This window comes from Kitasatospora sp. NPDC086009 (assembly GCF_044540385.1).
Classification (GTDB): Bacteria; Actinomycetota; Actinomycetes; order Streptomycetales; family Streptomycetaceae; genus Kitasatospora.
Genome location: NZ_JBITSA010000003.1, coordinates 282,011 through 337,147, shown reverse-complemented (window position 1 = coordinate 337,147; position 55,137 = coordinate 282,011). Strand labels below are relative to the sequence as shown.

The window sequence follows — 55,137 nt, the reverse complement described above, 5'->3', positions numbered from 1 at the left end:
CCGGATGCCCAGGATCCTCGCGCCGCTGCTGAGCGCCGCCACCTACGCGCGGTGGCTCCATCTGCTGATCGGTCTGATCTTCGCCGGCGTCGTCCTGCTGGTCTTCCCGGGGACGGAGGGGCGCAGCCTCGGCGGGCTGCTCGCGCTGGCCGTCCCGCTGGATGTCGCGCTGCTCGTGGCGGCCGCCCTGGTACCCGCGATGCGCCGGGCGGAGGGTGTCCAGGCCCGGTTGCTGCTGATGCCCGCGCGAGAGCAGGACATCGCGGCCGAGCCGGCCCGCGGCTTCGCCGACCGGCGCCGTACGGCGGCCTGGCTGATCGGGCGGGTGGCCCTCGGGACGGCCGTCGGCTTCCCGTCCGTCCTGGTGCCGGCCGCCGCCGTCGGGCTGCTCGTCCGGCCGGAGCCGGACCTCTTCGGCCTCCGGCTCCCGGCGCGCGAGGGGTTCACCTGGTACCCGCTGCTGGCACCGGTGCTGATGTTCGCCCTCGGCTGGCTGGTGGTCTGGGCGGGCCGTCTCCAACTCCTTATGGCGGTGCGGTTGCTGGGGCCGTCCCCGGCCGAGCGGCTGGCCGCCGCCGAGCTGCGGGCCGAACGCCTGCTGGAGCGCAACCGGCTGGCCCGGGAGCTGCACGACTCCATCGGCCACGCGCTGACGGTGACGGTCATCCAGGCGGGCGCGGCGCGGGAGGTGGGCGACCCGGCGTTCGTCGCCAAGGCGCTCGAAGTCATCGAGGAGACCGGCCGGCAGGCGATGGAGGACCTGGAACGCACGCTCGTCCTGCTCCGCGAGACCCGCGACACCGCCGGTACGGGCGGGGCCTTCGAGGGCGCGGACGGCGCCGACGGCCCGGCCACCGAGCGGCCCGGCATCGGGCAGCTGCCCGCCCTCTTCGACACCGCGCGTGCGGCCGGCAGCCCGGTCGAGGCGTGGATCGGCGTACCGGCGGCGAAACTGCCCGGGGTGCTCTCCCGGGAGGGTTACCGGATCGTCCAGGAGGGTGTCACCAACGCCCTCAAGTACGCGCCGGGTGAGCCGATCACCGTCCGGATCACGTTGCGGGAGGGGCAGTTGGAGCTGCGCTGCACCAACGCGCTGGCGTCGTCCGCCGTCCGCGCGACACCACACCGGGGCGGCAAGGGACTTCGCGGCATCCGCGAACGGGCCACCCTGCTCGGCGGCGAGGCCGCGGCGGGGCCGGAGGCCGGGCAGTGGGTGCTGGCCGTGCGGATGCCCCTACGCTTGGGCGCGTGATGATCGACATTCTGCTGGCCGACGACGAGGAGCTGGTCCGGGCCGGGCTGCGGGCCGTCCTGGAGGCGCAGGGCGACCTGCGGGTGGTCGGCGAGGCCGCCGACGGCGCCGAGGCGGTCGCGATGGCGCGCGAACTGCGCCCGCACGTGGTGCTGATGGACGTCCGGATGCCCCGGCTGGACGGTCTCGCGGCGACCCGCGCGCTCGTCGGGGCCGTGCCGCCCGGCGGGCCGGACGGCTCCGGCGGGCAGCCGCCGAAGATCCTGGTCGTCACCACCTTCGAGAACGACGACTACGTCTACCAGGCCCTGCGCGCCGGGGCCGACGGCTTCCTGCTGAAGCGCTCCCGCCCGGCGGAGATCGCCCACGCTGTCCGGCTGGTCGCGGCGGGTGAGTCGCTGCTCTTCCCGACCGCGATCCGCCGTCTGGCCGCCGGCCAGGGCAACCGGGCGGCCCGGGACACGATGGCCCGCGCCGCGCTGACCGAGCGCGAGGCCGAGGTGCTGCGCCTGGTGGCCCGGGGGCTGACCAACGGTGAGATCGCCGAGCAGCTCTTCCTCGGCGTGCAGACGGTGAAGACGCACGTCAGCAGCGTGCTGGCGAAGCTCGGGGCACGGGACCGCACCCAGGCGGTGATCGCCGCGTACGAGTCCGGGTTCGTGGAGCCCTCGGAGTAGCCGGGCTCCGGCCGGCGGCTCCGGGCGGCGGCCCGCTCAGGCCGGGTAGGCGTGGGTCTGGACGGCCTTGACCGAGGCCCAGACGGACGTGCCGGTCGCCAGGTCGAGTTCGGCCGCGGCGGCGGGGGTGAGGTCGGCCGCCATCGGGAGGGCGCCGGCCAGGTCGGCGCGGACCTGGTCGCCGTGCAGGTCCAGCCCCGCGATCTCCAGCTTCCAGACGTTGCGTGCACTGCCGTGCGGCCGCTCCCGGTGCAGCGTCACGGCGGCCGGCGGGAAGGCCACGAAGGCCGGGCCGGTCAGCTCCTCGGAGGTGGCCAGCTCGGTGCCGTCGGCCAGCGTGACCCGGCGGCCGTCCGCGAGGCCCTGGTACAGGTTGAGACCGACCAGGCGGGCGATGTAGTCGGTGCGCGGCCGCCGGGCGATCTCGGCGGGGCTCCCGGACTGCACCTCGCGGCCGTCCTCGATCACCACCAGCCGGTCGGCCAGCACCATGGCGTCCAGCGGATCGTGCGTCACCAGCACCGCCACCGCCTCGAACTCGGCCAGGTGGCGCCGAAGTTGTGAGCGGACGTCGAGCCGGGTGCGGGCGTCCAGGGCGGCCAGTGGCTCGTCGAGCAACAGCAGCCGGGGCCGGACGGCCAGCGCCCGGGCGAGCGCGACCCGCTGGGCCTGGCCGCCGGAGAGCCGGCCGGGGCGGGTGCCCGCGTGCTCGGCCAGGCCCAGCCGCTCCAGCCAGCCGACCGCCTCGGCCCGGGCCGCGCGCTTGGGCCGGCCCTGGCAGCGCGGGCCGAACGCCACGTTGTCGAGTGCGCTGAGGTGCGGGAAGAGCAGGTAGTCCTGGAACACCACGCCGACCGGCCGTTCCTCGGCGGGGGTGTGCAGCCGCTCGGCCGGGTCCTCCAGCACCCGGCCGTCCAGCCGCAGATGGCCCGCGGTGAGCGGGAGCAGCCCGGCGAGGGCCCGCAGTGCGGTGGACTTGCCGGCGCCGTTCGGCCCGAGCAGGGCGACCACCTCGCCGGGGGCGGCGGTGAGCGCGAGGTCGAGGCTGAAGGCGGCGCGGTCCACCCGCAGCCGGGCGTCGAGGGCGTGCTTCGCGGCGGTCATCGTGGCAGTGTCCCGGGGGAGGTGCGGGGCGGCGGGGCGCCCACGGTGGCGGGCAGGGCGCGGGTGGGCAGGGAGTGGGCGGAGGGCTCGGCGCGGCCGCCGGCCGGGGTGCCGGTCACGGGGTGGACAGCCAGCGGTCGCGCAGGCCCGCCAGGACGGCGATGGAGACCACCAGCAGGACGAGCGAGAGCGCGATCGCCGCCTCCGGATCCGACTCCATGGCCAGGTAGACGGCGAGCGGCATGGTCTGCGTCCGGCCCGGGAAGTTGCCGGCGAAGGTGATCGTCGCGCCGAACTCGCCGAGCGCCCGGGCCCAGGCCAGCACCGCGCCGGCCCCGATGCCGGGGGCGATCAGTGGCAGGGTGACCCGGCGGAAGGCGGTCAGCCGGGAGGCACCCAGGGTGGCGGCCGCCTCCTCGTAGCGCGGGTCGGCGGCCCGCAGCGCGCCCTCGACGCTGATCACCAGGAAGGGCATCGCGACGAACGCCTCGGCGATCACCACACCGGTGGTGGTGAACGGCAGGGTGATCCCGAAGGCGGAGTCCAGCCAGGAGCCGACGATGCCGCGCCGCCCGAGCACCAGCAGCAGCGCCACCCCGCCGACCACCGGCGGCAGCACCAGCGGCAGCGTGACCAGCGCCCGGACCAGCCGGCGGGCGGGCAGTTCGGTCCGCGCCAGCACCCAGGCCAGTGGCACCCCGAGGACCAGCGACACCCCGGTGGCCGCCGTCGCGCAGAACAGCGAGAGCCGCAGCGCGTCCCACACCTCGGTACTGGTGAGCTGTTCCGGCAGCGTGCTCCAGGGGGCCCGGACCAGCAGGCCGACCAGCGGCAGGGTCAGGAACGCCAGCCCGAGCAGGGCCGGGAGCAGCAGCGCGACCGGGACGCGCCGCCCGCGCCGCCGCCGGTGCGCCGTGCCCGCTCGCGGGGGCTCGGCGCCGGAGGCGGCGCGGACGCCGGAGCCGGCGGTGGTGCGGCGGCTCATGGTGCCTGGAAGCCCGCCGCGGTGAGCACCTGCTGGGCCTCGGGCGACTGGATGTAGGCGACGAAGGCGGCGGCGCCGTCCTTGTTCGGCGCCTTGGCGAGGGCGGCGATCGGGTAGTCGTTCACGGCCCTGGCGGCCTCGGGGAAGTCCACGCCGTCGATCTTCGCAGCATCGGCCTTCACATCGGTCCGGTAGACCAGCGAGGCGTCGACCTCGCCCAGCTCGACCTTGGTGAGCGCGCCCTTGACGTCCTGCTCCAGGGTGACCGGGGTCAGGTTGACGTCGGCGGCCTTGAGCGCGGTCAGGGCGGCGGCGCCGCAGGGCACCTCCTTCGCGCAGAGGGCGACCTTGACCCCGGGGGCGGTGAGGTCGTTCAACCCGGCGACGTGCTTGGGGTTGCCCTTCGGCACGGCGATGGTGAGCGTGTTCCTGACGAAGGTCTTCGGCTCACCGGTGGCGCCGCCCGCGTCGGTGACCGTCTTCATGGTCGCAGGGCTGGCGGCGGCGAACACGTCCGCCGGGGCACCGGAGTTGATGCTGGTGGCGAGGCTGGAGCTGCCGCCGAAGTTGAAGGTGACCTTGGCGCCCGGGTTGGCCGCCTCGAACGTCTTGCCGAGGTCGGTGAAGGTCTCCTTCAGCGAGGCGGCGGCGAAGACGGTGATCGGGCCGGACACCCTGGCGGCGCCGGTCGACGCCGGGGTGTCCGCCCCGGCGGTCGGGGCCGCGGTGGACGAGCCGCCGGAGGCCTTGTCGCCGCCGTCGCTGCCGCAGGCGGTGACCCCGAGGCTGAGGGCGAGGGCCGCTGCGGCGGCGACGGCGAGTCTGCGGGAGTGCACGGCACGGATGCTCATCGGTATTCCCCTCCTGGGCGCGCCGGAAGGGGCGCGGGGACGCTGCCGCAGGTGCGGCCACTACGCCGATCATAGTGCCGCAAATGCGAGCGGAAAGTGCCTGTCTCATTGCACAGGCAGGTGCCGCCGGGATTCGTGCCCCGGCTGTGGGAAGGCTCAAACCGGGCGGTCGGCCGGCCCCTCGGCGAGGGGGCCGACGCCGCTGCGCGCCCCTGCCGAGCCCGCGGCACCTCCGCGGCGGGCGGGCGTCGAGCGGGGGATCCCCGCGCCGGCCGGGAAAACCCGTCGCGCGCGAGCAGGGCGAGGGGCGAGAGTGCTCACCGGGCGTGAGCGCGCCCGGTCAACCCGGCCGGGCAGCGGCCCGCCCGTGCGCACCCGCGCCCGTACGCACCCGCGCCCGTACGCACCGCCGGCCGACCGGCCGGGCCAAGGGGAGGAGCCCACCCGTGTCCACACTGCGTGTCACCGCCGAACGGCTGACCGTCCTGGCGCACCCGAACGCCGACGCCCTGGAGCTGGCACAGGTCGGGCTCTACCGGGCGGTGGTGGCCAAGGGCGCGTACCGGACCGGCGACTACGCCGTCTACATCCCCGAGCAGGCCGTGCTGCCCGCGCCGCTGATCGAGGAGCTGGGCCTGACCGGGCGGCTGGCCGGGAGCGGCGCCGACCGGGTGAAGGCCGTCCGGCTGCGCGGCGAACTGTCGCAGGGCATCGTCTGCCGGCCCGGCGCGCTGGCCGGCACCGATCTGGCGGCCGCCGCCGAGCGCGGCGAGGACTTCGCCGAACGGCTGGGCGTGGTGAAGTGGCGGCCGCCGATCCCCACGGCGATGAACGGCGAGGTGGTCCGCGCGCCGGACCTGCTGCCGTGGGTGGACATCGAGAACCTCAAGCGCTTCCCCGGGATCTTCGAGCCCGGCGAGCCGGTCGTACTGACCGAGAAGCTGCACGGCAGTTGCTGCCTCGTCACCTACCACGCCGCCGGGGGAGAGGTGCAGGTGGCCTCGAAGGGCATCGGCGCCCAGGGGCTGGCGCTGGCCGAGGACGGGCGGAACCTCTACTGGCGGGCCGTCCGGGCGCACGGCATACCGGCGGTGGCCGCCCGGCTGGCGGAGCGGCTCGGCGCCGAGCGGGTGGGCATCTTCGGCGAGGTGTTCGGCGCCGGTGTGCAGGACCTCACGTACGGCGAGTCCGGCCGCACCGAGCTGCCCGGCTACGCGGCGTTCGACGTCTCGGCGGTGGTGGACGGGCAGCTGCGCTGGCTGTCGGCGGCCGAACTGCTCGGCGGTGAGCTGCCGGTGGTGCCCGAGCTGTGGCGCGGCCCGTTCGACCCGGACACCGTGCTGGCGCTGGCCCAGGGGCGCGAGACGGTCTCCGGGCGCGAACTGCACGTGCGCGAGGGCGTGGTGGTCCGTCCGGTGGCCGAGCGGTACAGCCCGGTGGTGGGCGGCCGGGCGATCGCCAAGGTGGTCGGCGACGCCTATCTGACCCGCAAGGGCGGCACCGAGTACGAGTAGGAGGGCTCGCCGGCCGACCGCCGGGCGGGGCGGCGCAGGACCGGTTCATTCGAGCACAGCCTCCCCAGGGTGCGGGCAGCTTTCCGTATCTTCGGGTGACTTCTTTCGGGGTCTCGATAGCGTCCCACGCACCCCGGACCGGAAGCGCACGTGTGGACGGCATATGACGGGTGATCGGCCCCTCCGGACCGGTCACCCGCCCGCCGGCCGTGCGGAGTCCGCCCGGTCCAGGGAGCCCGGGGCGCGGCGGGGACCGCCCCGGGCCCCGACCGCTCGACCGGAGGTCCCATGGGCACGACGAGCCACCTCGGCTCCGGCTGGGTGACGCCCGCGCTGTCGTGCGTGGTGGCCTGCGCCGTCGCGGCGCTCGGCCTGCGCCGCACCCTGCGCGGTCTCGCGGCGACCGGCGCCGCCCGGCGGAACCGGCTGCTCACCGCGGCGGCGGCGATCGGCTCCGGCATCTGGACGATGGACGTCGTGGCGATGTCCGGCTTCACCCCCGACGGCGCCGAAGCGTGCCACGGCGTTCCGGCGGCGGTGCTCGGCCTGCCGGTGGCCGTCCTGGTCACCGGTCCGGGGGTGTGCGCCGTCCGGTACGGGCGCCGCCGCGGCCCCGCGCTCCTGGCCGGCGGCGTGATCACCGGCCTCGGGATCGCCGTGGTGCACTACCTCGACCTGGCGGCCCTGCGGACCCGCGGCGGCCTGCGCTTCGACCCGGGCACGGTGGCGCTCTCGGTGCTGGTCGCGGTCGGGGCGGCCACCGGCTCGCTCTGGGCCGTCGTCACCCTCCGCAGCGCGGCGGCCGAGACGGCCGCCTCCCTGGTGATGGGGCTCGCCGTCAGCTGTCTGCACTGCGCACGGACGGCCGCCGTGCCCGCCCGGGCCGGGCTCGACGGGACCGGCCCGATGGAGTTCGTCCTTCCGCTCGCCGTCGGGACCGGGTCCGTCCTCTTCCTCGCCGCCGCCTTCGCCGCGCTCTCGCCGCCGGCCCCGGACCGCGCCGCCCACCGGGAGGCGGGCGAGCTGACCATCGAGGAGTTCCCGGCGGCGCCCGCGCGCCCCGGGCCGGGCCGGCACGACCGCGCGGCCTGACGCCGTCCCGGCCGCCGGCCCGCCGGGCGCGACGGGCCGTCCGGAACGGTTCGGGGGCGCCACCCGCGGACGGGTGGCGCCCCCGCGCCGGTGCGCGGAACGGGTCAGCCGCGGGTCTGGAACGCGATCCTGGTCCAGCTGGAGCCCGGGCAGTTGCCCCAGACCGCCCACGGCTGCGTTCGGGCGCCGATCCAGAGCCCGGTGGTGGAAGTGCCGTTGGCGCAGTAGGTGATGGTGCGCAGCTCGCCCGAGTAGATCCGGCAGTTGCCCTCCCAGCGCCAGCCGTAGTCGGCGGTGATGGTGCAGCGGTAGGAGGCGGTGACGGCCTCGGCGGACGCGCCCGGACCGGCGGAGATGGACTGGTCGCCGGCGGCCGGCGCGGCGGCGGTCGGCAGGGTGGTGGCGCCGACCGCGCCGAGGGCGGCCGCGGCCACCATCCCGAACTTGGCGATGTTCCTGGCGATACAACCTGACATGGGTGCTCTCTCCTCGCTCGTGGTGCCTGCCCCGGCCGGGCGTCGGGAGCCGGAAGTCCCCGGCTGCGCCCGGACGATGACGCATTGCACACGAATGACTGCGGAGCGTGAGACGACAATCTATGATGTGACCTGTGTCACAGGCTGGTTGTCGGCCGGGCCGTCAACCGTGCCTCCGGGGTGCCGATGTCCGAGGGGGCGGCATGGAGTCCAGTGGTGGGTGCCGGGGCGGGCGGGAGCCGGATCCCGGACCCGCCTCGGACACGGCCGAGTTCAACCGGGTGTTCATGGATCTGCTGCCCCGGCTCCACCGCGCGGCCGTCGGGCTCACCGGCAGCCGGGCCGCCGCCGACGACGTCGTCCACGACGCGTATCTGCGGATCGCCCGCGGCCCCGACCGGTTCCTCGGCCATCCGCAGCCCTACGCCTACGCGTTCACCACGATGGCGAACCTCGTCCGGGACCAGTGGCGGCGCGAACGCCGCCGGGTGCCGCCGCCCGAGTGGGCGGCCGACGAGCAGGCCTGCGCCGATCCGCTCGGCGGCGGGCTGGGGGAGCTGCTGGCGCGCTGGGAGGTGCTCCGGCTGCTGGGCCGGCTGACCGCCAAGCAGGCCCGGGTGGTGCAGCTGGTCGACCTCGACGGGTACAGCGTCGACGAGGCCGCCGCGCTGCTCGGCCTGCACCGCTCCACGTTGGCGGTCACCCGGCGCCGGGCGCTGGCCCGGCTCCGGGCGGTCCTCGAAGGCGAACGCGAGCACGGACGCGGTGACGAGGGAGGCCGGGGGCGCGAGGGGCAGCGTGCCGGCGGGCTCCCCGGCCGCAACCAGGTCGAACGCACGGGCGGCCGCGACCGCGACTGCGACCGTGCCCGCCGCTGCGACCCGGCCCGGGGCCGGGTCGGCCCCGAGGCGCGGCCGTGCGCCCAGCGGTGGCGGCGGGGAGGGGCCGCCGACGCACCGAACTGACGGCAAGTCAGCTGATGCGGGGCCTCGGCCCGTACGCTGCCCATCGTGATCGCGTACGAGGAACACCGGCTTCGCACCCTGGCCGAGGACGGCCGCTGGTCCGAGCTGCTCGGCCACTACCGGCGCGCCCGGGCCCTCGCGGCGGCGCGCGACGGCGAGCAGCGGGCGGCGGCGGAGACCGCGTCGCTCGGCCACCTGATCGCCTACGCCGCGCCGCCCGAGCTGGCCGTCCGCCTGTTCGACCGCGACGGCGGCCCGGGCAGCGCCGCCGGAACGGCGGACCACGACGCCGGTCCGCTGTGGGAGGTGCTGGCGACCCGGCACTCCTGGCTGCGGCTGGCCCCGCTGCTCGGTCCGGCCCCGGTGCGCCGGCTGGTCGCGCACACCCGGGTGCTGATCGGCGAGGACCTCTCGTACGGGGCCGAGCCCGATCCGGAGGGCGTCCCGCTGCAACTGGAGCCCTGGGAGACGGCCGGCTGGGGCGAGGGCGTGCGGGTCCGGGACTACCTGCCGGCCGGCGGTTCGCGCAGCGCCCTGCTGACGCTGCCCGCCACCCGGGAGGGGCTCGGCCCCGTCCTGCTGCCCGAGCCCGGTACCCGGCTGCGCGGGCAGCGGGCCACCCGGGGGCTGGCCGCGCTGGCGGACTGGGTGGAGGTGGTCTGCGCCCGCGGGCCGGCCCCGCAGGCCGCCACCCTGGTGGCGCCGGGGCGGCGGGTCACCGGGGGGTACCTGCCGTTCGCGCTGGCCTACCCGGTGCTGCTGCTGGCCGGTGTGGTGGACCGGGCGCACGGCTCGGCACAGGGCCGGCTGGCGCTGTGGCGGGCGCTCGGCGCGATGGCCGGCGCGGGCGGCCCGAACCGCGCCGAGGTGAACGCCCTGGTGGCCCGGATGCGCTGCTTCACCTGGTGCGAACCGGAGGACGGGCTGCGCCATCTGCACATCGCGGTGGAGGATCCGGCGAGCGGTCTGAGCTGGGCGGTCAGCGGATCCGACGATTTCTGACCTCGCCGGGCGGCGTTCACCCGGTCGCCGGGCGGCGACCGGGTGCGGACGGGCGGATCCCCGGCCCGGCGCCGCTCGGGGGGTTGGGCGGGGCGCCGGGCCGGGGGGCTCGGTGGCGGTGGCTCAGGCCGCCGGGGCGGCGCTCTGCGCGGGGACCGGGTCCGGCCGCACCTCGGGGGTGCCGGGCGCGTCGGGCGCGCCGTGGGTGTCCACCAGCGTCCGCTCGTCGAACGGGATCGTGCCCGCCAGCACCTGCCGGGCCCGCTCGCGGTCGAACTCGCCCGTCCAGTGCCCGATCAGCACGGTGGCCACGGCGTTGCCCGCGAAGTTGGTCAGTGCCCGGGCCTCGGACATGAAGCGGTCGATGCCGACGATCAGGCCGACCCCGTCCACCAGCGCCGGCTTGTGCGACTGCAGTCCGCCCGCGAGGGTGGCCAGCCCGGCGCCGGTGACCCCGGCCGCGCCCTTGCTGGCGATCACCATGAAGATCAGCAGCGACAGCTGCTCGCCGATCGACATCGGCTTGTCCATCGCCTCGGAGATGAAGATCGAGGCCATCGTGAGGTAGATCGCGGTGCCGTCCAGGTTGAAGCTGTAGCCGGTCGGCACGGTGATGCCGACGACCGGTCGGCTGACGCCCAGGTGCTCCATCTTGGCGATCAGGCGGGGCAGCGCGCTCTCCGAGGACGAGGTGGAGAGGATCAGCAGGAACTCGCGGCCGAGGTAGCGCAGCAGGGTGAACACGTTCACCCCGGCGACCAGCCGCAGCAGCGTGCCGAGCACCACGACGACGAAGAGCCCGCAGGTGAGGTAGAAGCCGATCATGATCACGGCGAGGCTCTTCAGGGCGGCCGTGCCGGTCGCGCCGACCACCGCCGCCATCGCCCCGAAGGCGCCGACCGGCGCCACCCACATGATCATCGACATGACCCGGAACACCAGCCGCTGCACGTGCTCGATCCCGCGCAGCACCGGCGCCCCGGCGGTGCCCATCGCCTGGAGGGCGAAGCCGGCCAGCAGGGCGACCACCAGGGTCTGCAGCACCTTGCCCTCGGTGAGGGCCGAGAACATGGTGGTCGGGATCATCCCGAGCAGGAAGTCGGCGGTGGACTGGGCGCCCCCGGCGGCCGCCTGGGCGTGTCCGGACTTGGCCAGCGCGGCGGTCAGGTGCAGCCCGCCGCCGGGCTCCAGCAGGTTGCCGACCAGCAGGCCGATGGCCAGGGCCACGGTCGACATGGCGAGGAAGTAGCCGAGGGCCAGTCCGCCGACCTTGCCGACCTTCGCCGCCTTGGTCACCGAGCCGATGCCCAGCACGATGGTGCAGAAGATCACCGGGCTGATCATCATCTTGATCAGATTGACGAAGCCGGTGCCGATCGGCTTCAGCTCCACCGCGAACGACGGCGCGGCCAAGCCGACCACCACGCCCGCGACCACCGCCACGATCACCGCGAGGTAGAGGTAGTGGGTGCGGTCCCGGCGTCTGCCTCCCGCCTGTGGCCCTGCTCCAGTGATCGACATCCGCGGCTCCTTCGCCTGCAGTCCTGGCGGCCCCGGGTGGTGGGCCGCTCCGACTATGGGCCGCGCCGTGACGGAGGTCACGTTTGCGTTCATAGAGTTCACACCCCGCCCGGGCCCGCGGCGGACCGGGCGGGGCCCGCGGGGGCCGGGCCGGGTTCCGGCGGTGGTGCACACTGTCAGGCATGTCCGCGCGCACCCTCCCCTCGCCGCGCCGGCCGGTGCGCAGCCTGGCCGGACAGCTCTTCGTCGTCCAGGTGGTGATCGTCGCCGCCGTGGTGGCCGGTGGCGCCGTGCTGGCCTACCTGTTCACCGCCGACCGCACGGAGGACGCCGCCCGCCGCCAGGTCACCGCCGTCGCCCGCTCGGTGGCCGACGCCCCGTCGGTGCGGGCGGCCGTCGCCGGGCCGGACCCGACCGCCGTCCTGCAGCCCTACGCCGAGCAGGTGCGGGTGGACACCGGGGTCTCCTTCATCACCGTGATGGACACCACCGGGGTGCGCTGGACGCACCCGCTGCCCGAGCAGATCGGCAAGGCCTTCCTCGGGCACATCGACTGGGCGCTCGCCGGGGAGACCCGCAGCGAGACGTACACCGGCACGCTCGGGCCGTCGGTGCGGGTGGTCACCCCGGTCCTGGACGCGGACCACCGGGTGGTCGCGCTGGTCAGCGCCGGCATCACGGTGCAGTCCATCTCCGCGCAGCTGCGCGGGCCGCTGCTCGCGCTGGTCGGCGTCGCGGTGGCCGCGCTCGCCCTCGGCGGTCTCGGCACCTACCTCGCCAACTCCCGGCTGCGGCGACACACCCACGGCATGGGGCCGGCCGAGCTCAGCCACCTCTACGAGTACCACCAGGCGACCCTGCACTCGGTGCGGGAGGGGCTGGTGCTGCTCGACCGCAAGCACCGGGTGGTGCTCTGCAACGACGCGGCCCGCGAACTCCTGTCGCTGGCGGGGGAGGTGGAGCGGCGGCCGATCGACGGGCTGGGGCTGCCGGCGGCCCTGGTGGCCGCCGTGCTCGGGCAGGAGCCGGTCCGGGACGAGGTCCATCTCACCGCCGAGCGGGTGCTGGTGCTCAACACCTCCACCATCGGTACCGGCCTCGGCCGGGTCGTCACCCTCCGCGACCACACCGAACTGCAGTCGCTCACCGGCGAGCTGGACTCCGTGAAGAGCTTCACCGAGGCGCTGGGCGCGCAGGCGCACGAGGCCGCCAACCGGCTGCACGCCGTCGTCTCACTGATCGAACTCGGCCGCCACGAACAGGCGGTGGAGTTCGCCACCGCCGAACTCGAACTCGCCCAGCAGCTCACCGACCGCGTCGTCGCGGCCGTCGGCGAGCCGGTCCTGGCCGCCCTGCTGCTCGGCAAGGCGGCCCAGGCGGCCGAGCGGGGCGTGGAGTTGACGCTCACCGAGGACAGCCGGATCGACGACGGTGTGCTGCCGCCCGGGCTCGCCGCCCGCGACCTGATCACCGTCCTCGGCAACCTGCTCGACAACGCGGTGGACGCCGCGATCGCCGGCGCCGCCGGGCACCCGGACCAGCCCGAGGTCACCGTCACCGCCCGGGTCGACGGCGACCACCTGCTGCTGCGGGTCGCCGACACCGGCGCCGGGATCGACCCGGGCGCGGTGGACGACGTGTTCCGGCGCGGCTGGAGCACCAAGCAGGACGGCCACGGGCACGGCCTCGGGCTCGCCCTGGTCGCCCAGACCGCCCGGCGCAACGGCGGCACGGTCGAGGTCGGCCGGGACCGCGGCGCGGTGCTCACCGTCCGGCTGCCGCTCGCCCGCCGGCCCCGGCAGCCCGAGACGGCGGCGTCATGAACAGCCCATCGGTCCGGCCCGAGATCTCCGTCCTGGTGGTCGAGGACGACCCGGTGGCCGCCGCCGCCCACACCCTGTACGTCGGGCGCGAGCCCGGCTTCCGCGCCGCCGGGACGGTGCACAGCTGCGCCGACGCGCTGCGCTTCCTGGACCGCGCCCGGGCGGCCGGCCGGCCCGTCGACCTCACCCTGCTCGACCTCTACCTGCCGGACGGCCACGGCCTCCAGCTCTGCGGCACGCTGCGCGCGGCCGGCCACACCACCGACGTCATCGCCGTCACCTCGGCCCGCGACCTCGCGATGGTCCGCCAGGCCGTCTCGGCGGGCGTGGTCCAGTACCTGCTGAAGCCGTTCGGCGCGGCCGCCCTGCACGACCGGCTGGAGCGCTACGCCCGCTACCGCGACACCCTGGGCCGCACCGGCGAGGCCACCGGCCAGGACGAGGTCGACCAGGCGCTCGCTCTACTGCGCACCCCCGAACGCACCGCCCTCCCCAAGGGGTTGAGCGCCCCCACACTGGACACCGTCGCCACCGTGCTGCGGGAGGCCCGCACCGGGATCTCCGCGGCAGCCGCCGGAACCGCCGCCGGCGTCTCCCGGATCACCGCCCGCCGCTACCTGGAACACCTCGTCGACACCGGCCTGGCGGCCCGCGAACCGCAGTACGGCAACGTCGGCCGCCCGGAGCTCTGCTACCGCTGGACGGGCGGCGGCGAGCGGAAGGGCGTCACACCGGGGCGAGCGTGATCCGCCCGTCGCCCTCGCCCGCCGGGGGCCGGACCCCGGCGGCGGCACCTAGCCGGCGGTCCTGACCGCTCGGGCGAGGTACTGGTCGTCGGTGTCGGTGTACCTGTCCAGGTGCCAGCCGGTGGCGGTCAGGAGGGGGCGGAGGTTGGGTTCGGCGCGGAGGTCGTCGGGGGTGAGCGCGCGGCCGTGGCGGGCGGCCAGGGCGGCGCGGCCGACGGGGTGGAAGAGGGCCAGCACGGCGCCGGGGCGGGTGACGCGGGCGAGTTCGCGCAGGGCGCGGTCCGGATCGTCGAGGTGGGAGATCAGCCCGGCGGCGAAGACGGCGTCGAGGGCGGCGTCCGGGAGCGGGAGGCGGGCGCAGTCGGCGAGCAGCAGGGCCGCGGTGCCGGGGTGGTGGGTGCCGGCCTCGCGCAGCATCTCGGGGGTGACGTCGACGCCGAGCACCAGGCCGTCGGGGCCGACCGCCGCCCGCAGCGGGGGGAGGGCGCGGCCGGTGCCGCAGCCGGCGTCCAGGACGCGACCGCGCGGGCGCAGGCCGAGGGTGGCGACGGCGGCGTCGTACCGCGGGCCGTCGTCGGGGAACCTGGCGTCCCAGTCGGCCGCGCGGGAGGCGAAGAACGCGCGGGTGCGGGCCAGTTCGGCGGAGTGCTCGGCGTCGCGCCCGGCCGGGTCGGGGGCGCCGGGGGCGGGGGAGGGTGAGGGCGGCATGGGGGCGAGAGTAGCGCGCGGGCCGTAACCGGTGGGCGGTTCACTCGTTGAGGAGTCGGGCTCCGCGTCACCCGCGCGGGTGGTTCTCGCCTCCCGGAGCCCGTCCGGCCAGGTCAGGGAAGTAAAGTTAGGCTTACCTAACTTCTTGGAGTCCGCCTTGACGCTCGCCGCCGTCCCCGCCACCGGGCCCGCTGCCGTCCCCGCCCAGGCCCCGGGCGACGCCATCCTGCGCCGCCAGCGCGTTCGCGAGTCCGCCGCCCGCACCTACGCCCGCTCGTTCCCGATCGTCCCGGTGCGCGCCCACGGCATGACGGTCGAGGGCGCCGACGGCCGCCGCTACCTGGACTGCCTCTCCGGGGCGGGCACGCTCGCCCTCGGTCACAACCACCCGGTGGTGCTGGAGGCGATCCGCCGCACCCTGGACAGCGGCGCGCCCCTGCACCTGCTCGACCTCGCCACCGCCGAGAAGGACGACTTCACCACCGCCCTGTTCGAGAGCCTGCCGCCGGAGTTCGCCCGACAGGCCCGGGTGCACTTCTGCGGGCCCGCGGGGACGGACGCCGTCGAGGCGGCGCTCAAGCTGATGCAGACCGCCACCGGCCGCTCCGGCGCCCTCGCCTTCACCGGCGCCTACCACGGCATGACGGCCGGGGCCCTGGCGCTGACCGGCAACGTCGCCGTCAAGGAGCCCCTGCCGGGCGGCGGCGAGGTGGTCCGGCTGCCCTACCCGTACGGCTACCGCTGCCCGTTCGGCGTCGGCGGCGAGGCCGGCACCGAGCTCGCCGCGACCTACGCCGAGCGGCTGCTGGACGACCCCTCGGGCGGGGTGGTCCGGCCCGCCGCGATGATCCTGGAGGCGGTCCAGGGCGAGGGCGGCGTCGTCCCCGCCCCCGACGGCTGGCTGCGCGCGATGCGCCGGATCACCGCCGAGCGCGGCATCCCGCTGATCGTCGACGAGGTGCAGACCGGGGTCGGCCGCACCGGTGCGATGTGGGCGGTCGAGCACAGCGGGATCGTCCCGGACGCCATGGTGCTCTCCAAGGCGATCGGCGGCAGCCTGCCGCTCGCCGTCGTCGTCTACCGCGAGGAGTACGACCGCTGGCGGCCGGGCGCCCACACCGGCACCTTCCGCGGCAACACCCTCGCCATGGCGGCGGGCGCCGCCACCCTGCGGTACGTCGCCGCGAACGGCCTGGTCGCGCGGGCCGAGCTGGTCGGCGCCCGGATGGTCGAGCGGCTGCGGGTGCTGGCCGGTGAGCTGCCGGTGATCGGCGACGTGCGCGGGCGGGGGCTGATGCTGGGCGTCGAACTCGTCGACCCGGCCGCCGAACCGGACGCCTGCGGGGCCCGCCCGGCCGCGCCCGCGCTCGCCGTCAAGGTCCGGGAGGCCTGCCTGGCCCGCGGCCTGATCGTCGAACTCGGCGGCCGGCACGACGCCGTCCTGCGGCTGCTGCCGCCGCTCACCATCACCGACGAGCAGGCCGCCGCCGTGCTCGACCGCCTGGCCGACGCCATCGCGGCGGCCGCGGCGGGCGTACGGTGACGACCCCGGTCGAGCCCGGCCGCCCCGACCGGGAGCCCGCCCGACTCGCCGCGGTGCCCGGAACCGCCCCGGCCCCCGCCCCCGACGCGCTGGCCGGTGGCGCCGGGGGCGGCGCGGCGCTCGCCCCGCTGGTCGCCGAGGTGCTGGCCGCGCTGGCCGCCGGAGCCGCCCGCCGGGCCGGTCCGCTGCCCGCCGGCCGACCCGGGGAGCTCGCCGCGCTGGCCCGCGCGGAGCTGGCCGACGCGCACGGCCCGCAGGCACTCGCCCGGCTCACCGAACTCCTCGCCCACGGCGCCGCCGACCCGGCCGACCCGGCCTGTGCCGCCCACCTGCACTGCCCGCCGCTGGCCGTCGCGGCCGCCGCCGACCTCGCGGTCAGCGCGCTGAACCCCTCGCAGGACTCCTGGGACCAGGCCCCCGCCGCGACGGCCCTGGAGACGGCGCTGATCGCCGAGCTGGCCGCCCTGGTCGGCTACGACCCGGCCGGCGCGGCCGGGGTGCTCACCTCCGGCGGCACCGAGTCCAACCTGATGGGCCTGATGCTGGCCCGCGACCAGAAGCTCGACGGCATCGTCGAGCTGGAGGGGATCCCGGCCGGCGTCGAGCCGCGGATCATCGCCTCCCGCGCCGCGCACTTCTCCGTCCAGCGCGCCGCGGCGCTGCTCGGCCTCGGCGAACGCGCCGTCGTCCCCGTCCCCGTCGACCGCGACCAGCGGATGGACCCGAACGCGCTGGCAAGCGCCCTGGCCGGGGCGAGCTGGGCCGGACAGACCCCGATCGCCGTGGTGGCCACCGCCGGCACCACCGACACCGGTGCGATCGACCCGCTGCACGCCGCCGCCGACCTCGCCGCCCGCTACGGCGCCTGGCTGCACGTGGACGCCGCGTACGGGGGCGGCGCGCTGCTCTCGGACCGGCTCGCCCCGCTGCTCGACGGCATCGCCCGCGCCGACTCCGTCTCGCTCGACTGGCACAAGCTCGGCTGGCAGCCCGCCGCCGCCGGCATCTTCCTGGTCCGCCGCGCCGAGACCTATGTCTCGCTCGCCCGCCGAGCCGAGTACCTCAACCCGGCCGACGACGAACAGGCCGGCTACCCGAGCCTGTTGGGCCGCTCGCTGCGCACCACCCGGCGGGCCGACGCCTTCAAGATCGCCGTCACGCTGCGCACCCTCGGCCGCGCCGGGCTCGGCCGGCTGGTCGACGCCTGCCACCGGCTGGCGCTGGACGCCGCCGAGGCCGTCCGGGCGGAGCCGGCGATGGAGCTGTACGCCGAACCCGTCCTGACCACCGTGCTGTTCCGCTACCTCCCGCCGGGCCGCCCGGGCGCCGGCGCCGCCGACCCGGCCACCGTGGACGCGCTCAACGGCGAGCTGCGCCGGGAGCTGCTGCGCACCGGCCGGGCCGTTGTCGGCCGGACCGAACTCCCGGGCGAGGGCCCCGGGCGGGTCCGGCTGAAGCTGACGCTGCTCAATCCGCACACCACCGCCGCCGAGGTCGGCGTCCTGCTGGGCCGGGTGGTGCGGGCCGGGCGGGACATCGCGGCCGGCTGACCGCCGCGGTCGACCGGTGGGCCCCGCGTCCGGCCGGTGTGCCACGGTATCCGGCTGGTCGGCCCCCGGGTCCGGCCGAATTGCCGAGGCAAAGACAAAGGCCTTTTCGGGAGCGGATGTTGGAGGAATACACACTGGCGTGCCATGCTGTCCGGGGGATATTCGGCCGCCCCGGAAAGCCTCCGTGGACATACCTTCCCGGAGGAGTACAGGCTGATTCCGGCCGCCTGGTGATCAGAATCCGCCAACCCCTCGGCAGGGCTTGCGGAGATCCCGAACGGCGGCGGTAACTTCATGTGGTCGCCGCCCCACCGGGAGCACACGGCTCCCCGGGGCAGGCCGCCTGACCAGGCGCGCGTCATCAGCATGCGGTGCCCCCACCCCCGACTCCGGGCGAACTCCGGCTGCCGTCATGCACTTCTGTGAATTCCCGGTAAAACCGCGTGAACCACCTGAAGCCAGTCCTGTGACCATTCCTGCGAAGCGGAGGCAAGGCATGCGCGAAACCCTCCCGGGTGAACGTGCCACACCCATCGATACGACCGGGTACGAGGCCCTTCCGTTCTCCGACCGCTGCCGCGAGATCTGGCGCCGCGGTGAGCACCTGCTCATCGGTGTCAGTCCCGGGAACAGCTATTTCAGTCACCGCCGAATCGCCGAACTCATCGGGTGGGGGCTGGAGTTCTTCGATCGGATCGACATCGTCCACGCCGATCTGCATGTCGAGGCACAGTACGAGACCTTCGGCTACACCCCCGAACACGCGCACCGGCGGGCTGCCAAGGAGATCAAGGCCACCGCCCGCCGGATCGCCCGCGGCGTCGAGGAGGCCGGCCACCGCGGCGCCGTCCGGGCGCACGCGCTCTCCGAGTTCACCGGCCACCCCGTCTACCGGCGGTTGCATCGGGAGGCCCTCGACGCACTCCGCGCCGACCGGGACTTCGGTGCGGCCGCCGAGGCGATGGCGCGCGGTTTCCTGGCCGCCCGGCTGGACGAGGGGCTTGCGCCGAACGAGCCCCAACTGGCCGCCGGGCTCCGCTACATAGCCGCCGAGCTGCCGTTCTTCCTGGACACTCCGGCACTGCTCGGCGTGCCCTCCTCGGTGAGCTGCTACCACCTCCAACTCCCGCTCACCCCAGTGCTGTTCGGTCGCTCGGAGGGTCTGCGGGCGGCGCCCGGCCAGGGCTACGCGGTGGTCCGCCCGGCCGCGCCGACGGCCGCCGCGGGCGCCGTCGCCGGGACCCGCGCGGCCTGACCGCACCCGACCTGACCGCACCCGACCTGACCCGTGCGGCCCGACCCGGCCGCGCCCCGCACGTACCCGCGCCGCGCCCGCACGTACCCGCGCCGCGCCCGCACGTACCCGTGCCGCGGTCAGCCCGGCCGACCGCCCGCGCGCCCGGGCCCCGACCGGTGCCCGCACACCCGCCCCGCCCTCGTGGGGCCGCCCCCCGTACCCGCTGCCCGATCCCAGGGAGTACCCCCATGACCGACCTCACCTTCCCGCTCTCCCGCCGGGGCGACGTCCTGCCCGAGGAGGCGAACCGGCTGCGCGCCGAGCAGCCCGTCGCCCCGGTCCGCACCATGACCGGCGACCCGGCCTGGCTGGTCAGCAGCTACCCGCTGGCCAAGCAGGTGCTGGAGGACGAGCGCTTCAGCCTCAAGGACACCGCCAACCCCGGCGTCCCCCGCCAGTACGCGCTGACCATCCCGCCCGAGGTGGTCGACAACATGGGCAAGATCAACGGCGCCGGCCTGCGCAACGCCGTCATGAAGACCCTCTCGCCGCGCGCGGACAAGGAGCTGGACGGCTGGCTGCAGGCCGAGGCGCACCGGTTGATCGACGCCCTGGTCGGCCAGGGCGCCCCGGCCGACCTGCGGGACGGCTTCGCCGAGCCCTACTCCGCCGCCCTGCACTGCCGGCTGCTCGGCCTGCCCGTCGAGGACTGGCGGCGGCTGATGGCGGGCATCGACGTCGCCTTCGTCACCAGCCCGGTGCCGTTCGAGGGCTCCGCGCCCAACTGGTACAAGGACCTCGGCTACGTTCGGGAGCGGCTCGCGGCGGAGCCGGCGCCCACCGAGGGCCTGCTGGGCCGGTTCGCCGAACTGCGGCGCTCGCCGGACGCCGCGGACCGGGTCGGCGACGAGCTGCTGGCCACCGTCGCGCTCTCGCTGTTCGGCGCGGGCGCCGTCTCCACCTCCTCGTTCCTGCTGCACGCCGTCATCTACCTGGCCCGGCAGCCCGAGCTGGCCGAGCGGCTGCGCCGGGAGCCCGCGCTGATCGGCCGGGCGGTGGACGAGCTGCTGCGGGTCAACCTGTCGATCGGCGACGCGCTGCCCCGGATCGCGCTGGCGGACGTCCGGGTCGGTGAGGTGCTGGTGAAGGCGGGGGAGCTGGTGCTGGTCCTGGTCGAGGGGGCGAACTACGACCCGGCCGTCTTCCCGGACCCGGAGCGGATCGACTTCGACCGGGTCGACAACCCGCACCTGGCCTTCGGCGCGGGCCGGCACTTCTGCCCCGCCTCGGCACTCGGCCGCACGCACGCCGAGATCGCGATCACGGCGCTGGTCGAGCGCCTGCCGGGCCTGCGGCTGGCCCTGCCGGTCGAGCAGCTGGCGTGGCGGCCCGGTTTCATCAAGCGCCTGCCGGAGCGGCTCCCGGTGCTCTGGTAGCCGGTGCCGGCCGGGCCGGCGGTGCGGCCAGGCGGCCGTGCGGCCCGCAGGCCCGGCCAGCTCCTGGCCCCTACCGGCCGAACAGGACGGCGCGGGCGCGCTCCCAGCACTCCGGGTCGGCGGCGACCAGCAGGCCCTCCTCGCCGCCCGGGGCCTCCGGCCGGTAGGGCTTGCCGTCGAGCCGGGCGGAGACCCCGCCGGCCTCGGTGACCAGCAGCGAACCGGGCGCGTGGTCCCACGGCAGGGTGCGCCAGTAGAGGATGAAGTCCAGCGCGCCGTCGACGAGGTCCGGGTACTCGATCCCGGCCGCGTTGCGGCCCGGGGTGATCTCGCCGAAGCCGGCCGCGGCGTTCGCCTCCAGCGTCCGGCGCAGCTCCGGCTCCAGGAAGCGGCTCTTCAGCGAGCCGCGCCACTCGGTCGGCGGGCCGGCCGCGAGGGGCCTGGTCAGCCGCTCGCCGTTGCACCAGGCGCCGGAGCCGAGCTCGGCGGTGTAACAGGTGGCGGTGGCCGGCTGCCAGATCCAGGAGGCGACGGTCTGCCCGGACCGGACCAGCGAGGCCATCACGGCGTAGTCGGGGCGGCCGGCGATGAAGTTCGAGGTGCCGTCGACCGGGTCGACCAGCCAGGCGGCGGGCTCCGTGTGCAGGGCCAGCGCGAGCGACGGATCGGCGGACACGGCCTCCTCGCCGACCACCGGGACGGGCAGCAGCTCGCGCAGCCGCCGTTCGATGATCACCTCGGCCTCGCGGTCCGCGATCGTCACGACCTCGCCGGGAGCCTTCTCCATGACCTCGCCGGCTGCCAGCGCGCGGAACCGCGGCTCCACCACCTCGGCGCACGCCTCGGCGAGAATCTCCGCCACCCTGTCCATCAGCACGTTGCGCGCTCCCTTCGCTGGCTACCACTTTCGCACGTCAGTGCGGTGTTGACCTTCGCCAGCCCCCGGAGCGCCCGTCGCGGGCGCCGGGCGGCGGGCCGGGGGACGCGCTCCCGGTCCGCCGCCCGGCCGCCGTCAGCCGTCCTCGCCCAGGTAGTGGAAGCCCGGGCGGGGGTGCATCAGGAACTCGTGGTGCGAGATGTTCCACGCGTAGGCGCCGGCCATCGCGAAGAGCACCCGGTCCGCGGTCCGCAGGCCCCGCGCCGCCGGGGCGGCGTGCGCGAGGACGTCCTTCGGGGTGCAGAGCTGCCCGGCCAGGGTGGCCCGGCCGGTGGTGACGGTCGGGCGCGGCCACGGGTGCGGCCAGGCGTCGACCGGCAGCACGGCGAACGGCTGGTCGTGCCCCCGGGTGGCCGGGGTGCGCAGGTGGTGGGTGCCGCCGCGGACCACCGCGAAGTCCTCGCCGTGGCTCTGCTTCACGTCCAGCACCTCGGTGGCGTACCAGCCGCAGTACGCGGTCAGCGCGCGGCCCGGCTCGATCCGCAGGGTCGGCCCCGGGTGGCGCTCCAGCAGCTTCGCCAGGCCCTCGCCGAAGGCCGTCCAGTCGAAGCGGGCCCGGGGGTCCGCGTAGTCGACGGCCATGCCGCCGCCCACGTTGACCTCCGCCAGCGCGAAGCCGTGCCGCCGGGCCGTGCGGGCCGACCACTCGACGATCTGCCCGGCGACGGCGAGCTGCTCCGCCGCCGCCAGCCCGCTCGCCAGGTGGGCGTGCACGCCGCGCAGCCTCAGCCGGGGGAGCAGCGGGCCGAAGGGCCCGAGCGGGTCGGTCAGCAGCCGGGCGCAGGCCTCGGCGCGGTCCGGGTCCAGCCCGAACGGGGTCGGGCGGCCGCCCATCGCGAGCGCCACCGTGTCCAGCGCGCCCGCGCCGACCGGCAGGTTGACCCGCAGCAGGACGTCCACCGCGGCGTCCGGCCGGTCGGTCAGGGCGGCGGCGAGCCGGTACAGCTCCTGCTCGCTCTCGACGTGCCAGCGGTGCACCCCGGCGTCCAGGGCGGCCACGATCTCGGCGGGCGTCTTGCCCGGTCCGCCGAAGGCCAGCGGCGCGTCCGGGACGGCCTGCCGCACGTGGGCCAGCTCGCCGCCGCTGGAGACCTCGTAGCCGTCGACGGCGGCCCGCAGCGCGGCCAGCACGGGCGCCTCCGGGTTGGCCTTGGCGGCGTAGTACAGCTCGACGCGGGCGGGCAGCGCGGCCCGGACGGCGGCGGCGTGCGCACGCAGCGCCGCCAGGTCGTAGACGTACGCGGGCAGCGCCTCCGGGGCGAGCGCGGCGACGTGCCGGCGGACGGCGTCGGTCATCGGTGACTCCAGGTGGGGACGGCGGCGGCGGTCGGGCGGCGGGCGGGCCTGCGCCGCACCCGGTCGGCGGTCGGGCGGCGGGCGGGGCTCACCGGCTGCTCCAGGCCGGCGTGCGGGCGGCCGGCAGGCGCAGCCGCGCGGCCTCCGCCAGGACGGAGCCGGCCAGCGGCGAGGGCAGCCGGACGTAGCCCGCCTCGCGGTCGGGCCGGCGCTCCCAGCGGGTGAGCAGATTCGCCTTGGCGGGCAGCGGCACCCCCGCCAGCAGGGCACGCAGCCGGGGCGGGCGGCCGTGCGCGTCGGCGTACTCCTGCAGGGTGTCCCGGACGGCCTCCCACAGGGCGCCCTCCGCCTCCGGGTGGCGGTCGGCGAGCGCGGCCAGCAGCTCGGCGACGTGGTTGACCAGCAGGCAGTAGACCACCCGGTCCCAGCCGCGCTCGGCGTCGTAGGCCATCGGGCCGGCCACCTCCGGCGGCAGCGCGGCGAGCAGCGCGGCATTGCGGTCGGGGACGAGCTTGGTGCCCTCCAGGTCGCGGAAGAGCACCTGGGCGGGCCGCCCGGCGGCGTCGACGCCGATCAGCACGTTCTGCAGGTGCGGTTCCAGCACCACGCCGTGGTCGAAGTAGGCGGCGAGCACCGGCGGGACGAGCAGCCGCAGGTAGTCCGTCCACCAAGCGAGCGCCTCGCCGGCGTCGGCGTCCTCGCCGAGCAGCCGCGAGATGTGCGCGGAGCTGGTCGGGTGCTCGTCGGCGACGGCGGCGGCCAGCAGCGGGGTGACGCCGGGCCGCAGCACCCCGGCGAAGCCCTCGCGGACGATCAGGCCCAAGCCCTCGTACAGGGCCCGGTCGGGGAGGCCGTCCGCGCCCGGCAGGGCCAGCGTGCGGAAGGCCGGTTCGCGCAGCATCGCGGCGTTCGGGTACCGCTCGGCGAGGTCGCCCAGCGCGGGGGCCAGCAGCCGGGTCAGCGCGACGGCGCCGGTCAGCTCGTACGCCGCGTTCTTGCGCAGGCAGTTGGTGATCCGCACGTTGAGGCTGAACTTCAGGAACGCGCCCGCGCCGTGCAGCGTGCGCACCGAGGCGGTCGCGGCGAAGGGCTCACCGCCGGGCCCGAGGTCCACGACGTCCCCGCGCTCCAGGGCGCCGCGCAGCAGCGGGTGGTCGGCGAGGAGTTCGTACTGCCAGGGGTGGACGGGCAGCAGCCGGTAGCCGACCGGGGCCCGGCCCAGGCCGTCCAGCAGCGCCGTCGCCGAGGCGTCCAGCGAGGACTCCGCGATCAGCTCCCGCCGCACGGCGAGGTGCCGCAGCCGGAACGCGGCGCGCGACTCGGGGGCGTAGGCGCGCCAGTCGCCGCGCTCGGCCGAGCGGGACTTGGGCGCGGGGTGGAAGCGGTGGCCGAACAGCAGGGCCTGCTCGGACTCCAGGTAGCGGTCCGGGCCCGGGGCCGGCCGGTTCTCCAGCCCGGCGCGCACGCCCGCGTGACTGGACGTCAGCTGGTCGAGGAACTCCTCGTTCACCGTGCCGGTGCGCAGCTCCAGCTCGTCCTGGACGTGTCCGGCGAGCTCCCGCCAGGCCAACGGGACCCAGCCCGCGGCCCGTTCCTCCTCGACCGGGCCGGTGAAGCGGTGCGCGCCGAGCAGCGAGGTGCGGCGCAGCGCGACCCGGAGCAGGACGCCCCGGCGGGGCAGGCGCATCAGCAGCCGACCGTCGGTGACCGCGGTCTGGTGTTCCGGTCCCGAGACCTCCCGCAGCAGGCAGTTGAGCAGGGTGTGGGCGACCGCGTCGTCGGGGGTGGGCAGTTCGTGGTCGGTCAGGTCGTGTGTCATCGGCGACTACTCCAGCGGATGCGGGTCGGGAAGACGAGTGTGGCGGCCGCGGTGGCGGCCAGCAGTGCGGCGGCGGTGCCGACCAGCACGGGGGCGGCGGCGCCGAAGCGGCCGTTGGCCAGCGCGGCGACGGCGCCGGCGGCCACCGCGCCGCCCTTGGAGACGAATTCGAGGGTGCCGAACATCCGCCCCGGTGCCCGGCCGCGGGCGGCCTCGGCGGCCAGCACGGAGAGGCAGACCAGGCCGAGGGTGAGCCCGGCCCCGAGCAGCAGCCGGACGGCGACGAACGCCACCAGCGAGTGCGCGGCGGCGTGCCCGGCGAGGCCGAGCGCGACGAAGCCGAAGCCCAGCGCGATGCCGGCGTGCGGGCGGGCGAGGAAGGCGGTGTGCGTACGGGCGGCGAACGCCAGGTAGCACAGGTGCGGCAGGGCGAACAGGATGCCGGTCGTCGTACCCGAGACCCCGGGCAGCCGCTCCTGCGCCAGGGATATCAGATAGGGGAACGAGATGACGGTGGCGAAGACGAACACGAACTCGAAGGTGTAGAGCAGGCCGATCGGGGCGGGCCGGGCGGCCGCGGCGCCGGGGGCCCGGTCGCTGCCGGGGCCGCTGCCGGTGGCGGTACTGGTGTCGGTGGCCGGGCCGCCGCCGCCCCGGGCGGCCGGGTCGGGCTCCGGCAGGAGCGACAGGAACAGGGCCGCGGTCAGCGGCAGGACGGCCATCAGCAGGTACTGCCGGTGCGGGTCGATCCACGGGGAGAGCGCGCCGACCAGGATCGGCGCGGCGACCAGCGCGGCCCGGGCGCTGCCCTGCATCAGGGTCAGCGCGAGGGAGAGCTTCGAGCCGTCCAGGGCGGCCGCCAGGTAGCCGTTGGTGGCGGCGAAGGTGCCGCCGAGGAAGCCCTGGAGGACGAGCGCGAGCGTGAACGCGGGCAGGCTGTCGGCGGCTCCGGCCAGCAGGAACGAGACGGTGAGGCCGAGTTGGGCGCGGAGCAGCAGCCGTTTGCGGCCGAACCGGTCGGCGAGCCGGCCCCAGAGCGGGGCACCGAGGGCGCTGAACACGGTCGGGACGATGTAGAGCACGCCCGCCCAGCGGCCCTGCGGGTCGCCGAGGGCCGGGAGGATGGCCGTCAGGTAGGGCGGCAGGCCGAGGGCGGCGAAGGAGGCGACGAAGTAGCACGCGGCCACCGCGTGCACCTGGCGCCGGCCGAGCCCCTCGGGGCGGGTGGTGCTGCCGGGGTGCTGCGGCAGGGTGTCGACGCTCATCGGGTGGCCCCGGCGCCGCCCGCCGGTGCTGCCGCGACGGCGTCCGGGCGGAGGTAGTTGGGCCCGTCGGTGTAGTGCTTGTTGATGTCGGCGGCGCCCGAGCGCTGCTTGGTGAGCAGGGTCCCGGCGGTCACCATCGCCTTGACCGGCAGTCGCTCGGCGTCCAGCAGGGCGGCGCGCAGAGGTGCGCCGGCCGGACCGATCCGTTCGGTGGCCTCCGCCAGCCGTTTGCGCAACAGGTCGAGCAGGTCGCCCAGTTCGGCGCGGCCGTGGGCGGCGAGGCCGAACGCCAGGGAGCCGGTGCAGAGGTGGCCGGTGATGGTGGCGAAGAGGTCGGTCAGCGGCCGGTCGCCGTCGCCGAAGATCCGGGCGTCGTCGAACTCCGCCCGGCCGGGGCCGTGTTCGCCCAGCGTGGCGGCGAGCCGGCCGGCGTGGATCCGCGGCCCGTCGTCGTCCTTGTAGAGCAGCCGCAGGCCGCCGTCCTCGTCGAACACCACCGAGGTGTTCTGCTGGTGGGACTCCAGCGCGATGCCGTAGCCGAAGAGCGTGGCCTGCCAGTCGAGCAGCAGGTCCAGCAGGGCGTCGTAGAGGGCGACCGGGTCGCCGCCGTGGAAGCGGTCGGCCAGGTGGTCGATCACCAGGCGTCCGCCGGGGGCGGGGGCCAGCAGGGCGGCCAGCGGGACGGTCACGGCGCGGTCCAGGCCGGCGTCGGCGGGGTAGCGGCGGAGCAGCACGGCGAGCAGTTCGTGGCCGGCGTGGGCCCAGCTCTGCTCGTCGGCGTGCAGGATCCGGTCGGCGAAGCGGGGTTCGCGGGCCAGCACGGCCTCGATCAGCCGCTGCCCGGCGGCGCCGTCGACCAGCGTCCCCGGCTTGATGGTGCGGCGGTTGAGCCGGCCCAGGGTGGCGGTGGCGAGCGGGAGTTTGAGGTGGTGGCCGGGGTCGTCGGCGACGGCCACGGTGCGCATGGAGAGGGTGGGCACGACGGTCAGGTAGGGCCGGTCGGCGAGGACCGCGCGGCCGTCGAGGCCGGCCGCCCGCAGTGCCCCGGCGAGCGGCTCGCCCACCGTGAGCGGGTGCACGGGCAGGGTGGTCCAGGCGTCGTCACCGCCCGCCAGGTCGAGGCCGAGCCAGCTCGGGGTGGGCCACCAGCTGGGCAGCGGCCGGTCGCCGTGCACGGTGAGGGCACCGGCCGGGACGGCGAGCCAGCGCAGTTCGAAGGCCGGGTGGAACTCCGGTGCGTAGGCGCGCAGCTGGGGCTCGGTGAGACCGGAGCGGCCGCGGGCGGTGGGGTAGACCGGGTGGTCGAGGTGGGCGGCCAGGGCGTCGTGCCCCAGGGCGGCGGCGGGGCCGCTCCAGCGGGCCGGGTCCGCGCCGTAGAGGTCGGTGAGGGCGGTGTGCACCTCGGCCCGGGTGCGCTCGTGCAGCTCCATGGTGGCGAGGGTCTGCCGGCACTCCTCGGTGAACGCCGCCCAGCCGGGCCGGTCCGCCGCCTCGGCGAGGCCGGTCAGGGCCGCCAGGACGGCCTCCAGACCGGTCAGCGGGGCGCCGTCCAGCTCCAGCAGCGGGAGCCGGGCCGCGTACTCGCTCTGGAAGCCCTCGGCGACCACCGGCAGGGCGAGGCCGGCCGGGGCCAGCAGCAGCCAGCGGCCGTCCGCACGGTCCTGCGGGGTGCTGCGGGTCCGCAGCCCGAGCACGTCCTCGCGCAGCAGCGCGGAGAGTACCCGCAGGGTCAACTGGTCGGCGACGGGCGGGGTGTCGGCCGGTGCGTCGGGGCGGGTGGCGGCGCTCACGGGGTGATCTCCCAGCGGTTGGCCGTGACGAAGCGGGCGACGGCGGCGTCCACGGCCTGCTGGTCGGTGCCGACGGCCCAGATCACGCCGAGGTAGTCGCGGTTGGCGTGGTGGAGCTCGTGGCGCTCACCGAGCGGGCGGACCGGCTGGTAGCTGAGCCGGACGCCGTCGCGCTCCTCGTGATGCGGGCCGGGCGCGGCGGTGAGGGTGCCGGCCCGGTCCGCGCAGACCGCCTCGTTGCGGGCCCGCTTCGCGGTGGCCGCGCAGTGCTCCGTGAGGCCTTCGGGCAGCTCACGGCCGAGGTGCGCGGCGAGGATGTGCTCGAACAGCGGGATGTCGAGGATCTCGGCGAGCATCAGGTCGCACTGGTCGCCGATGGCACGGTAGTTGACCTCGATGATGCGCGCCCGGCCGTCCGGCTGCACGACGAACTCGGTGTGGCAGGCGCCGAGTCCGACGCCGATGGCGTCCAGCTGCGCGAGGATCTGCTCGACCACCGGCCGCGGGTGGTCGGGGACGAACTCCAGCATCTCCTCGATGAAGTGCGGGGGAGCGGAGAGTCTGGTCCGCAGCCCGCCGAGGACGTGCCGCCGCTTCCCGTCGCCGAGCGTCTCCAGGGTGCACAACTGCCCGTCCAGGAACTCCTCGACGACCAGCGCCGCGCCGGGCCGCCGCCGCTGGATCTCGGCGCAGCGCAGCTCCAGCTCCGCGCGGTCGCCGACCAGCGAGACGTCCTCGCTGGCGACGCCCTCGCGCGGTTTCACCACGGCCGGGAAGGGGACGTCGAACTCCCGCAGCGCGGAGGGGTCCTGGCCGGGGTCGAGCTCGAAGGAGCGGACGGCGTCCAGGCCGGCGGCGGTCAGGTGGCGGCGCAGCTCCCCCTTGTTCTTGGCCCGCAGGGCCGCCTTCCAGTCCTTGGCCGGCAGCCCGAAGTACTCGGCGGCCAGGGCGGTCTGGGTCTGCAGGTGGTCGCTGTTGCTGAACACCGCGTCGGGGGCCTCCCGCCGGGAGATCAGCCCGATCACCTCGCGGAAGTCCCGGACGTCGCACTCCACCACCTCCGGCGCGGACGCCAGCGCGGCGTAGGCGTCCCGGTGCGGCTCGGCGTGGTCGGTGAGCACCGTGACGTCGAGCCCGAGCCGTGCGGCGGCCGGGAGGAAGCCCTGGGTGACCGAGTCGGTGGGGTTGAGGGCGAGCAGGTAGAGCCGCATGTCGGGTCTCTCCGTGACGGGGGCGAGGGGCGAGGGGCGAGGCCTGGGGCCGGGCGGCCGGGCGGGCGGCCACGCGGGGCGCGGGGCGGGGCGGTGGGCCCCCGCCCCGCGCACCCGGGGCGGGCGGCTACTTGGGCGCGTCGACGCCGGCGGCCTTGGCGATGTCACCGAGCATGGCCTCGGCGGCCTGGACGCCGATGCCGGACATCCAGGTCTCGTCCGGCACGTTGAACACCTTGGCGTTCTTGACGGCGTTCAGGCCCTGCCAGACCGGCGTGCCCTGGACCTCGCTCTGCTTGGTCTTGGTCGGGTCGTCGGCGACGGTGACGAAGACCAGGTCGGCGTCGGCCTGGTTGATCTGCTCGGCGCTCACCTCGATGATGTTCTGGTCCACGTCCTGGGCGGCCGGGCGGCTCAGGCCGACGTCCTTCAGCACCACGCCGCTGTAGGAGGCCTTGGCGTAGAGGCGGGTCGGGCCGGCCACGAAGCGGACCACCGAGGCGGTCGGCTCGGTGCCGCCGTTCTTGGCCTTGATCGCCTCGCCGAGCCTGGCCGCGCGGGCCTCGTAGTCGGTCAGCGCCTTCTTGGCCTCGGCCTCCTTGCCGAGGGCCTGGGCGTAGAGGGCGAGGTTCTCCTTCCAGGGGAAGCCGGTGGTCTCGGCGAGCACGGTCGGCGCGATGGCGTTGAGCTTGTCGTAGACCTTGGCGTGCCGGACCTTCGAGGAGAGGATCAGGTCGGGCTTGAGGGAGGCGATCAGCTCCAGGTTCGGCTCGGCCATCGGGCCGACGTCCTTGGTGTCCTTGATCTTGTCCTTGAGGTAGTTCGGGAAGCCGCCCTCGGTCTTCATGTGCGGGGACACCGCGCCGACCGGGGTGATGCCGAGCAGGGTGACGTCGTCCAGCTCACCGCTGTCCAGCACCACGACGCGCTTGGGCTGGGCCTTGATCTCCGCGGTGCCGGCGGCGTGCGTGACACTGCGCGGGAAGCCGGCCGCGGCGGGGGCGGACGCGGCGTCCCCGGCGGGCTTGGCGCTGTCGCCGCCGGTGCTGCCGCAGGCGGCGAGGAGCGTCGTGGAGAGTGCGGCGGCGAGGACGGCGGCGGGGACTCTGCCGGCGCGGGCGGAGCGGGTCATGACGGTTCCTTCTCTTCGGTGCGGGGGTGCCGGACGGTGCCGGCGGGGTGCGGCGGGGCGGCGGCGCGGTCCACGGGTGAGCGGGGTCGGCCGCGGGGTGGTCGGGCGGGTCAGCGGGCGGCGGCCCGCCCGGTCCGGGCTCGCGGGACGACCAGCGGGGTGCCGGTCTCCGGGTCGGGCACGACCTGGCACGGCACCTGGAAGACGGCCTCCACCAGGTCGGCGGTCAGCACCTCGGCGGGCGGTCCGGCGGCGGCCAGCCGGCCGTCCTCGAGGACGACCAGGTGGTCCGCGTAGCGGGCGGCCTGCCCGAGGTCGTGCAGCACCATGACGACGGTGCGGCCGGCCTCGGCGTGCAGGTCGGCGACCAGGTCGAGGACGTCCAGCTGGTGCCGGAGGTCCAGGAAGGTGGTGGGCTCGTCGAGCAGCAGCAGGTCGGTGTCCTGGGCGAGCGCGAGCGCGATCCAGGCGCGCTGGCGCTGGCCGCCGGAGAGCCGGTCCACCTGCTGGTCGCGCAGGTCGGTGGTGCCGGTGCGGGCCAGCGCGTCCTCGACGGCGGCCTGGTCGGCCTTGGACCAGGGGGTGAGCAGCCGCTGGTGCGGGAAGCGGCCGAGCCGGACCAGCGCCTCGACGGTGATCGCCTCGGGGGTGACGGGCTGCTGCGGGAGCAGGCCCATCCGCTTGGCGAGCGCCCGGGCGGACATCCGGTGGATGTCCGAGCCGTCCAGGGTGACGGTGCCGGCGGCCGGGCCGAGCAGCCGGACCAGGCCGCGCAGCAGGGTCGACTTGCCGCAGGCGTTCGGGCCCACGATCGCGGTGACGGCGCCGCCGGGCAGCTCCAGGTCGAGGCCGTCGACGACCACCCGGTTGCCGTAGCGCAGGTGCAGGCCGTGGGCGGCGAGGCGGTTGCCCGCCGGGTCGAGGGCCGTGGAGGGGGTCGCCACGTCGGGGGTCATCGGTCGCTCCTCTGGGGAAGCCGGCCCTGGCGGATCATCAGCGCCAGGAGCCAGGGCGCGCCGAGGGTGGCGGTGACGGCACCGACCGGCAGGCCGTGGACGGGGATCACATGGAGCACCAGGAGGTCGGCGGAGAGCAGCAGCACGGCGCCGGCGAGCGCGGTGAGGCCGAGCGTGCCGAGGGTGGGCGGTCCGGCCAGCAGGCGGACCAGGTGCGGGACGGCGAGCGCCACGAAGGCGACCGGTCCGGTGAGCGCGGCGGCCAGCGAGGCCAGCGCGATGGAGAGCAGCAGCAGGACGAGCCGGTCGCGGTTCGGGTTCAGGCCGAGGCCGCCGGCCGAGTCGTCGCCGAGGTCGAGCACGGCGACCCGTCGCTGGCTGAGCACCACGGCGACGAGGGTGAGCGCGATGGCGGTGCCGCCGATCCAGACCTCGGTCCAGTCCCGTCCGTAGAGCGAGCCGGTGGTCCACTGCATCGCCGAGGAGGCCAGCTCGGCGGGGAACCGGACGATCATCAGGTTCACCGCCGCGGCCAGGCCCTGCTGGACCGCCAGGCCGACCAGCACCAGCCGGGTGACGGCCATCCGCGACCGCCAGGCGAAGCCGCCGAGCAGCAGGGCGGCGAGCAGCCCGCCGCCGAGCGCGGCGAGCGGGATCAGCTCCTGCGAGGCGCCGGTGGCGAGCATCAGCACCGCGCCGAACGACGCGCCGCCGGTGACGCCGATGGTGTCGGGGGAGGCCAGGGGGTTGCGGAAGAGCCGTTGCAGCATCGAGCCGGCCACCGCGAGCGCGGCGCCCGCGATCAGGGCGGAGACCACCCGGGGTGCCCGGAACTCCTGCACCACCAGCACGTTCCCGGCGTCGCCGAGCCCGACCAGGGCGCGCAGCGCCTCCCAGACCGACATCTCGACCTGGCCGGTGCCGAGCGCGATCCCGGTCAGCAGGACCAGCAGGGCGGCGGCGAGCAGCGACCAGGCGGCGGTGCGGGCCCGGCGCCGGGCCGCCGTGCCGACGGCGGTGGCGGGCACCGCCGGGGTCAGGACGCTCATCGGGCCACCTTCCGGGCCAGCACCGCGAGCAGCGGCGCGCCGAGGAAGGCCGTCACGATGCCGACCTCGATCTCGGACGGCCGGGCCACCAGCCGGCCCAGCACGTCGGCCGCGAGCAGCAGCAGCGGACCGGTGATCAGGCAGCCCGGCAGCAGCCAGCGGTGGTCGTTTCCGAGCAGCGGCCGGACCAGGTGCGGCGCCGCCAGCCCGACGAAGGCGATCGGTCCGGCGACGGCGACGGCGCTGCCGGCCAGCAGGACGACGGTCAGACCGCCGAGCACCCGGATCCGGGCCACCGGCACGCCGAGCGCCTGGGCGCTCTCGTCGCCGAGGGCGAGCGCGTTGAGCGAGGGCGCCACGGCGAACGCGCCGACCAGCCCGAGCGCCAGGAACGGCAGCAGGGGCGTCAGGGTGTCCAGGTGGCGCCCGGCGATGGAGCCGGCCAGCCAGAACCGCGCCTCGTCCAGCGTGCGGTGACTGGCCAGCATCAGTGCCGAGGTCCAGGAGGTGAGCACCACGGTGAGCACGGTGCCGCCGAGGGCCAGCCGGACGGGGTCGAGGTCGCCGCCCCGGCGGGACATCGCGTAGGCGGCCACCGCGGCGACGGCCGCGCCGGCGAAGGCGAACCAGAGGTACTCGACCGGCCGGGTGAGGCCGAGGGCGTAGATCGCGGCGACCACGGCGAAGCCCGCGCCCGCGTTGATCCCCAGCGTGACGGGTGAGGCGAGCGGGTTGCGGGTGACGCCCTGGGCGACCGCGCCGGCGGCGCCGAGCGCCGCCCCGATCGTCAGCCCGATGACCGTCCGGGGGACCCGAAGGCCCGTCACCACGTCGGCGTCGCCACCGTGCCCGGCGCCGGTCAGAGCGTCGATCACGGTGGAGAGCGGGATGGAGCGGGAGCCGAGAGCGAGGCTCAGCGCGGCGCACAGCACGAGCGCGCAGACGCCGGCGGCCAGCAGGAGCGGCCGCCGTAGCGTCGGGTGTCGGGGGACCGCCGGGGCCGTGGCGGCCGGCGGGTCGGTTCTCAGCACAGGGCGAGATCTTAGGTTAGGCAATCCTTATCTCGTCAAGTCCTGGCGACTTGGTACGGACCAGGCCGAGTTCGGCCCCCGTGGCGTGCGTACCGCGTATAAGGTGAGGCTCACCTTAGCCGATCTCGGGGAGTACCGATGATCTTGGGGGCCACACCCGTGCCCGCCGCCCCATGCGCCCCTTGTCCTCTCTACGCGGACTACCGGCGGCTGCTGGACCTCGCCCCGGCCCTGCGGGTCGACGTGCTCGGCGCGGTCGAGGCCGCGCCCACACGTGCTCAGGGCTGGTACTCCGCCGTCGAGCTGGCGGCGGATCCGACCGCGCTGGCCGACGCGCTGGCCGGTGAGGAGGCCCGGATCGCCGCCGAGCACGGCAAGGCCCCGCGCCCCCACGTCACCGCCTCCCGGCTGCTGCACCACTACCTCTGGTCGGTCTGCGTCCTGATCGCCGGCCCCTGGCACCTCGCCCGCCGGGTCCCCGTCATCGACGGCGCGGACCTCTGGATGCACGCCCCCACGGGTGACTTCGCACTCCGTCCACGCGCCCACAGCACGCTCCCGGGCGACGACGAACTGCGCGCCGAACTGCGCGCCTCCGTCGTCACCCACGTCGAGCCGCTGCTCACCGCCTTCTCGGGCGCCACCCGGCGCGGCACCCGCGCCCTGTGGGGCATGGTGACGGACGATCTGGCCTCCGCCGTCTGGTACCTCGGCCGGATGCTCGGCGAGGAGTCCGCCGCCGTCGCGGCCGCCGGAGCGGTGCTGCCCGGCGGCACCCAGCCGCTGCTCGGCGCCGCCGACTTCCGGCTCCTGCGCGGCGAGGACGGGCGCGGCCACCCGACCCGCACCCGGCTCGGCTGCTGCCTCTACTACGCGATCCGGCCGGACTCCGCCTGTATCACCTGCCCCCGGACGCCGGACGAGGAGCGGCTGCGGCGGCTCTGAGGCGGGCGCCCCCGTCCCCCGGGCTGAGGGAATGTCAGGTGCCCCGATAGGCTCGCCCGATGATCGATTCGACGATGCGGGTGCGGGTCGCCCGCCCCTCCCGGGACCTCGCCGCCGCCGAGCGGTTCTACGTCGACGGCCTGGGGCTCGACGTCCTCTGGCGCACCACCGAGCGGGTGTCCGGCGAGCACGACCTGATCATGGTCGGCCCGGCCGGCGGCAGCTGGCACTTCGAGCTCACCCGCGACCCGGAGCACCCGCTGGAGCCGACACCTACCGTCGACGACCTCTTCGTCGTCTACCTGGGCGCGCCGGTCGACGAGGCCGCCGTGGCCCGGCTGGAGGCCGCCGGCGGCACCCGGGTCGCCGCGCACAACCCGTACTGGGACGAGTACGGCGTGACCGTCGCCGACCCGGACGGCTACCGGCTGGTGCTCTGCAGCCGGACCTGGGGCGCCTGACCCCGCCTGCCGGGTCCGGGCGTCGCCGCCGGAGTGGGAAGTCGGCCCGGCCGACTTCCCACTCCATGAGCGCCGTTGCTCCCGACTCGCCCCGGCCTCGGCGGCCCGGCCGGTCTCCCCGGGCCCCGGCGGCGGTCAGCCGACGGTGACCCGGACGTCCTTGACCGCCAGCACCTTGCAGGAGGCGGCGTCGCCCGGCTCGCGGCAGGAGGCCCGGTCGACGTAGTGCCAGGTGAGCGTGGTGCTGCCGGCGGCGGTCGCGGTCCAGGTCTGGCGGACGGTGTGGCCGCAGCCCGCGGAGTCGGGCGGGCAGCTGCTCAACTTGGCGTCCGCGTCCCGGTGCAGGACGGCCCGGTCGCCCTCGCCGGTCAGCTGCCAGCCGTGCGGCAGCGGGGCGGAGGTCAGGCTGACGCCGACCGAGCGGCCGACGGCCAGGTGGACGTCGGCCGGTTCGAAGGCCGGCTTGCCGCCGGCCACGGCCTCGGCCTCCAGGTCGGCGGGCAGGGCGAGGACGGTGTCCGGCCGCTCGTCCGACGACGGCCCGCCGGAGGACGAACAGCCGGCCACCGGCGCCAGGACCAGCAGGGCGGCGGCCGCGAGGGCGAGCGGGCGGCGCGGGGATCGGGCGGTCACCGGGCGTCCGCCTCCCGGGCGTTGCGCCGCAGCTCGATCAGCGCCGCGACCTCCGCCAGCCAGCGCGCGAACAGGTGCTCGCGCCCGAGGTCGGCGCCGCTCGCGGCGGCGGCCTGCAGCCACTCGCGGACGACGGTCCGGCCCGGCTCGCCGATGACCGGCTCGGGCAGCGCGAGGGCCGCCGCGAAGCCGCCGGCGCGGACGTGCTGGGCCAGGAAGCCCAGCGGGTACGCGCCGATGCCCGCCGCCTCGGCGCGGTGGGCGGCCGCGATGGCGGCCTCGGTGAACAGGGCCTGGCGCGGGCCACCGGTGAGCAGCAGGCCACGGGTGATGGCGGCGGCGACGTCGAGGTCCGCCAGTTCGGCGTCGGGGCGGACGTTCGTCATTTCGGCAGCTCCAGCGCGGTCGACTTGTTGAGGGGGTGTTCACCGGGGGTCAGTCCGCCGAGCTGGCTGTTGACGAACTGCTCCTCGGTCACCCAGGAGGTGAAGCCCCAGGGGTTGTAGACCTGCAGCTTGTCACCGTCCCGCCCGATGATCATCATCTGGTGACCCGAGTCGTCGTTCCGCACGGTGATCGGGACGGGCAGGCCCTCGTCGACGGACTTCTCGATCCGCGCCAGCGCCGCCCGCCGGTCCTCGTCGCTCTCCAGCTCGACGTGCTCGTAGTCGGCGCCGGTGGCCTTGCCGAGGTCCTTGTCGGCCAGGTAGGTCTGGGCCTTCGGCCCGAGCCCGCTGTCCACCTGCGGGTAGACCTTCTTGTTCCCGTCGACCCGCTGGCCGTCCTTGTACTCGTTGAGGTACGTGTCCTGAAGCCGCTTCTCGAAGTTCTCCGGGGAGTCGGCGCCGGGGGCGTCCGGGGTGCCGCCGGTGGTCAGCTGGAACATCATCAGCGGGTCCAGCTTGGCCTGGGCGATCACGGTGGAGGCCGCCACGCAGTCGCTGACGTTGCGCTGCGAATAGAGGCCGTAGCCGTCGATGTTGACGTTCTGGCCGCCGTAGGTGACGTCGAGGTTGTCCGAGGACTCCCGGCCGGTGTCGCCGGTGCTGGTGGCCGGCACGAGGTGCTTGGCGAGCCAGGCCGGGTCGTCGCCGTGCGGGTGGATCTGGGCGTCGAACCGCTGGATGTCGGACACCGAGTGCCCGGCCGCCAGCGCCTTCCAGAGGTAGGCCGCCTCCTCGGGGGACTTCGCGCCGGACAGCAGCGCGCGGAACGCCGCCTGGTCGGCGCCGGTCATCACACCGAGGGTCTGGTTGGCCCGGTCGAGCTGGTTGGGCGTGAGGATGTAGCCGCCGTCCTCGCCCGCGCCGGGGTTCTTCTCGGTGGCCAGGACCACCGCGGCCAGCGGGTCGATCGAGCCCATCCCGGCGCGCGAGGCGCGCGCCGCGGAGGCCAGCTGGTTCAGCTTGCTGGCGGTGCTGGTGCCGGTGCTCTCCACCCGCCGGGCCGCCGCGAGCCGGGCGTCGACGCCGGCCAGCGCGGTCGCCATCGCGTCCTGGTCGAAGCCGCCCGGGTCCTGGCGGGCCCGCTCCCCGGCGGACCGCAGCTGTTCGCGGCCCTGGGTGTCGGTCTTCTTCGCCCAGTCCAGCTCGCTCGCCCAGGTGTCCAGCAGGACGGCGGCCTGGGCGAGGGTCTGCTGGGAGGTGGTGGTCTCCTCCGACATCGCGTGGATCGCCTGCGTCGCGTGCTCGGCCACCGAGCCGCTCCAGACCGCGGGCAGCTGGTTGGTGGCGATCCCGGAGAGGTCCTGCGAGGCCTGGCCGAAGGAGGCCGCCGCCTGTCCGTAGTCCTTGGCGCGGGCCTGCACGGCGCTCACGTCGCCGACCGGCTCCGGCACGGCCAGCGCCTGGTCGATCCCCTCCAGCAGGTGGAGGTTGGCGAACATGAAGTTCACCTTCTCGATGGTGTGCCGCGCCTTCTCCAGATCCTTGACCTTGCTCACCGGCCGCCGCCCGCCGGCACCAGCGAGGCCGTGATGGCCTTCTCCGCGTTGCGGTAGTTGGCCGTGGTGGTCGACATCTTCTGGGACAGCTCGTCCAGCGCGCGCTGGGTGACGGTGATCTCCTTCGACCAGGCGCTGTCGAAGGAGGACCACGCGCTGTCCATGCCGAACTCGCCGAAGGCGGTGGCCGCGTAGCAGACCGAGCCCGCGTAGGCGGTCTTGGCCGCGGCGATGTCCGTCGCCGTCTTGTTCAGTTGGTCCGTGACGCCGCTCAGACCGGCCACGCTGACGCCGTATCCGTCCCCGCCGCCGCCGCCTGGCGCTGCTCCGTCGCTCATGCTTCCCCGTTCCCCCGTCTTCCGGTCCGTCGGTCCACCTGCCACCGGTGCCCGCGCGACGGTACGGCGCGGACACCGGGGAGAGAGCCTAACCTGTGGTGGGGGACAGGGTATTACGCCCGGGAGGGCCGGATCGGCTCCTCGCTTTCTTCACGGCCGGCCCGCAACGGCCGCACATTCGGGGCGTTCTGCGCGGTCTTCACCCCACGGGCCGGGACCGGCCCGACCGCCAAGTCCAGGGTGTCCGCCTTCACCGGTACCGCTGCCGGCAGTGGTACCGGCAGCGCCGAACGGCGCGGGTAGCGGCGGTCGGTGGCCGTCGCGGCGGTGAGCAGCAGGGCGGCCGCCGCGGCGACGACGGTGATCCGGAACGGCGCTTCGGGCGCGAGGTGGTCGGCCGCCCAGCCGCCGAGGAACGTTCCCGCCGACTGGGCCAGGATGATCGCGCTGACCAGCGCCGCCATCGCCTCGCCGAGCCGCGCCGTCGGCACGGTCCGCTCCACCAGGCCGAACATGGTGATCATCTGAGGTGCGACGGCCATGCCCAGGCACCCGACGGCTCCGGCCAGGGCGAGTACGCCGCCGCCGGAGAAGAGCAGCAGGACGGAGGTGGCGAACAGCAGGACCGTCCCGGCCCGCAACCGGGCCGCCAGCTCCCAACGGGCCGGCAGCGCGGCGGTGGCGATGCCCGCGAAGGCACTGGTGAATCCCATGAAGCCGTAGATCAACCCCGCCGCACCGGGCCGGCCCAGCGCGTCCGTGGTGGCGGTGACCCCGACCTGCACCGAGCCGAAGCAGGCGCCCAGCAGCGCCATCCCGGCGAGCAGCAGCACGTACGGAGGGCTCATCAGGGGCTCGGCGGAGCGCCGCCGGGCGTCCGGCCCGGTACCGGGCGGCGCGGTCGGGTGCAGCGCGAACAGGGTGGCGCCGACGCCGACCAGCGCCGCCGCGGTGAGCAGCCCGGCGGCGGGGGAGACCAAGGTGGCGAGCAGACCGACCAGGGCCGGCCCGGTGGTGAAGCTGACCTCGTCCACGATGCCGTCCAGCGAGAGCATCGAGGACGTCAACTCCGCGTCCCCGCCCGCCAGCCGGACCCAGCGGCTGCGTGACAGCGGCCCGACCAGCGGGACCGAGAGGCCGATCAGCGCGGCCGGCGCGATCTGCGCGGCGAGCGGCAGACCGCCCTCGGACGCGGCCACCAGGGCGAGCACCGCGACCGTGTTGACGAGCGCGGTGACCAGGCCGACGGTGCGCTGCCCGCGCCGGTCCGCGAGCCGGCCGACCAGCGGCCCGCCGACCGCCTGACCGAGGGCCAGCGCCCCGGCCACCACCGAGCCGCGCCAGACGCTGCCGGTGTTCCGGGTGACCAGCAGCAGGGTGCCGATCGGGCACATCGCGTTCGGCAGCCGGCCGAGCAGCGACCAGAGCAGCACTCCACCACCCGTCAGCTGCGCCGCCGAACGGAACCTCGTGACCACGGACATCGTGCTGCACCCCCACGCGGAGCCGGGGTGGGCGCCCGCCTCCCACCACCGGCCCGAGCCGGTACCGGCGGCCCGCGGGTGAGCTCCGACCGTACGACCTGGATGATCACCCGGGTAACCGTATGATCACCCAGCGCAGTCGAGTCGGAGCGTTCGGTCACCTTGGAGGACCGCCCAAGGGCGGCCGGAGGGTCGCCCGGCGCGGCGCGACCCGCCCGGTTCGGTGCGCCGGGTCCGAGGGCGGTCCGAGGGTGGCCGGACCGTGGTGCGGCCGGACCGGCTCAGCCGACCAGCGCGGCGCGGATCCGGTCCAGGATCTGCCCCGCGCCCGTGTAGCCGATGCCGAGCATCCAGAGGCCGTCGTCCACCTGGTAGACCCGCCCCGGATCCCTGCCCGCGGGAGGGTGCGGCTACGCCTGCGCGCGGGGCGTGCCGGGGTCGCCCCGGCCGTCCGCGTCCCGCCGGTCGTCCGCTCCGCCGTCCTGTCGGTCGTCCGTACCGCCGTCCTCCCGCTGCTCCCGGCGCTGGCGCAGCAGCCCGTCGTACTCGGCGTGCACCCGCCGGTCCATGGCCAGGGCGAACTGGGCGTCCGTGACCGTCCGGGCCAGTGGCCGCACCCGGAGGATCTGCTCGGTGAGGCGGGCCGCCTCACCGGGGGGCAGCGGGGTGTCGGCGGCGAGCGGGCCCAGGAGCTGGTCGCGGGCCAGCGCGGTGAAGATCTCGGCGATCGCGTCCACGTGCTCCTGGGCGCGGCGGCTGGCCTCCAGCACGACCGCGAGCGGCACGCCTTCGGCGACCAGAGCCGTGGTGGCGTCCATCAGCCGCCGGCTGACGTGGGTGATCCCGTCCTCCTCGACCGAGATGTAGCCCTGGGCGACGGACTCGGCGGTGTTCTCCTCGGTGAGCTGGTCGCCGAAGGCGGTCTTCAGCTCGTCCCAGTCGAGGTGGACGGGCGTCTCGTCCGACCAGGGCGCGATGATCGCGGCCTCCAGGCCGATCAGCTCGGCGACGTCCCGGCCGCTCTCCCCGGCGCCGATCAGCTCGGCGATGCCGCCCAGGGTGTGGCCGCGCTCCAGCAGTTCGGCGATCACCCCCAGCCGGTGCAGATGGGCCTCGCCGTACCAGGCGATCCGGCCCTCCTTGCGCGGCGGCTGGAGCAGCTTGCGCTCGCGGTAGAAACGCAGCGTCCGGGTGGTGATGCCGGCCGCCTCGGCCAGCTCCTCCACCCGGTACTCGCGTCGTCCGTCGCCCGCACCCGCTCTGACCTTGTCCACGGCGCTCAGCATAGGACCGGCGATCGCCGAAGTGACGTGGCCGGGCTTCTTCCCCCCGTCGGCGACAGGGGCTACTCTGCCAATCGTGCCAGTGATTGCTGGCATGGTTATCGCGACGGCATGACGGCACGATGGCAGGACGCACGACGGCACGTCGCGGCAGTGCGCACCTCACGGCCCCCACCCTCAGGAGGACGCCGCATGGCATCCAGCACGAAGCGCCCCCGCCCCGACGCGTCCGACCGGGCCCCGCTCGACGCCTCGACCGGCCCGGCCGACACCGCCCCGGACACCACCTCGGCCCCGGAAGCCACCCCGGCCGCACCCGACGCCCCGCACGTCCGGGTGGCCGTCATCGGCTCCGGCTTCGGCGGCATCGGCGCCGGCGTCCGGCTGCGCCGCGCCGGGATCACCGACTTCGTCATCCTGGAGCGCGCCGACTCGGTCGGCGGCACCTGGCGGGACAACAGCTACCCCGGTTGCGCCTGCGACGTCCCCTCCCACCTGTACTCCTTCTCCTTCGCGCCCAACCCCGACTGGCCGCGCAGCTTCTCCGGCCAGCCCGACATCCGCGCCTACCTGGAGAAGGTCACCGACGTCTTCGGCATCCGCCCGCACCTGCGGTTCAACGCCGAGGTCACCGAGGCCCGCTGGGAGGCCGACCGGACCCGCTGGCGGATCACCACCACGGCCGGCCAGTGGACGGCCGACGCCGTGGTCTCCGCCGCCGGGCCGCTCGCCGACCCGCAGATCCCCGACCTGCCGGGCCTGGACTCCTTCACCGGCAAGGTGTTCCACTCCTCCCGCTGGGACCACGACTTCGACCTCGCCGGCAAGCGGGTCGCGATGGTCGGCACCGGCGCCTCCGCCGCCCAGATCATCCCCAACATCCAGCCCGAGGTGGGCCGGCTGACGGTCTTCCAGCGCACCCCGGCCTGGGTCCTGCCGCGCCGCGACCGCGCGATCACCGACGCCGAGAAGTGGCTGCACACCCGGCTGCCCCTCACCGCCAAGCTCCGCCGGGGCACCCTCTTCGCGCTCCGCGAGCTCCAGGTGGACGCGTTCGTCCGCCGGCCCGGCCTGCTGAAGCTCGTCCAGCAGCTCGCCGAGCGGCACATCGCCCAGAGCGTCACCGATCCGGCGCTGCGCGCCAAGCTCACGCCGGACTACCGGATCGGCTGCAAGCGCATCCTGCTCAGCAACACCTACTACCCGGCGCTGGCCGCCGCCAACACCGAGGTGGTCGCCGCCGGCCTGCGCGAGGTGCGCGGCTCGACCCTGGTCGCCTCCGACGGCAGCGAGCACGAAGTCGACGCGATCGTCTTCGGCACCGGCTTCCACGTCACCGACATGCCCATCGGCGCCCGGGTGTTCGGGGCCAACGGCACCAGCCTGGCGGAGGAGTGGAAGGACGGTATGGAGGCGCTGCGCGGCTCCACCGTGCACGGCTTCCCGAACCTGTTCTTCGTGATCGGCCCCAACACCGGCCTCGGCAACAGTTCGATGATCCTGATGATCGAGTCCCAGCTCAACTACCTGGTCGACGCCCTCACCACGCTCGGCTCGGTCGGCGCCACCGCGATGCAGCCGACCGCCCGCGCCCAGCGGCACTGGAACCTCGAACTCCAGCACCGGATGGACCGGACCGTCTGGACCACCGGCGGCTGCCGCAGCTGGTACCTGGACAGCAGCGGCAAGAACACCGTGCTCTGGCCCGGCTCCACCACCTCCTTCCGCCGGGCCACCCGCAAGGTCGACCTCGCCGAGTACGAGCTGATCATGCGGACCGTGCCGGCAGACCGGAGCGCCGGGTCGCCCGAGGAGGCGCTGGCATGAGCCCCGCGATCCCCGCCGACTGCGTCCCGCCCGCCCCCGCCGAGGAGTTGGTGATCCGCTCGGCCGACGGGAGCCGGCTGCACGCCGAGATCCACGGGCAGCCCGGCGCCCCGACCGTGGTGCTCGCCCACGGCTGGACCTGCTCGACCGTCTTCTGGGCGCCGGTGATCCACCGGCTCGCCGACCGCTACCGGGTGGTGGCCTACGACCAGCGCGGCCACGGCCGCAGCGAGGTCCCGCCCAGCCGGCTCCGCTACTCGACCCGGGCGCTCGCCGAGGACCTCTCCGCCGTGCTCGCCCGGACCGTTCCGGCGGGGGAGCGGGCCGTCCTGGTCGGCCACAGCATGGGCGGTATGACCGTGATGGCCGCCGCCGGCCGCCCCGAGGTCGCCGAGCGGACCGCCGCCGCGGTGCTGGTCTCCACCGGCCCGGCCGACCTGGTGACCGAGCTGCTCGTGCTGCCGGAGGCGGTGCGCCCGGCACGGCTGCGGCGCTTCCTGCACCGGCAGGGCCTGCGCTCCCGGCTGCCGCTCGGTCCGGTCGGCCCGGTCAGCCGTGCGGTGCTCAAGTACGTCACCATGGGGGCGGGTTCGCCCGCCGACCGGGTCGAGGCGACGGCCCGGGTGGTGCACGCCTGTCCGACCGCCGTCCGGGCCCGCTGGGCCGGCGTCCTGGACTCGCTCGACGTCCGCGCCGGGCTGGCCCGGCTCACCGTGCCGACCGCCGTCGTGGTCGGCACCGACGACCGGCTGACCCCGCCGGCGCACGCGCACCGCATCGTCGCCGCGCTGCCCGACCCGCAGGGGCTGCTCCTGCTGCCCGGGGCCGGCCACATGGTGCCGATCGAGCGGCCCGCCGAGGTCGCCGCCGAGATCGAGCGGCTCGCGACCGCCCACCTGCCCGCCGTCCACCGTCCTTCCCCCCAGAGGAGCCTGACCGCATGAGTGCCACGTTGCCGCTGTCCGCACAGGTCGTCGTCGTCACGGGTGCCGCGCGCGGGGTCGGCGCCGCCCTGGCCCGCAAGCTCACCCTGCAGGGCGCCAAGGTGGCCCTGCTCGGGCTGGAACCGGCCGAGCTCAAGGAGGTCGCCGCACTCTGCGGCCCGGGCGCCACCGCCTGGGAGGCCGACGTCACCGACATCGACGCGCTCACCGAGACCGCCCGCCGGATCAAGGAGCACTACGGCCGGATCGACGTGGTGGTCGCCAACGCGGGCATCGCCATCGGCGGCCCGCTGCTGGACAGCGACCACCGGGCGTTCAGCCGGGTGATCGAGGTGAACCTGCTCGGCAGCGTGGCCACCGCGCGGGCCTTCCTGCCGGCCCTCGCCGAGAGCCGCGGCTACCTGCTCCAGATCGCCTCGCTCGCCGCGCTCACGCCCGCCCCGCTGATGAGCGCGTACTGCGCCAGCAAGTCCGGTGTCGAGGCCTTCGCCCACTCGATCCGCGCCGAGGTCGCCCACCAGGGTGTCAAGGTCGGTGTCGGCTACCTAAGTTGGACCGACACCGACATGGTCCGCGGCGCCGACCAGGACGCCGTCCTCAAGCAGATGCGCGACCGCCTGCCCTGGCCGGCCAACAAGACGTACCCGCTCGGCCCGGCCGTGGACCGCCTGGTCGCCGGCATCGCCCGCCGCTCCGCCCACGTCTACGCCCAGCCCTGGCTGCGCGGCATGCAGCCGGTCCGCTGGATCCTGCCCTCGCTGATCGCCGCCGTCGGCTCCCGCGACATCGCCCGGCTCGCCCCGCAGCTGGCCGCCACCGCGGCCTCCCGCCTCCGCCCGGTCGGCGCCGGCGGCGCCGCGGACAGCGCCGCGCACCCCGAGAAGCCCTGACCGCCGGGCCCGGCCGGCCCCGTCCCGCCGGGCCGGCCGGGCCGGGGCACCGCTCAGTTCGCCGGCTTCGCGAGCTGTTTCAGAGTGTCGTACGCCGACTGCACGAAGCGCCCGTCGAGCGCCGGACCGGTGTTGGTGAGGGCGGCCACCGCCGTCGCGGTCTGCGGGCAGAAGCCGACGACGACGGTGAACCCGCGGGTGGCGCCGGAGTGGAAGTAGAGATCGCGGCCGTCCGGCGTCCTGCGCAGGTTCCAGACCAGGCCGATCCGGTCGCCCGATCGGGACAGCCGAAGCCGTGGGCGCTGGACGTCGCGCAGCGCGTGCCCCAACTCGCCTTCCTCCGGCGACAGGTGGGCGCGGAGGAAGCGCAGCACATCGGCGCCGCCGGCTCGGACGGCGCCGGCGCCCGGCAGCCCGGGGATGAGCCACGGCGGGATCGGGCGACCGCGCCGGTGACCGGTGGCGCGGTGCGGGGCGTCGGGGGAGCAGGTGGCGGTGCGCAGGCCGAGGGGGCGGCAGAGGCGGTCGGCGAGCAGCTCGGCGTAGCCGGTGCCGCCCGCCTCGGCGAGCAGCCGGCCGAGCAGGCCGACCCCGTAGTTGGAGTACCCGTAGCGCGTACCGGGCGCGTGGCGCACGCTGGTTCGGGCCACGCCGGCGCGCAGCCGTCGGTCGTCGAAGCCCGCGTACGGATTGCGGGCCCAGCTGGGGAGGGCGGTCGCGAGCAGTCCGGGCGGGAGCTTGGGCAGGCCCGAGGTGTGGGTGGCCAGGTGCAGCAGCCGGATCGGGCCGCCGTGCCGGACGTCCGGCGGGCACCAGCCCGTTGGGAGGTGCCGCTGCAGCGGGTCGTCCAGGGCGACTTCGCCCCGTGCGGTCATGACGGCGAGCAGCAGGGCGGTGAACGTCTTGGTGACGGAGCCGAGTTCGTAGACGGTCTCGGGCGTGCAGGGCTCCCCGTCGAGGGCGGTCCGGCCGTGGCAGTGGACGGCGGTCCGGTCCCCGCGGGCCACGGCCAGCGTCACGGCGGTGGCGTACGGCGCGGCGGCCCGGACGAGGGCGGGGACCTGGTCCGCACCCGGGCCGCTGAAGCCGTCCAGGCCGCCCTCCGCCGCCCGGCGGGCGGCGGAGGGCGGGCCGGTCATCGTGTCCGGGTCGGTCATCGCGTTCAGGCCGCGACCGCGGCGCCGCCGAGTGCCCGCGACAGGGTGACGGTGCCGGCCACCACGGCGACGACGGCGGTGTGCTCGTGGTCGCGGAAGGCCTGCTCGGGGTCGTCCGAGACCGGCTCGGCGCTCTCGCGCGGGATCAGCCCGTCCTCGCGCTGGATCGCGGCCAGCGCCTCCCAGCCCTGCGTGCCGGTGACGGGCTCCCCGATGCACGAGTCGACCACCAGGAGTTCGCCGACGAGGTCCCACTGGCCGACCTCCAGCCAGGTGTCGACCCAGACCGGAAGCCAGTTGCGGACGTAGTCGCGCATCGGTTCGGGCATGCCCTCGGGCCGGGCACCCCAGTCGGTGAGGTGGAAGACGGCGTGGGTGATGTGGTAGCCGGTCAGCCAGTCGATGGCCCAGGGCTCCGGTGTCGCGCCGAGCCAGGTCCGGGAGGTGAGGGCGTCCCAGTCGTCGGGCTGATTGCGCAGTCCGATCACCCGGCGCGCGTTGGCGAGGGCGAGCCGCCGGTTGGGCATCATCTCGATGGCCTGGATCCCGCGGACCTTCGTCAGGGACTCCAGGAGCTCCTCCAGCGGGGCGTGCCGGTAGCCGGACCGGGCGAAGTGGACGTACGTCTCCAGCGGGTCGGTCATCACGGGGTAGCGCAGCAGCCGCTCGTACAGGAGGTTCCCCTCCCGCAGTTGGGACCAGCCGAAGTCCAGGAGTTCGCGGGCGATGCGGGCGTCGTGGGGGCCGGTGACGCCGTCGCGCAGGACGAGTGACGCGGCGAGGGCGGACTCGGCGAGCGGCTTGTAGGCGTTGTTCGGATCGGCCAGGTCGATGGTGACGTCGTCGGGGAGCCGGCCGAAGCCGCGCTCGTGGCAGTCGTGCAGCCAGGCCATCGCACGCGATCCCAACTGCTGTGCGGAGGACAGGAGCTGGTTATCGGTCATGAAGCCGCTCCGCTCAGCAGGTGTTCGGCAACAGCGAGTTCGAGTGCGGTGCGTGCACTGCCGTCACCCACGGCCCGGATCCGGTCCAGCATGGGTTCGACCTCCAGGGGCAGCGGCCGTCCGTCGGCGGCGAGCCAGGCGAGCCATCTGGTCAGCCGGGCGGCGACCCGGTAGTCGCAGCGCAGCAGCGAACGGACGGCGCCGCGCGCCAGGGCGAGACCGTGCTCGCGGGCCGCGTCGTGCACGGGGCCGTCGAGGCCGGGGAGGGCGAGGGCGGACAGCTGGGCCATCCGGACCGACCAGGCCTGCCAGGCGTGGGGCTCCGGCCGCGGGGCGTGACCGGGGTGGGGCACGCCGCGGTCGTGCGCCGTGTCGCCGGCCGGTTCGGGGAACAGGGGGTCGGCGGCGGGTCCGGGCGCCCGGGCGAGCAGCACGGTGGTGGCCCAGTCCCGCCACGCGGCGACGAGGACGGCACCGGCCGCCCGGTCGTCGTCGGCGGACCGGGCGGAGACGGGGGACCCCGGTTCGGTGGGCGCCGGAAAGCCGGCGAGGGGGAAGGCCCGGTGGGCTTCGGTCAGCAGCAGGACGGCCTGTTCGTCGGCCCCGGCCACGCCCAGCACCTGCGGTGCGAGCACGTCCGGCCCGAGCACCCGGGCAGCGGCGAGGACCGGACGCGGCGCGGGGCCGGTGTCGGGCGCGGCGGGCGCGACCGCGCCCTCGACGCCACGGAGGGCGTCGAGGGTGCGGCCTGCCAGCCGCTCCACCGCTGCGGCGTATTCGTCGCGGAGCGAGAGATCGGCGGTTGGCATGGTGCGTACTTCTCCTTGAGAGGGCTTCGCGGTGTCACGGGCTCGCTGTGCGCCCGCGGACTCCGCGCGGTGCCGGGTGCCGTCGGTCCCGAATTACCGGGTCTTCTCCTTCGGCGGCTTCGGCGACAGCAGCAGCGCTCCTGCCAGGAGCAGCAGGGCGGCGGCTTCGGGGCGGTACGTGGGCGCGTCGCTGACGGTCGCCTCGTCCTCCGTGATCAACATGCCTAGTGCGTCGAGCTCGGCCTGGGTGGCGAGCGTCGTCCGCGTGGTCTGAGTAAGCATCTGAGTGCCTCCTCATCGAAGTTCCATCGCCCGGTCCGGCGATGCCCCCTTCATCGACAATAGGAGCACGAACCATCCGGCGCCACCGCAGTACGCTCCGTGACCACCGTCACCGAGAGGTACTTCACCGGCGCGCAGCGAGAGCGCCAGGGGTGTCGCGGATACCCGCGAGTAGATACGGTCGCTGCATGACCACTGCCTTGATCACCGGCGCGACCGCCGGCATCGGAGCCGCGTTCGCCCGCCGGCTCGCCCGGAGCGGCTACCGGCTCGTCCTGGTGGCCCGGGACACCGAGCGGCTGGAGCGCGCGGCCGCCGACCTGCGGGCGAAGTTCGGCATCGACACCGAGGTGCTCACCGCGGACCTCGCCACCGAGGTCGGAATCGCGGCCGTCGAGACCCGGCTGGCCGACCCGGCCCACCCGGTGGACCTGCTCGTGAACAACGCCGGTTTCGGCAACAAGGGCGCCTTCCTGACCGTCCCGCTCCAGGACGAGCTGGACATGCTGAAGGTGCACGTCGAGGCGATCCTGCGGCTCACCACGGCGGCGCTGCCCGGCATGCGCGAGCGCGGCCGCGGCGCGATCGTCAACGTCGCCTCGGTGGCGGCGTTCCTGCCGCGCGGCACGTACGGGGCCAGCAAGGCGTGGGTGGTGAGCTTCACCCAGGGCGTGATGCGCGACCTCGGCGGCACCGGCGTGCGGCTGATGGCGCTCTGCCCGGGCTTCACCCACACCGAGTTCCACGAGCGGGCCGGCATGGGCACCGGCAACATCCCCTCCTGGGGCTGGCTGTCCGCCGAGCGGGTGGTCGCCGAGGCCATGCGGGACCTGGCGCGCGGCCGCTCGCTGTCCGTGCCGAGCAAGCGCTACAAGCTCGCGGTCGCGATCGCCCGGGTGCTGCCGTCGGGCAAGCTCGGCGGGGTCTCCTCGAAGGCGGCGCGGACGTACCGGACCGACTGACGTACCGGTTCGGCGGGCGGGCCGGCGGGCCGGCGGGCTGCCTGGCGGGCGGGGCCGGGCGGCGCCGGTCCCTCAGGGGCGGCCATGGGAATAGGAACAGTCTCACTATTAGCTTAGCTAACTATGAGCTATCCTCGCTATGCCGGTGGCCGCCCGACCGCCGTGTCCACCACGCCCGCCACGCCCGCGGCAGCCCCCTGCGGCGCCGTGCCCGCCGCGCGCCCGCGCGTCCGACCCCAGGAGGCCCGCCCTTGAGGCCCGACGGCATCAGCTGGACCCCGCCCGCCCAGGCCGAGGGAGAGCCCCGCCCGCCGGCCCAGTGGCGCCGCATCCTCGCGCTGTTCCGCCCGTACTCCGGCCGGCTCACCGTGGTCGGTGTGCTGGTGGCGGCCTCCGCGGTCGTCTCGGTGGTCACGCCGTTCCTGCTGAAGGCCGTGCTGGACACCGCCATCCCGCAGGGCCGGACCGGCCTGCTCAGCCTGCTCGCGCTCGGCATGATCGCCGCCGCCGTGGTCAACAGCATCTTCAACGTGCTGCAGACGCTGATCTCCACCACCGTCGGCCAGCGCGTGATGCACGACCTGCGCACCGCCGTCTACGGCCACCTCCAGCGGATGTCGCTGGCGTTCTTCACCCGCACCCGCACCGGCGAGGTGCAGTCCAGGATCGCCAACGACATCGGCGGCATGCAGTCCACCGTGACCTCCACCGCCACCTCGCTGGTCTCCAACTTCACCAGCGTGATCGCCTCGGTGGTCGCGATGGTCGCGCTGGACTGGCGGCTCACCGTCGTCTCGCTGCTGCTCCTGCCGGTCTTCGTCTGGATCAGCCGCCGGGTCGGCAACGAGCGCAAGAAGATCACCGGTGAGCGGCAGAAGCAGCTCGCCGCGATGAGCTCGGCCGTGCAGGAGTCCCTCTCGGTCAGCGGCATCCTGCTCGGCCGCACCATGGGCCGCTCCGACTCGCTCGCCGCGGACTTCACCGGGCAGTCCGACCGGCTGGCCGAGCTGGAGGTGCGCTCCAGCATGGCCGGGCGCTGGCGGATGAACACCATCCAGATCGTGATGGCCGCGATGCCCGCGGTGATCTACTGGGCCGCCGGACTGGCCTCGGCCGGCGGTTCGCCGATCGTCTCGGTCGGCACCCTGGTCGCCTTCGTCTCGCTCCAGCAGGGCCTGTTCCGCCCGACCATCAGCCTGCTCTCCACCGGTGTCCAGGTGCAGACCTCGCTGGCGCTGTTCCAGCGGATCTTCGAGTACCTCGACCTCCCGGTGGAGATCGCCGAGCCCGAGCGGCCGACCGTCCTGGAGAAGATCCGCGGCGAGGTCCGCTTCGAGGGCGTCGAGTTCCGCTACGACCCCGAGCAGGAGCGGCCCACGCTCGCCGGGGTGGAGCTCAAGGTCCCGGCCGGCAGCTCGCTCGCCGTGGTCGGCGAGACCGGCTCCGGCAAGACCACGCTCAGCTACCTCGTCCCCCGCCTCTACGACGTCACCGGCGGCCGGGTGACGATCGACGGGGTGGACGTCCGCGAGCTGTCCTTCGAGTCGCTGTCACGGGCGGTCGGCGTGGTCTCCCAGGAGACGTACCTCTTCCACGCCTCGGTCGCCGACAACCTGCGCTTCGCCAAGCCGGACGCCACCGACGAGGAACTCGTCGCCGCCGCCCGGGCCGCGCAGATCCACGACACCATCGCCGGACTCCCGGACGGCTACGCGACCCTGGTCGGGGAGCGCGGCTACCGCTTCTCGGGAGGGGAGAAGCAGCGTCTCGCGCTGGCCCGGACCGTTCTGCGCAACCCGCCCGTGCTGATCCTGGACGAGGCCACCAGCGCGCTGGACAACCGCACCGAGCAGGCCGTCCAGCAGGCCATCGACACCCTCGCGGCCGACCGCACCACCATCACCATCGCCCACCGGCTCTCCACCGTCCGGGCCGCCGACCGGATCGTCGTGCTGGACCGGGGCGAGGTCGTCGAACAGGGCACCCACGACGAACTGGTCGAGGCCGACGGCCGGTACGCGGCCCTGCTGCGCCGTGAGGCGCCGGTCCCGGTGCTCGAAAAGCGGTAGCCGCCGGGGCGGCCGGCCCGCGGCCCGGGCTCGGGTGACGGTCAGGCGGCCTTGGGGATCTCGTTGTAGGTCTCCGCGATCTCCTGGCCGGAGAGCTGCTGGATCGCCCGCATCACCTCGTCGGTGACCTGCCGGCGGGCCTTGAGCGACCGGGCCTGCCCGTGCAGTTCGTCGAAGTGCAGCGGCTCCCCGAAGCGGACCGTCACCTTGCGCAGGCGCGGGACGCGCTTGCCGATCGGCAGGATCTGGTCGGGCCCCTCCAGCGCCACCGGCACCACCGGGACGCCGGCGGTGAGGGCCAGCCAGGCCACGCCGGTCTTGCCGCGGTAGAGGCGGCCGTCGAGCGAGCGGGTGCCCTCGGGGTAGATGCCGAAGGCCTTGCCGTCCTCCAGGATCTCCAGGGCCGACTCCAGCGAGGCCTGCGCGGAGCGGTAGGTGCCGCGCTCGACGGGCACCGCGCCGATCGCCTCGAAGAAGCCCTTGGAGAGCGCGCCCTTCATCCCGGTACCGGTGAAGTACTCGGCCTTGGCCAGGAAGTGCACCCGGCGCGGCGCGGTCAGCGGGATCACCACGCTGTCGATGAAGGAGAGGTGATTGCTGGCCAGGATCACGCCGCCCTTGCGCGGCACGTTCTCCAGGCCCTCGATGGTCGGCCGCCAGATCCCCCGCGCGAGCGGTTTCAGCACCAGCTTGGTGACGAGATCGAGCATGGTCCCTCCCAGGACGAGCGCGCCCGAGACGAGCCCGGGCCTGAACAGACGACGATCGGCGTTCGTTCCCCGGCCGGGCCGGGATCAGACCCGCAGACTACGACACCCACCCCCGAGCCCGTCCACTCCCGGCAACCGTGGCGCTCACCACGGCCGGGTAGGGTACGGCCGTCGGAAACGCACATCAGCAGTCATGCGGATCATCGCAGGCATGCAGTTCCTCAGGAGGGGCCACCCATGGCAGACGTCGACACCATCCGCGCGGCGTTCGACAAGTACGACGTGAACGGCAACGGCCGGATCACCGCCGTCGAGTACGCGAAGGTCGCCCGCGAGCTCGGCGACCTGACCACGTCGATCTCGATGGCCGAGGCCATCATCAAGCAGATGGACACCAACCACGACGGCGAGCTGACCTTCGACGAGTTCCTCGCCGCGCGTCAGGGCTGAGCCGGCTTCGGGCCGAAGCCGGTACCGGGCCGAGCCCGTTCAGGGCCGAGTCCGTACCGGGCCGAGCCCGCATCGGGCCGAGCCCGCATCGGGCGGGGCTCCGGGATTCCCGGGGTCCCGCCCGCCGCGTTCCCGGGCCGGTCGGTCCGGCCCTCCGGGCGGCCCGGCCGGCGCCTGCTCAGGCCCGGGTCGGGAACACCCGGCGGACCACCCGCTCGCTCGCCCCGCCGTCGTCCCACGGGCAGAACCGTTCGCGGAACTTCGCCCGCGCCGCCGGCTCCGGGTCGCCGGCCAGCAGCGCCGAGGCCAGTCCGTCGGCATCCACCGTCACCGCGCCCGGCGGCTCCGCGAAGAGGTCGAAGTAGACGCCGCGCACCCGCCGGTACTCCTCCCAGTCCGGCGCGAAGACCACGATCGGCCGGTCCAGCACGGCGTAGTCGAACATCATCGAGGAGTAGTCGGTGACCAGGACGTCCGCCGCCAGGTAGAGGTCCTCCACGGTCGGGTGCGCCGAGACGTCCACGATCGCGGCCGCGTCCTCACCCGCCGCCAAGTCGCCCGGGCCCCCGGTGTGGAAGTAGTGCGTGCGCACCAGCAGCGTGAAGCCGGGGCCCAGCCGCCGGGCCAGCTCGCGGACGTCCAGCAGCGGGACGTACCCGCCCCGGCCCTCGCGGTGCGTCGGCGCGTACAGCACCGCCGTGGTGTCCGGTGCCAGCCCGAACCGTTCGCGCATCGCCGCGGCTTCGGCCGGCGTGCTAACGGCCAGCCGGTCGTTGCGCGGGTAGCCGGTGTCCAGCATCTCGTAGCGGCCGGGGAAGGCCCGGGCGAAGTGCTCGCTGGTGTGCGGGTTGGAGGAGACCAGGAAGTCCCAGCGGTCGACGGCCTCCAGCAGCCGGTCGAAGTCCATCCCGTCGGCGGCCACCGGGTGGTCCCGGAGGTCCATCCCCATCGCCTTCAGCGGCGTGCCGTGCTGCGTCTGGACGTGCACCGTTCCCGGCCGCTTCACCATCGTGCGCGGGAAGTTGACGTTGTTCACGAAGTACTTGGCGGTCGCCATCGCCTTCAGGTAGGCCGGTGTGTTGACGATCACGTAGGGCACCCCGGCCGGCAGCGTGGCCGCCTGCTTCCGGTTCTCCACCACCCACACGCCCCGTACGTCCGGGGCGAGTTCCCTGGCCTTCTCGTAGATCGCCGCCGGGCTGCACGCGTAACCCCGGTGCCAGTACGCCGCGTAGACCGCCAGGTGCTCGTCCAGCGGGAGCCGGCGGAACGCGTTGTACGCGGTGAAGCGGGCGCCGCTGCGCACCCCCTTCTTCACCGCCGGGGCGACGGCCCGCGCGCCCCGCTTGAGTTCGCGCGGCAGCCGGCCGGTGCGGCGCAGTTCCGCGTAGGCGACCCGGGCACCGCGCGCCGCCAGGCGGTACTGCACACCGCGCAGGCCGCCGGGGAACTGGTAGCCGGCCGGGCGGTGGCGGGCGAAGTGCTCGGCGATCCGCCGGAAGAAGTCCTTGCGCAGCCCGGCCGGGACCAGCCCGGGGGTGTCGTGGACGGTCAGCGCCTGCTGGACGGTCCGCTCGAAGACGAGGGTGCGCAGGGTGTCCGGCACCGGGCGGCCGGGCCGGTCCGGGCGGTCCAGGAACGCGAAGATCGCGTCGTACTGGGCGAAGGCGTCGGCGTGCTTGGGGGAGGCGGTGCTGGTGATCGCGCCGGGGCGGCCGCGCCGGTAGAAGTAGCAGACCCGGTCGAGGTAGCGCAGCCGTCCGGCGGCCAGCAGGGCCGGGTAGGTGACCGAGATGTCCTCGTAGAAGCCGCGCCCGAAGGAGACGTCGAGGCCGAGCAGGAAGTCGCGGCGGAAGACCTTGTTCCACACCGACATCACGGTCCGGAACAGCGCGGGGTGGTCGGCGAGGGTGCAGCCGTCGGCCAGCGGCGAGCCGACCAGGACGTGGCGCCAGGGGTTCGGCTCGGTCCCGCCGTCGGGGTAGACGTGGGTGAAGTCGGTGAGCAGGACGTCGGCCGGGGTCTCGCGGGCGCGTTCCTGCGCGAGCTCGTCGAGGAGCGCGGAGACGGTGCCGTCCGGCAGCCAGTCGTCGCTGTCGACGAACCAGACGTACTCGCCGCGCACCTCGGGGAGGGCGGCGGTCCGGGCACCGCCGAGACCCTGGTTCTCGGTGAGGTGCAGCACGCGCAACCGCGGGTCGCGGGCGGCGTACTCGTCCAGGATCGCGCCGCAGCGATCGGGGGAGAGGTCGTCGACCGCGATCACCTCGAAGCGCGACTCCCCGAGGGGAGTGGCTTCCAGGATCGAGTCGAGGCAGCGGGGCAGGTAGCGCTCGACTCCGTGGACCGGGAGCACGATGCTGAGGAGGACTGGCACGCTGGCCGAGTCTACCGAGCGCCGCCGGGGAGCGGATTCGCGCGGGGTCGGGGCACGGGGTGGGGGTGCGGTGCGCGGTGCCGGGCGGGGGTGCGGTGCGGGGGTGTGAGATGCGTCGCGGGAGCGTGGGGGCGGGCTTCGGTCCGGTGCCTCGCTATCGGGCTGTACCGGAGGCCGTCCGCGGGCCCGGAACCGCCGGTGCCGGGCCCCGTACGGGGCGGCACCGGCAGCCTGGTGGCGGCCCGGCCGACCCTCACGGCCGGCCGCCCGTCCCAGCGCCTCCCGGGCCTGGCCACCGCAGCGTCGAGGTGGCCGGGCAGTGGCTCGGGGGAGCCGGAATTCTTCATCAGTCGAACGCACGATTGAGCGGTGCTTGAGCGGGATCCGTGTTCGCGCGGTCGATGAAGATATTGCTTGGAGGTTTCCCCCACGTCAATCCCTCGATTGTGTTCACTTTCTGAACTGTCTCGTCCGAGTGGTCGGTGGTGCTCCGGTGGCGTGCGGGGCGACCGCCGGTCGCGTCCGGGCCCCGCCGGTCGTGATCGACGGTGATCCCGCACGCCGGGCGCGTACCTCCCCGGCAAGCGCCGGGCGCGTACCCCCGAGGCACCCGTGACGCGCGGCCGGTCGTGCACCATCATTGATGCTCAGTCGTAACCGCTCCGGGCGGCCCCTGGTGCGGCGTCAGTTGACGCCGCACGATACGGTGGCAGCACACCAGGACGGTTGCGCGAAGGCCGTCTGTCACGGATAGTCTTCGCCTCACGGCCCTGGCGCCTCGTAGGGGTGGGAAAAACTGATGGAACACATGCAAGTGCGGTCCCGGCCCCGCGTGCCGGCGATCCAGTGCGGCGTCGGCGCGACCGGCCGTCGGATCGAGCGTCATCTGGCAGTGCTCGGCGCGCCCGCACTCCCGGCGGTGGACACCGCCGAGGCACTCGGGTTGATAAGGGAACTGACGCCGCGCGGCTCCAGTGCCCCGACCGAGCCGCGTCGCCATGCGCGGGTGTCGCTGCTGGCGCCGCTGCGCCGGCTGCGGCGGAGCCTGTTCGGCGGTCGCGGCTAGGGCCTCTAGCCCTCGCGCCCACCGGCATCCGGCCCGGCGGACCTCAGGGACCGTCGGGTCTTCGGCGTACCCGGGGTCCTTCGGCCGACCTCGGGCTCCTTGGGCCCAAGCCCTCGGGCCCAAACCGGGCCCGGGGCCGGCCGCCCGGCCGGGAGCAGCCCGAACCGTCCACCGTGCGGCCTCCTGCCCCCACCAGCACGGCGAGTCGGCGAGGCGGGCCCCGGTGCCCCCGGCGGTACGTGAGGATGGCGTTCATGGCGGACAACATCCACTCCACGCCCTTCCACACCACCACCTTCGAGATCACCACGGGCAGCCACGAGGTCGCCCTCGACATCACCGACCGCTGCGCCGAGTTCCTGAACGACCGGGCAGCCGGCCGTGACGGCCTGCTCAACGTCTTCGTGCCGCACGCCACGGCCGGAATCGCCGTGCTGGAGACCGGCTCGGGCAGCGACGACGACCTCCTCACGACGTTGCGCGAACTGCTGCCCGCCGACGACCGCTGGCGTCACCGGCACGGCAGCCCGGGTCACGGCCGCGACCACGTCGTCCCGGGCCTGGTCGCCCCGCACGCCACCCTGCCCGTGATCGGC

50 protein-coding genes (1 of these 50 running past the window's edge) are annotated in these 55,137 nt (G+C 75.1%); 22 read left to right on the top strand and 28 right to left on the bottom strand.

What is annotated here, in order from left to right; genetic code table 11:
• The first annotated feature begins 4 nt into the window (after positions 1-4).
• Together ACIF6L_RS10675 and ACIF6L_RS10670 are read left to right on the top strand one after the other, a co-directional pair.
• A complete protein-coding gene (locus ACIF6L_RS10675; protein WP_396487887.1) occupies positions 5-1,252 on the top strand; it encodes a histidine kinase in 1,248 nt (415 codons plus the stop codon).
• On the top strand, positions 1,249-1,929 hold the full coding sequence (locus ACIF6L_RS10670; RefSeq protein ID WP_329490506.1) for a response regulator transcription factor: 681 nt from the start codon (positions 1,249-1,251) through the stop codon (positions 1,927-1,929). Before ACIF6L_RS10675 ends, ACIF6L_RS10670 begins: the two co-directional genes overlap by 4 nt.
• A gap of 36 nt (positions 1,930-1,965) precedes the next feature.
• On the opposite strand, the gene ACIF6L_RS10665 is transcribed toward ACIF6L_RS10670, so the two are convergent.
• From ACIF6L_RS10665 to modA, 3 genes are all read right to left on the bottom strand, one after another.
• The gene (locus tag ACIF6L_RS10665; RefSeq protein ID WP_396487885.1) at positions 1,966-3,033 is read right to left on the bottom strand and encodes an ABC transporter ATP-binding protein; all 1,068 of its coding nucleotides are present in this window, start codon (positions 3,031-3,033) and stop codon (positions 1,966-1,968) included.
• Between the two features lie 115 nt (positions 3,034-3,148).
• Complete coding sequence (locus ACIF6L_RS10660; RefSeq protein ID WP_359804245.1) at positions 3,149-4,018, bottom strand: ABC transporter permease; 870 nt, start codon at positions 4,016-4,018, stop codon at positions 3,149-3,151.
• Positions 4,015-4,869, bottom strand: coding sequence for a molybdate ABC transporter substrate-binding protein (modA, locus tag ACIF6L_RS10655; RefSeq protein ID WP_396487883.1), 855 nt, complete (start codon positions 4,867-4,869; stop codon positions 4,015-4,017). The genes ACIF6L_RS10660 and modA overlap by 4 nt, the downstream gene beginning before the upstream one ends.
• Positions 4,870-5,315: 446 nt before the next feature.
• On the opposite strand from modA, the gene ACIF6L_RS10650 reads away from it, so the two are divergent.
• Both ACIF6L_RS10650 and ACIF6L_RS10645 read left to right on the top strand, forming a co-directional pair.
• Positions 5,316-6,383, top strand: a complete 1,068-nt coding sequence (locus tag ACIF6L_RS10650) for an RNA ligase (ATP) (RefSeq protein WP_329490510.1) — start codon at positions 5,316-5,318, stop codon at positions 6,381-6,383.
• Positions 6,384-6,671: 288 nt separating this feature from the next.
• The gene (locus tag ACIF6L_RS10645; RefSeq protein WP_396487880.1) at positions 6,672-7,475 is read left to right on the top strand and encodes an MHYT domain-containing protein; all 804 of its coding nucleotides are present in this window, start codon (positions 6,672-6,674) and stop codon (positions 7,473-7,475) included.
• A gap of 104 nt (positions 7,476-7,579) precedes the next feature.
• Here the strand turns inward: ACIF6L_RS10645 and ACIF6L_RS10640 are convergent, their stop codons facing one another.
• Positions 7,580-7,951, bottom strand: coding sequence for a hypothetical protein (locus ACIF6L_RS10640; protein ID WP_396487879.1), 372 nt, complete (start codon positions 7,949-7,951; stop codon positions 7,580-7,582).
• A 203-nt stretch (positions 7,952-8,154) separates the two neighbouring features.
• Between ACIF6L_RS10640 and ACIF6L_RS10635 the strand changes: the two genes are divergently transcribed.
• Both ACIF6L_RS10635 and ACIF6L_RS10630 read left to right on the top strand, forming a co-directional pair.
• Positions 8,155-8,916, top strand: coding sequence for an RNA polymerase sigma factor (locus ACIF6L_RS10635; RefSeq protein ID WP_396487877.1), 762 nt, complete (start codon positions 8,155-8,157; stop codon positions 8,914-8,916).
• A 45-nt stretch (positions 8,917-8,961) separates the two neighbouring features.
• Positions 8,962-9,918 (top strand): hypothetical protein, encoded by a 957-nt coding sequence (locus ACIF6L_RS10630; protein ID WP_396487875.1) that lies wholly within the window; start codon positions 8,962-8,964, stop codon positions 9,916-9,918.
• Between the two features lie 123 nt (positions 9,919-10,041).
• On the opposite strand, the gene ACIF6L_RS10625 is transcribed toward ACIF6L_RS10630, so the two are convergent.
• On the bottom strand, positions 10,042-11,439 hold the full coding sequence (locus ACIF6L_RS10625; RefSeq protein WP_396487874.1) for a cation:dicarboxylate symporter family transporter: 1,398 nt from the start codon (positions 11,437-11,439) through the stop codon (positions 10,042-10,044).
• 182 nt (positions 11,440-11,621) lie between these two features.
• On the opposite strand from ACIF6L_RS10625, the gene ACIF6L_RS10620 reads away from it, so the two are divergent.
• Together ACIF6L_RS10620 and ACIF6L_RS10615 are read left to right on the top strand one after the other, a co-directional pair.
• A complete protein-coding gene (locus ACIF6L_RS10620; protein WP_396487872.1) occupies positions 11,622-13,262 on the top strand; it encodes an ATP-binding protein in 1,641 nt (546 codons plus the stop codon).
• The gene (locus tag ACIF6L_RS10615) at positions 13,259-14,008 is read left to right on the top strand and encodes a response regulator (RefSeq protein ID WP_329490517.1); all 750 of its coding nucleotides are present in this window, start codon (positions 13,259-13,261) and stop codon (positions 14,006-14,008) included. Before ACIF6L_RS10620 ends, ACIF6L_RS10615 begins: the two co-directional genes overlap by 4 nt.
• Before the next feature lie 48 nt (positions 14,009-14,056).
• Here ACIF6L_RS10615 and ACIF6L_RS10610 read toward each other — a convergent pair whose 3' ends face one another.
• Complete coding sequence (locus ACIF6L_RS10610; RefSeq protein WP_396487870.1) at positions 14,057-14,716, bottom strand: class I SAM-dependent methyltransferase; 660 nt, start codon at positions 14,714-14,716, stop codon at positions 14,057-14,059.
• Positions 14,717-14,861: 145 nt separating this feature from the next.
• Here ACIF6L_RS10610 and ACIF6L_RS10605 point away from each other — a divergent pair, with 145 nt between their 5' ends.
• The 4 genes from ACIF6L_RS10605 (at position 14,862) to ACIF6L_RS10590 (ending at position 20,482) form a co-directional block, all read left to right on the top strand.
• Positions 14,862-16,259, top strand: a complete 1,398-nt coding sequence (locus tag ACIF6L_RS10605) for a diaminobutyrate--2-oxoglutarate transaminase family protein (RefSeq protein ID WP_396487868.1) — start codon at positions 14,862-14,864, stop codon at positions 16,257-16,259.
• Positions 16,256-17,809 carry a pyridoxal phosphate-dependent decarboxylase family protein gene (locus ACIF6L_RS10600; RefSeq protein WP_396487866.1) on the top strand — a complete coding sequence of 518 codons (1,554 nt, stop codon included), beginning with the start codon at positions 16,256-16,258 and terminating at the stop codon, positions 17,807-17,809. The genes ACIF6L_RS10605 and ACIF6L_RS10600 overlap by 4 nt, the downstream gene beginning before the upstream one ends.
• A 496-nt stretch (positions 17,810-18,305) precedes the next feature.
• On the top strand, positions 18,306-19,064 hold the full coding sequence (locus ACIF6L_RS10595) for a tRNA-dependent cyclodipeptide synthase (protein WP_396487865.1): 759 nt from the start codon (positions 18,306-18,308) through the stop codon (positions 19,062-19,064).
• Positions 19,065-19,294: 230 nt separating this feature from the next.
• Positions 19,295-20,482 (top strand): cytochrome P450, encoded by a 1,188-nt coding sequence (locus ACIF6L_RS10590; RefSeq protein WP_396487863.1) that lies wholly within the window; start codon positions 19,295-19,297, stop codon positions 20,480-20,482.
• Positions 20,483-20,552: 70 nt separating this feature from the next.
• On the opposite strand, the gene ACIF6L_RS10585 is transcribed toward ACIF6L_RS10590, so the two are convergent.
• The 10 genes from ACIF6L_RS10585 to ACIF6L_RS10540 form a co-directional block, all read right to left on the bottom strand.
• Positions 20,553-21,353, bottom strand: a complete 801-nt coding sequence (locus ACIF6L_RS10585) for an inositol monophosphatase (protein WP_329492330.1) — start codon at positions 21,351-21,353, stop codon at positions 20,553-20,555.
• A gap of 141 nt (positions 21,354-21,494) precedes the next feature.
• Complete coding sequence (locus ACIF6L_RS10580; RefSeq protein ID WP_396487862.1) at positions 21,495-22,715, bottom strand: type III PLP-dependent enzyme; 1,221 nt, start codon at positions 22,713-22,715, stop codon at positions 21,495-21,497.
• An 88-nt stretch (positions 22,716-22,803) separates the two neighbouring features.
• Positions 22,804-24,534, bottom strand: a complete 1,731-nt coding sequence (locus ACIF6L_RS10575) for an IucA/IucC family protein (protein ID WP_396487860.1) — start codon at positions 24,532-24,534, stop codon at positions 22,804-22,806.
• Positions 24,531-25,799: an MFS transporter gene (locus ACIF6L_RS10570; RefSeq protein ID WP_396487858.1), complete on the bottom strand. Its 1,269-nt coding sequence runs from the start codon at positions 25,797-25,799 to the stop codon at positions 24,531-24,533. The genes ACIF6L_RS10575 and ACIF6L_RS10570 overlap by 4 nt, the downstream gene beginning before the upstream one ends.
• Positions 25,796-27,589 (bottom strand): IucA/IucC family protein, encoded by a 1,794-nt coding sequence (locus tag ACIF6L_RS10565; protein WP_396487856.1) that lies wholly within the window; start codon positions 27,587-27,589, stop codon positions 25,796-25,798. The genes ACIF6L_RS10570 and ACIF6L_RS10565 overlap by 4 nt, the downstream gene beginning before the upstream one ends.
• Positions 27,586-28,800, bottom strand: coding sequence for an acetyl-CoA carboxylase biotin carboxylase subunit family protein (locus ACIF6L_RS10560; protein ID WP_396487854.1), 1,215 nt, complete (start codon positions 28,798-28,800; stop codon positions 27,586-27,588). The genes ACIF6L_RS10565 and ACIF6L_RS10560 overlap by 4 nt, the downstream gene beginning before the upstream one ends.
• A 127-nt stretch (positions 28,801-28,927) precedes the next feature.
• The gene (locus tag ACIF6L_RS10555; RefSeq protein ID WP_396487853.1) at positions 28,928-29,932 is read right to left on the bottom strand and encodes an ABC transporter substrate-binding protein; all 1,005 of its coding nucleotides are present in this window, start codon (positions 29,930-29,932) and stop codon (positions 28,928-28,930) included.
• Positions 29,933-30,042: 110 nt separating this feature from the next.
• Complete coding sequence (locus ACIF6L_RS10550) at positions 30,043-30,888, bottom strand: ABC transporter ATP-binding protein (RefSeq protein WP_396487851.1); 846 nt, start codon at positions 30,886-30,888, stop codon at positions 30,043-30,045.
• On the bottom strand, positions 30,885-31,937 hold the full coding sequence (locus ACIF6L_RS10545) for a FecCD family ABC transporter permease (protein ID WP_396487849.1): 1,053 nt from the start codon (positions 31,935-31,937) through the stop codon (positions 30,885-30,887). The genes ACIF6L_RS10550 and ACIF6L_RS10545 overlap by 4 nt, the downstream gene beginning before the upstream one ends.
• The gene (locus tag ACIF6L_RS10540; protein WP_329492333.1) at positions 31,934-32,896 is read right to left on the bottom strand and encodes an iron ABC transporter permease; all 963 of its coding nucleotides are present in this window, start codon (positions 32,894-32,896) and stop codon (positions 31,934-31,936) included. The genes ACIF6L_RS10545 and ACIF6L_RS10540 overlap by 4 nt, the downstream gene beginning before the upstream one ends.
• Positions 32,897-33,106: 210 nt before the next feature.
• On the opposite strand from ACIF6L_RS10540, the gene ACIF6L_RS10535 reads away from it, so the two are divergent.
• Positions 33,107-33,913 carry a (2Fe-2S)-binding protein gene (locus ACIF6L_RS10535; protein WP_359804266.1) on the top strand — a complete coding sequence of 269 codons (807 nt, stop codon included), beginning with the start codon at positions 33,107-33,109 and terminating at the stop codon, positions 33,911-33,913.
• 59 nt (positions 33,914-33,972) lie between these two features.
• The gene (locus ACIF6L_RS10530; protein WP_329490531.1) at positions 33,973-34,374 is read left to right on the top strand and encodes a VOC family protein; all 402 of its coding nucleotides are present in this window, start codon (positions 33,973-33,975) and stop codon (positions 34,372-34,374) included.
• 135 nt (positions 34,375-34,509) lie between these two features.
• Here ACIF6L_RS10530 and ACIF6L_RS10525 read toward each other — a convergent pair whose 3' ends face one another.
• From ACIF6L_RS10525 to ACIF6L_RS10500, 6 genes are all read right to left on the bottom strand, one after another.
• A complete protein-coding gene (locus tag ACIF6L_RS10525) occupies positions 34,510-35,007 on the bottom strand; it encodes a hypothetical protein (RefSeq protein WP_396487846.1) in 498 nt (165 codons plus the stop codon).
• Entirely contained in the window at positions 35,004-35,393 is a 390-nt protein-coding gene (locus tag ACIF6L_RS10520; RefSeq protein WP_329490533.1) for a hypothetical protein, read from the bottom strand. The genes ACIF6L_RS10525 and ACIF6L_RS10520 overlap by 4 nt, the downstream gene beginning before the upstream one ends.
• Entirely contained in the window at positions 35,390-36,949 is a 1,560-nt protein-coding gene (locus ACIF6L_RS10515; protein ID WP_329490534.1) for a hypothetical protein, read from the bottom strand. Before ACIF6L_RS10515 ends, ACIF6L_RS10520 begins: the two co-directional genes overlap by 4 nt.
• Complete coding sequence (locus tag ACIF6L_RS10510; protein ID WP_396487843.1) at positions 36,946-37,287, bottom strand: type VII secretion target; 342 nt, start codon at positions 37,285-37,287, stop codon at positions 36,946-36,948. The genes ACIF6L_RS10515 and ACIF6L_RS10510 overlap by 4 nt, the downstream gene beginning before the upstream one ends.
• Before the next feature lie 113 nt (positions 37,288-37,400).
• Positions 37,401-38,771, bottom strand: coding sequence for an MFS transporter (locus tag ACIF6L_RS10505; protein WP_396487841.1), 1,371 nt, complete (start codon positions 38,769-38,771; stop codon positions 37,401-37,403).
• Between the two features lie 410 nt (positions 38,772-39,181).
• Complete coding sequence (locus tag ACIF6L_RS10500) at positions 39,182-40,057, bottom strand: MerR family transcriptional regulator (protein ID WP_396487839.1); 876 nt, start codon at positions 40,055-40,057, stop codon at positions 39,182-39,184.
• 189 nt (positions 40,058-40,246) lie between these two features.
• Here ACIF6L_RS10500 and ACIF6L_RS10495 point away from each other — a divergent pair, with 189 nt between their 5' ends.
• Genes ACIF6L_RS10495 through ACIF6L_RS10485 form a run of 3 tightly spaced genes read left to right on the top strand, consistent with a single transcriptional unit; the run spans position 40,247 to position 43,715 of the window.
• Positions 40,247-41,881, top strand: coding sequence for a flavin-containing monooxygenase (locus tag ACIF6L_RS10495; RefSeq protein WP_396487838.1), 1,635 nt, complete (start codon positions 40,247-40,249; stop codon positions 41,879-41,881).
• Positions 41,878-42,825: an alpha/beta fold hydrolase gene (locus tag ACIF6L_RS10490; protein ID WP_396487837.1), complete on the top strand. Its 948-nt coding sequence runs from the start codon at positions 41,878-41,880 to the stop codon at positions 42,823-42,825. Before ACIF6L_RS10495 ends, ACIF6L_RS10490 begins: the two co-directional genes overlap by 4 nt.
• Positions 42,822-43,715: an SDR family oxidoreductase gene (locus ACIF6L_RS10485; protein WP_329490541.1), complete on the top strand. Its 894-nt coding sequence runs from the start codon at positions 42,822-42,824 to the stop codon at positions 43,713-43,715. Before ACIF6L_RS10490 ends, ACIF6L_RS10485 begins: the two co-directional genes overlap by 4 nt.
• Before the next feature lie 53 nt (positions 43,716-43,768).
• Here the strand turns inward: ACIF6L_RS10485 and ACIF6L_RS10480 are convergent, their stop codons facing one another.
• From ACIF6L_RS10480 to ACIF6L_RS10465, 4 genes are all read right to left on the bottom strand, one after another.
• Positions 43,769-44,872 (bottom strand): serine hydrolase domain-containing protein, encoded by a 1,104-nt coding sequence (locus tag ACIF6L_RS10480; protein ID WP_396487835.1) that lies wholly within the window; start codon positions 44,870-44,872, stop codon positions 43,769-43,771.
• Between the two features lie 5 nt (positions 44,873-44,877).
• The gene (locus tag ACIF6L_RS10475; RefSeq protein WP_329490543.1) at positions 44,878-45,816 is read right to left on the bottom strand and encodes a DUF6895 family protein; all 939 of its coding nucleotides are present in this window, start codon (positions 45,814-45,816) and stop codon (positions 44,878-44,880) included.
• Entirely contained in the window at positions 45,813-46,625 is an 813-nt protein-coding gene (locus ACIF6L_RS10470) for a hypothetical protein (protein ID WP_396487832.1), read from the bottom strand. The genes ACIF6L_RS10475 and ACIF6L_RS10470 overlap by 4 nt, the downstream gene beginning before the upstream one ends.
• A gap of 93 nt (positions 46,626-46,718) precedes the next feature.
• Positions 46,719-46,907 (bottom strand): hypothetical protein, encoded by a 189-nt coding sequence (locus ACIF6L_RS10465; protein ID WP_329490545.1) that lies wholly within the window; start codon positions 46,905-46,907, stop codon positions 46,719-46,721.
• A 188-nt stretch (positions 46,908-47,095) separates the two neighbouring features.
• On the opposite strand from ACIF6L_RS10465, the gene ACIF6L_RS10460 reads away from it, so the two are divergent.
• Entirely contained in the window at positions 47,096-47,869 is a 774-nt protein-coding gene (locus ACIF6L_RS10460) for an SDR family NAD(P)-dependent oxidoreductase (protein WP_396487830.1), read from the top strand.
• Between the two features lie 251 nt (positions 47,870-48,120).
• Positions 48,121-49,938: an ABC transporter ATP-binding protein gene (locus ACIF6L_RS10455; protein ID WP_396487828.1), complete on the top strand. Its 1,818-nt coding sequence runs from the start codon at positions 48,121-48,123 to the stop codon at positions 49,936-49,938.
• 41 nt (positions 49,939-49,979) lie between these two features.
• Here the strand turns inward: ACIF6L_RS10455 and ACIF6L_RS10450 are convergent, their stop codons facing one another.
• The gene (locus ACIF6L_RS10450) at positions 49,980-50,648 is read right to left on the bottom strand and encodes a lysophospholipid acyltransferase family protein (protein ID WP_359804277.1); all 669 of its coding nucleotides are present in this window, start codon (positions 50,646-50,648) and stop codon (positions 49,980-49,982) included.
• 237 nt (positions 50,649-50,885) lie between these two features.
• Between ACIF6L_RS10450 and ACIF6L_RS10445 the strand changes: the two genes are divergently transcribed.
• Positions 50,886-51,098, top strand: coding sequence for an EF-hand domain-containing protein (locus ACIF6L_RS10445; RefSeq protein ID WP_329490549.1), 213 nt, complete (start codon positions 50,886-50,888; stop codon positions 51,096-51,098).
• Positions 51,099-51,276: 178 nt separating this feature from the next.
• Here ACIF6L_RS10445 and ACIF6L_RS10440 read toward each other — a convergent pair whose 3' ends face one another.
• The gene (locus ACIF6L_RS10440; RefSeq protein ID WP_396487826.1) at positions 51,277-53,475 is read right to left on the bottom strand and encodes a CDP-glycerol glycerophosphotransferase family protein; all 2,199 of its coding nucleotides are present in this window, start codon (positions 53,473-53,475) and stop codon (positions 51,277-51,279) included.
• Between the two features lie 799 nt (positions 53,476-54,274).
• Between ACIF6L_RS10440 and ACIF6L_RS10435 the strand changes: the two genes are divergently transcribed.
• Positions 54,275-54,541, top strand: a complete 267-nt coding sequence (locus ACIF6L_RS10435) for a hypothetical protein (RefSeq protein WP_329490551.1) — start codon at positions 54,275-54,277, stop codon at positions 54,539-54,541.
• A 254-nt stretch (positions 54,542-54,795) separates the two neighbouring features.
• A protein-coding gene (locus tag ACIF6L_RS10430; protein WP_329490552.1) for a YjbQ family protein crosses the window boundary here: on the top strand, positions 54,796-55,137 show its 5' portion. It continues 96 nt past the right edge of the window; the window shows 342 of its 438 coding nt (coding positions 1-342); it begins with the start codon at positions 54,796-54,798; its stop codon lies beyond the right edge, outside the window.

Excerpts from the sequence above, each read along its gene's own strand:
- ACIF6L_RS10505 (WP_396487841.1), bottom strand. The coding sequence starts at position 38,771 with ATGTCCGTGGTCACGAGGTTCCGTTCGGCGGCGCAGCTGACGGGTGGT.
- ACIF6L_RS10460 (WP_396487830.1), top strand. The coding sequence starts at position 47,096 with ATGACCACTGCCTTGATCACCGGCGCGACCGCCGGCATCGGAGCCGCG.
- ACIF6L_RS10665 (WP_396487885.1), bottom strand. The coding sequence starts at position 3,033 with ATGACCGCCGCGAAGCACGCCCTCGACGCCCGGCTGCGGGTGGACCGC.
- ACIF6L_RS10520 (WP_329490533.1), bottom strand. The coding sequence starts at position 35,393 with ATGACGAACGTCCGCCCCGACGCCGAACTGGCGGACCTCGACGTCGCC.
- ACIF6L_RS10530 (WP_329490531.1), top strand. The coding sequence starts at position 33,973 with ATGATCGATTCGACGATGCGGGTGCGGGTCGCCCGCCCCTCCCGGGAC.
- ACIF6L_RS10645 (WP_396487880.1), top strand. The coding sequence starts at position 6,672 with ATGGGCACGACGAGCCACCTCGGCTCCGGCTGGGTGACGCCCGCGCTG.
- ACIF6L_RS10640 (WP_396487879.1), bottom strand. The coding sequence starts at position 7,951 with ATGTCAGGTTGTATCGCCAGGAACATCGCCAAGTTCGGGATGGTGGCC.
- ACIF6L_RS10560 (WP_396487854.1), bottom strand. The coding sequence starts at position 28,800 with ATGCGGCTCTACCTGCTCGCCCTCAACCCCACCGACTCGGTCACCCAG.
- ACIF6L_RS10595 (WP_396487865.1), top strand. The coding sequence starts at position 18,306 with ATGCGCGAAACCCTCCCGGGTGAACGTGCCACACCCATCGATACGACC.
- ACIF6L_RS10470 (WP_396487832.1), bottom strand. The coding sequence starts at position 46,625 with ATGCCAACCGCCGATCTCTCGCTCCGCGACGAATACGCCGCAGCGGTG.
- ACIF6L_RS10585 (WP_329492330.1), bottom strand. The coding sequence starts at position 21,353 with ATGGACAGGGTGGCGGAGATTCTCGCCGAGGCGTGCGCCGAGGTGGTG.
- ACIF6L_RS10445 (WP_329490549.1), top strand. The coding sequence starts at position 50,886 with ATGGCAGACGTCGACACCATCCGCGCGGCGTTCGACAAGTACGACGTG.
- ACIF6L_RS10465 (WP_329490545.1), bottom strand. The coding sequence starts at position 46,907 with ATGCTTACTCAGACCACGCGGACGACGCTCGCCACCCAGGCCGAGCTC.
- ACIF6L_RS10620 (WP_396487872.1), top strand. The coding sequence starts at position 11,622 with ATGTCCGCGCGCACCCTCCCCTCGCCGCGCCGGCCGGTGCGCAGCCTG.
- ACIF6L_RS10610 (WP_396487870.1), bottom strand. The coding sequence starts at position 14,716 with ATGCCGCCCTCACCCTCCCCCGCCCCCGGCGCCCCCGACCCGGCCGGG.
- ACIF6L_RS10570 (WP_396487858.1), bottom strand. The coding sequence starts at position 25,799 with ATGAGCGTCGACACCCTGCCGCAGCACCCCGGCAGCACCACCCGCCCC.
- ACIF6L_RS10435 (WP_329490551.1), top strand. The coding sequence starts at position 54,275 with ATGGAACACATGCAAGTGCGGTCCCGGCCCCGCGTGCCGGCGATCCAG.
- modA (WP_396487883.1), bottom strand. The coding sequence starts at position 4,869 with ATGAGCATCCGTGCCGTGCACTCCCGCAGACTCGCCGTCGCCGCCGCA.
- ACIF6L_RS10475 (WP_329490543.1), bottom strand. The coding sequence starts at position 45,816 with ATGACCGATAACCAGCTCCTGTCCTCCGCACAGCAGTTGGGATCGCGT.
- ACIF6L_RS10555 (WP_396487853.1), bottom strand. The coding sequence starts at position 29,932 with ATGACCCGCTCCGCCCGCGCCGGCAGAGTCCCCGCCGCCGTCCTCGCC.
- ACIF6L_RS10480 (WP_396487835.1), bottom strand. The coding sequence starts at position 44,872 with ATGACCGACCCGGACACGATGACCGGCCCGCCCTCCGCCGCCCGCCGG.
- ACIF6L_RS10485 (WP_329490541.1), top strand. The coding sequence starts at position 42,822 with ATGAGTGCCACGTTGCCGCTGTCCGCACAGGTCGTCGTCGTCACGGGT.
- ACIF6L_RS10660 (WP_359804245.1), bottom strand. The coding sequence starts at position 4,018 with ATGAGCCGCCGCACCACCGCCGGCTCCGGCGTCCGCGCCGCCTCCGGC.
- ACIF6L_RS10490 (WP_396487837.1), top strand. The coding sequence starts at position 41,878 with ATGAGCCCCGCGATCCCCGCCGACTGCGTCCCGCCCGCCCCCGCCGAG.
- ACIF6L_RS10495 (WP_396487838.1), top strand. The coding sequence starts at position 40,247 with ATGGCATCCAGCACGAAGCGCCCCCGCCCCGACGCGTCCGACCGGGCC.
- ACIF6L_RS10625 (WP_396487874.1), bottom strand. The coding sequence starts at position 11,439 with ATGTCGATCACTGGAGCAGGGCCACAGGCGGGAGGCAGACGCCGGGAC.
- ACIF6L_RS10510 (WP_396487843.1), bottom strand. The coding sequence starts at position 37,287 with ATGAGCGACGGAGCAGCGCCAGGCGGCGGCGGCGGGGACGGATACGGC.
- ACIF6L_RS10580 (WP_396487862.1), bottom strand. The coding sequence starts at position 22,715 with ATGACCGACGCCGTCCGCCGGCACGTCGCCGCGCTCGCCCCGGAGGCG.
- ACIF6L_RS10590 (WP_396487863.1), top strand. The coding sequence starts at position 19,295 with ATGACCGACCTCACCTTCCCGCTCTCCCGCCGGGGCGACGTCCTGCCC.
- ACIF6L_RS10545 (WP_396487849.1), bottom strand. The coding sequence starts at position 31,937 with ATGAGCGTCCTGACCCCGGCGGTGCCCGCCACCGCCGTCGGCACGGCG.
- ACIF6L_RS10500 (WP_396487839.1), bottom strand. The coding sequence starts at position 40,057 with ATGCTGAGCGCCGTGGACAAGGTCAGAGCGGGTGCGGGCGACGGACGA.
- ACIF6L_RS10550 (WP_396487851.1), bottom strand. The coding sequence starts at position 30,888 with ATGACCCCCGACGTGGCGACCCCCTCCACGGCCCTCGACCCGGCGGGC.
- ACIF6L_RS10450 (WP_359804277.1), bottom strand. The coding sequence starts at position 50,648 with ATGCTCGATCTCGTCACCAAGCTGGTGCTGAAACCGCTCGCGCGGGGG.
- ACIF6L_RS10535 (WP_359804266.1), top strand. The coding sequence starts at position 33,107 with ATGATCTTGGGGGCCACACCCGTGCCCGCCGCCCCATGCGCCCCTTGT.
- ACIF6L_RS10615 (WP_329490517.1), top strand. The coding sequence starts at position 13,259 with ATGAACAGCCCATCGGTCCGGCCCGAGATCTCCGTCCTGGTGGTCGAG.
- ACIF6L_RS10575 (WP_396487860.1), bottom strand. The coding sequence starts at position 24,534 with ATGACACACGACCTGACCGACCACGAACTGCCCACCCCCGACGACGCG.
- ACIF6L_RS10635 (WP_396487877.1), top strand. The coding sequence starts at position 8,155 with ATGGAGTCCAGTGGTGGGTGCCGGGGCGGGCGGGAGCCGGATCCCGGA.
- ACIF6L_RS10675 (WP_396487887.1), top strand. The coding sequence starts at position 5 with ATGCCCAGGATCCTCGCGCCGCTGCTGAGCGCCGCCACCTACGCGCGG.